Raw genomic sequence first — 57671 nt, 5'->3', positions numbered from 1 at the left:
CGATGCCCAGGACCGTCCCGATCAGCCACAGCACCGAGCGGGCGAACTGGGTGTCGGCCAGCCGCAGCCAGCGCAGCACGTGCGCGGCCAGGCCCGAGGTGAGCACGGTGGCGGAGAGCACGACCGCGGCGGACAGGCCCAGGCCCACCAGCGAGGCCAGGTCGGCCACCTTGCGCACGACGAAGTTGCCGGGCATGTCGTCCACGCCCCAGATCTCGCGCATGCTCCCGCGCGCGGTGTTGACCCAGGACAGCCCGGTCCAGGTCAGGATCAGGGCACTGATGACGCCGACGGTGGCGGCGTTGGCGGCGACCGCGTTCAGCGAGGACTCCCCGGCGATGCCGGGCAGCTGCTTGCGGATGTGCTCGTTGACGGTCTCGACCCCGCTGTGGCCGAGCAGGGCGGCGGTGAGTGCGGTGGCCACTGCCAGCAGCGGGAACAGGGACAGGAACGCCGAGTAGGTCATCGCGGCGGCCAGCCGGGTGCCGCGGCGCTGCTGGAAACGGTGGAAGGTGCGGTAGACCGGGTGCGGGCGGCCGCGCACGCCCCACCAGTGCCAGGAGCGCCGCACGATCCGCGCCGCCGTCAGCTTGACCACACGGAGAGCTTACCCAGCGTCACCGAGTGTGGCGGGCGTGCGGTTACGCCGCGCCGCGGGCCGGTTCGCCGGCGCACCACTCCTGGCCGAACGGGAACTCGCGCAGCACCTGCCAGTCGCCCGAGGCACGCTGCTCGTAGAGCTTGAGCCGGTCGATGTCGAACTCGGCGTGGTAGTCGGCCAGATCCTGCATGGCGAACTCGAGCATGTGCTCGTCCAGGTCGTGCGCGACCGTGACGTGCGGGTGGTACGGGAACTGCAGCTCACGCTCGAGCACTCCGCTGACCACCTGGGACTCCAGGTTCGCGCAGGGCGTGATGCCCTGCGCGATCTGCACGAAGACCACCGCGGAGATCGGCAGGAAGGTGCCGGTGCCGCCGAGCCGCATGGTGAACGGCGAGAACCCGGCGGCCACGTCGGCGAGGTGCTGCTCGATCGCGCCGAGCGCCGCCGGGTCCACCTCGGTCGGCGGCAGCAGCGTGACGTGCGTCGGGACGTACTTCGCGTGGACATCGCCGTAGGACGCCCGGCGGGCCCGCAGGGCGCTGCCGTACGGCTCCGGTATCTCCAGCGATATCCCGATGGTGGTCACTTCGAAAGGAAACCGATCTTTTCGTAGACCTCGGACAGGGTCCGGGAGGCCACCTCCCGGGCCTTCTCGGCGCCTTCGGCCAGGATCGCGTCGAGCTTGCCGGCGTCGGCCAGGATCTCCTCGGTGCGCTCCTTGAACGGCGAGAGGGTGTCGGTGACGAGCTCGGCGAGGTCCTTCTTGAGGTCGCCGTAGCCCTTGCCCTCGTAGTCCCGCTCCAGCTCGGGGATGGTGCGCTCGCCCAGCGCGGCGTAGATGCGCAGCAGGTTGGCCACTCCGGGCTTGTTCGCCTCGTCGAAGCGGATCTCCCGCTCGGTGTCGGTGACGGCCGACTTGATCTTCTTGGCGTTGGCCTTCGGGTCGTCCAGCAGCTCGATGATCCCGCCGGGCGAGGACGCGGACTTCGACATCTTCGAGGTCGGGTCCTGCAGGTCCATGATCTTCGCGGTGTCCTTGACGATGTACGGCTCGGGCACGGTGAAGGCCTTGCCGTAGCGGGTGTTGAACCGCTGCGCGAGGTCGCGGGTCAGCTCGAGGTGCTGGCGCTGGTCCTCGCCGACCGGGACGAAGTCGGCCTGGTAGAGCAGCACGTCCGCGACCATCAGGATCGGGTAGGTGAACAGGCCCACGCTGGCCGCGCCGACGCCGTGCTTGGCCGACTTGTCCTTGAACTGGGTCATCCGGGAGGCCTCGCCGAAGCCGGTGAGGCAGCCCATCACCCAGCTCAGCTGCGCGTGCTCGGGCACGTGGCTCTGCACGAACAGGGCGCAGCGCTGCGGCTCGAGGCCGGCCGCGAGCAGCTGGGCGGCGGCCACCCGGGTGCGCCGGCGCAGCGCCGCCGGGTCCTGCTCGACCGTGATGGCGTGCAGGTCCACGACCATGTAGTAGGCGTCGTAGTCGTCCTGCATGGAGACCCAGTTGCGCACCGCTCCCAGGTAATTGCCCAGGTGGAAGGAGTCGGCGGTGGGCTGGATCCCGCTGAGCACGCGCGGGAGAGCACGCGGCGGCCCTGCTGTCGTCAGGTCGGTGGACATGGCTTCTATTCTCGCAGACCCGCGCAAGGAGCTTCACCCGCTCCGCCCGGGTCGGCAGCCGTCCGGGGCGCCGTCGGGGCGCCGCGCGCGGCCGCCGCCGCGGCTACTGCTGCGCTATCACGGCCTGGGCCTCCGCCGGCGCCGGCACCCCGCTCCGGTTCTCCTCGCCGCCGCCGAGCTCGGCCTCCAGGGCCTGCGCCTCGTCGCCCGTGTGGACTATCCGCACCCGGGAGACGCGGCGGCCGTCCATGGTGTGCACGGTGAAGCGCAGATCGTCGTGCACGACCACGTCCCCGGCCTTCGGCATCCGCCCGAGCTGGGCGATCAGGAAGCCGGCCAGCGTCTCGTACGGGCCCTCGGGCAGCGGCACGCCGATCTCCTCGGCCGCCTCGTCCAGGTTGACCAGGCCGGAGAGGTCCAGGCCGCCGTCGCGCAGCCGGATCACGTCGGCGCGGGCGCTGTCGTACTCGTCCCGGATGTCGCCGATGACCTCCTCGACCAGGTCCTCGAGGGTGACGATGCCGGCCGTGCCGCCGTACTCGTCCACCACGATGGCCAGGTGGAACGAGTCGCGGCGCATCTCGGAGAGCGCGTCGAGCACGTGCTTGGTGCTGGGCAGGAACAGCGCCGGGCGGGCCAGCGCGGAGACGTTGCCCTCCCGCTCGGCCGCGGCCGGGCTGAGCAGGTCGCGCACGTGCACGAAGCCGACGACGTTGTCCGCGGACTGGTCGATCACCGGGTAGCGCGAGTGCGGGTGTCCGGCTATCTCGGCCGCGGCGACCCGGATCGAGGTGGAGCCGTCCAGGAAGACCACCTCGGTGCGCGGCACCAGCACCTCGCGCAGCTGCCGGTCGCCGGCGCCGAAGACCTCGTCGATCAGCCGCCGCTCGTCCTTGCTCAGCGAGTCGCTGCTGGCCACCATGCGGCGCAGCTCGGCCTCGCTGACCTGCTCGCGCGCGGCCGAGGGGTCGCCGCCGAACAGCCGCACCACCCCGTCGGTGCACACCGAGAGCAGCCAGATCACCGGCCGGCACAGCCGGGACATGCCGTTGAGGAACGGCGCCACGGCGCGGGCGGTGGGCTCGATCCGCTGCATGGCCAGCCGCTTGGGCGCGAGCTCGCCGATGACCAGGGTGACGAAGGAGATGATCATGGTCACGCCCACCAGGCCGGTGAAGCCGGCCAGGCCGGAGCCGAGGCCCGCCGAGACCAGCGCGTTCTTGGCGTGCTCGGACAGCGTGGTCGCGCCGTAGGCGGAGGAGAGCAGCGCGGTGAGGGTGACACCGATCTGGACGGTGGCCAGGAAGCGGTTGGGGTCGCGCACCAGGCGGGCGACGATCGCGCCGCGGCGGCCGGACTCGGCCATTTCCTGGACCTGCGCCTCACGCAGCGAGACGAGCGCGATCTCCGAGGCCACGAACAGGGCCTCGATCAGGATCAGCGCCAGGACGATGAGGCAGGACAGGACAGTGGGGTTCACCGGCCCGGCACCCCCGGGAACGGGAGCGGCGAGCCGCCGGGTCTATTGCACTCCGAAGGAGGCGAAAGGGCCATGCGCACCAGTCTACGGCGCGCACGGCCCCTCGCGGATCCCCCGGTCCGGGCCGAAGCCCGTGGCGTCAGGAGGCGGTGACGTAGGACTTGGTCAGGTCCTTGCTCGACGAGGTCAGCGCGCAGCTGAAGTAGTCGGTGCCGTCGTCGAAGGTCTCCGAGTTCTCCGGGAAGTAGTACTCCGCGGTGATGCTGTCCGGCAGGTCCGAGGCGAGCGAGGCGGTGGCTTCGTCCGACTCGCAGGTGGTCTTGCCCTCGCTCTCGAGCGTGTCCGTGCCGGGGAAGCTGGACTCGGTGATCTTCGGCTCCGCGTAGATCTGGGCGTCGTGCGCCTCGGTGCACGGAATGGCGGTGACGGAGGTGACATCCGACTCGCTGGACGGCAGGTCGAAGCAGTCGCCGACCTTCAGGTCCAGCACCGAGAGCGTGCCGGCCTTGTTGACCTGGCCGTTGTTGTCGCGCTTGGCCGGGTTCGCGGTGGCGAAGTGGTAGCCGGCGACACAGGCGGCGACCACCAGGAGGACCACGACCCGCCCGACGATGGTGCCGAAGATCGCGGCGGCGATCTTGGCTCCGCCGGTGCGGTTGGCCTTGACCGCGCTGACCGGGGTGGGGTAGCCGTAAGGGCCCTGCGGCCCCTGGCCGAAGGCGGGCTGGCCGAACGCGGGCTGGCCCGGCTGCTGCGGCGGCGCGCCGAAGGCGGGAACCTGCGGCTGCTGGGGCGCGCCGTAAGGCTGCTGCGGAGCGCCGTAGGGCTGCTGCGGCTGCTGCGGAGCACCGTAAGGCTGCTGCTGCGGAGCACCGTACGGCGCTTGGCCGCCCGGCTGGCTCCAACCCTGTGCGTCCTGCGGCGCGCCCTGCGGAGCACCGTAGGCAGGCTGCTGCGGCTGCTGCAACGGCACGAACTGCGTGGGCGCGGCCGCGTCGGCGGGCTGCTGCGGCTGCTGCGGCTGCTGACCGGAGGAGTACGGGTCGTACGGGTTGCTCATGGGAAGATCAACGCCCCCTGTTTTTCGGCTGTGACATCGCGGAACCGGCCCAGCCAAACGCATTCGTATGCCCGCGGCAAGAAGGCGGCAAACTCCGTTACCGAACTGATGAGACGACAAATCCCGCCCACGCCGGGATGAACCGGGTGTGGACGGGATCGGGCGCTTGGGTGACGCGGGGTCAGATCAGGCCGAGCTTGGTCACTTCGTCGCGCTCGGAGACGAGCTCGGCGACCGAGGCGTCGATCCGGCCGCGGGAGAACTCGTCGATCTCCAGGCCCTGGACGATCTGGTAGTCGCCGTCCTTGGTGGTGACCGGGAAGGAGGAGACCAGGCCCTCGGGCACGCCGTAGGAGCCGTCGGAGACGATGCCCATCGAGGTCCAGTCGCCCTCGGCGGTGCCGTGGAACCAGGTGCGCACGTGGTCCAGCGCGGCCGAGGCGGCCGAGGCGGCCGAGGACAGGCCGCGGGCCTCGATGATCGCGGCGCCGCGCTTGGCCACGGTCGGGATGAAGTCGCCCTCCAGCCAGGCCTGGTCGTTCACCAGCTCGGCCGCGTTCTTGCCGCCCACCTTGGCGTGGAAGATGTCCGGGTACTGGGTGGCCGAGTGGTTGCCCCAGATCGTCAGGTTGCTGATCTCGGTGACGGCGGCGCCGGTCTTCTTGGCCAGCTGGGCGACCGCGCGGTTGTGGTCGAGCCGGGTCATCGCGGTGAACCGGGTCTTGGGCACGTCCGGCGCGTGGCTCGCGGTGATCAGGGCGTTGGTGTTGGCCGGGTTGCCCACCACCAGCACGCGCACGTCGTCGGCGGCGTGGTCGTTGATCGCGCGGCCCTGCGGCTTGAAGATGCCGCCGTTGGCCGCGAGCAGGTCGCCGCGCTCCATGCCGGCCTTGCGCGGCATGGCGCCGACCAGCAGCGCGACGTTGGTGCCGTCGAACGCCGTCTTGAGGTCGTCGGTGATCTCGATGCCGTGCAGCAGCGGGAACGCGCAGTCGTCGAGCTCCATCGCGGTGCCCGCGGCGGCCTTGAGCGCCGGGGTGATCTCGAGCAGGCGCAGCTTCACCGGCACGTCCGGGCCGAGCAGGTGGCCGGCCGCGATCCGGAACAGCAGCGAGTAACCGATCTGGCCGGCCGCGCCGGTGACCGTGACGTTGACGGGGGTGCGAGTCATTGCGACGCCTTCTTCGAACTCTGAGACAGCAGGGACTGTTCGGGCCCGGGCCGTACTCGGCTCCGCGGGTTGCCCGCCCGCCGTAACGTTACTCCGCCGCTCGGACCGGTTCGGCGGCGACCGGCTGTGAGACGCGTGACAGCGAAGGGCCCGCGACGCCCCCGAGCCGAGTAGGGCCGGGGCCCGGGACTGGGGTATCTTGATGTCGAGAAAAAGTGTCGTCGCATACCGAAGCGGAGCACCCGGTGACAGACTCGACCATCATCTACACCCACACCGACGAGGCGCCCGCGCTGGCGACCTACTCGTTCCTGCCAATCATCGAGGCCTACGCCTCGACGGCCGGGGTGAGCGTCCAGACGCGCGACATCTCGCTGGCGGGGCGGATCCTCGCGGTGTTCCCGGAGTACCTCACCGAGGCGCAGCGGATCGGCGACGCGCTCACCGAGCTCGGCGAGCTGGCCACCACGCCCGAGGCCAACATCATCAAGCTGCCGAACGTCTCCGCCTCGGTGCCGCAGCTCAAGGCCGCGGTCGCGGAGCTGCGGGCGCGGGGCTATGAGCTGCCGGACTACCCGGACGAGCCGAAGACCGACGCCGAGCGCGACGTGCGGGCCCGGTACGACAAGGTCAAGGGCAGCGCGGTCAACCCGGTGCTGCGCGAGGGCAACTCGGACCGGCGCGCCCCCGCCTCGGTGAAGAACTACGCCAAGACGCACCCGCACCGCATGGGCGCCTGGTCCTCCTCGTCCCAGACGAACGTGGCGACCATGGGCGAGGACGACTTCCGCTCCACCGAGCAGTCCGCCGTCATCACCGCCGACGGCAAGCTGCGGATCGAGCACGTCGCCGAGGACGGCACCGTGACCGTGCTGCGCGAGTCCGTGCCGGTGCTCGCCGAGGAGGTCGTGGACGCCTCGGTCATGCACGTCGCCGCGCTGCGCTCGTTCCTGACCGACCAGGTGGCCCGGGCCAAGGACGAGGGCGTGCTCTTCTCGGTGCACCTGAAGGCCACCATGATGAAGGTCTCCGACCCGATCGTCTTCGGCCACGTCGTGCGCGCCTTCTTCCCGAAGACCTTCGCCGCCTTCGGCGCGGACCTGGCCGCGGCGGGCCTGAGCCCGAACGACGGCCTCGGCGGGATCCTGACCGGCCTCGCGGCGCTGCCGAACGGGGACGAGATCAAGGCCTCCTTCGACGCCGAGCTGGCCGACGGACCGGCGCTGGCCATGGTCGACTCCGACCGCGGCATCACCAACCTGCACGTGCCCAGCGACGTCATCGTGGACGCGTCGATGCCGGCCATGATCCGCACCTCCGGCCACATGTGGGGCCCGGACGGCGCCGAGCACGACACCCTGGCGGTGCTGCCGGACAGCAGCTACGCCGGCGTCTACCAGAGCGTCATCGAGGACTGCCGCGCCCACGGCGCCTTCGACCCGGCCACCATGGGCTCGGTGCCCAACGTGGGCCTGATGGCGCAGAAGGCCGAGGAGTACGGCAGCCACGACAAGACCTTCGAGCTCGCGGCGGCCGGCACCGTGCGGGTGGTGGACGCGGCCACCGGCGCGGCCGTGCTCGAGCAGCCGGTCGGGGCCGGGGACATCTTCCGGATGTGCCAGACCAAGGACGCGCCGATCCGCGACTGGGTGAAGCTGGCCGTCTCCCGCGGCCGGGCCACCGGCTCGCCGGTGGTGTTCTGGCTCGACGCGAACCGCGCGCACGACGCGCAGCTGATCCGCAAGGTCGTCACCTACCTGACCGACCACGACACCGAGGGCCTGACCATCGAGATCCTCTCGCCGGTCGACGCCACCGCCTACTCGCTCGAGCGCATCCGCCGCGGCGAGGACACCATCTCGGTCACCGGCAACGTGCTGCGCGACTACCTGACCGACCTGTTCCCGATCCTGGAGCTGGGCACCAGCGCCAAGATGCTCTCGGTCGTCCCGCTGATGAACGGCGGCGGCCTGTTCGAGACCGGCGCCGGCGGCTCGGCGCCCAAGCACGTGCAGCAGCTGGTCAAGGAGAACTACCTGCGCTGGGACAGCCTCGGCGAGTTCCTGGCGCTGGCGGTCAGCTTCGAGCACCTGGCCCAGACCACCGGCAACGCGCGCGCCCAGGTGCTCGCGGACACCCTGGACCGGGCCACCGCGACGTTCCTGAACGAGAACAAGTCGCCCAGCCGCAAGCTCGGCGGGATCGACAACCGCGGCAGCCACTTCTACCTGGCGCTCTACTGGGCCCAGGAGCTCGCCGCGCAGCAGGCCGACGCGGAGCTCGCCGCGGCGTTCGCGCCGCTGGCCGAGACCCTCACCGCGCAGGAGGAGACCATCGTGCGGGAGCTGATCGCGGTCCAGGGCAGCCCGGTGGACCTCGGCGGCTACTACCAGCCGGACCCGGCGAAGGCCGCGGCCGCGATGCGTCCCTCGGCCACCTTCAACCAGGCGCTCTCGCTGCTCGGCTGATGCCGATGCCCCGCTAGGCGTTCGCGGGCAGCACCGAAGACCGGCCGTCGCCCGGATGGAGATTGCTCCATCCGGGCGACGGCCGTCTGCTTAGGTGCAGGTCGCGGCGGCTAACCCGCGAGCGGGAAGAGCGAGAGGATCAGCATCACCAGGCCGAGCAGGCCCATGGTGACCACGTCGACCCCGCGGCCGCGCACGGCCAGCAGGCCGACCCGCGGGGTGGGCAGCGCGAAGCGCAGACCGGAGCCGAGCAGCAGCGAGCAGCCCAGAATGAGCACGCCGTGCTGCAGATTGCCCAGCGCGATCAGGGCCACGGCCACTACGGCCACCGCGAAGACGGTGGCGAACGGCCACTCGTGCCTTACGTCCATGCCTCCATGGAACCACGTCCGGACGGCCCCCGCCGCCGCGTCCGATCGGGGCCGGTTTCGCCAGCCGGATCAGCCGTTCGGCGGATGTCGGGGCATTCCGGACGCCGAAAGCGGGAATGATCATTACCCCGTTCGAAGGAGCCGAGGTCATGAGCACCGGCAACCTCCCCCCGACCGGCCAGAAGCCCACCGCGGGTTCGCGTGTGGCCGACAAGCTGGCCAAGCCCAAGGTCGCCCTGGGCATCATCATCACCGCCCTGGCCATCTGGTTCATCGCGATCAACAACGCCACTGTGCGCATCCACTTCTGGGTGGCCTGGGTCAGCGCGAAGCTGTGGATCGTGCTGCTGCTGGTCTTCGTGCTCGGAGCGCTGGCGTCCTATCTGCTCTCCTGGCGCCGCAGCCGCCGGGCCCGGCGCCAGATGTAGCGCCAGGCGTAGCGCGGACGCCGCGCGCGCCCCGCCGCGTCCGCGCGAGCCCAGGTCCGCACCCGAAACCTCAGGACTGGGGGCGCACGCCACCCCTTCGCCCGCACGGACCCTGGCGCGCGAGGCGAACGGATACGTACGGAAGCCAACCGCCCGCGGGCCGCGCCCCGCGCGCGCCATGGTCCGCGGGCGGGCGGTGTCCTACGTTGGGAGTACCGACGGGCAGGTCCGGTATCCCGCTCCCACCCCCCGCGATGACCCGAGGTTCCCGAATGTCTTGCGACTCCCGCTTCGACGCGCCGTCAACCCTCCCCGCGTCGCCCGCCTCCGCCGTCCCCGCATCCTCCTTCGTCCGTCCGGCTCACCCGGAACTGTGCTCCATCAAGGTGTTCTGCGGCGACTGCAGCTGCGGCTGCCCCGAGCTCTTCCTCGACCCGAAGGCCGACCAGGCCCGCCGGATCGTGCTCGCCGACGACTTCGGCCAGCACGTGCAGATGTCCGTCGAGCAGCTCGGCGTGCTGGTCAGGGAGGCGAAGGCGGGCGAGCTCGACCATCTGCTGGTCCGCCGCTGCGGCACCGAGCCCGGGTGAGGCGCCGGCGGCCCCGGATCCGGGGCCGCCGGCCGGCGGGCGTCCGGCACGAGAGCACCGCCTCCCGTTATGCGCACATACGTGGCAGGGTGGGACGGGTGAAGGGAAGCAGTGAAACTCTCAGCCGGCATCCCGGCACCATGTCCACCGTGGCCCCGGCCGCGCAGGCCGAGCCCCTGTCCGCCCACGACCGCGACGCCCTGCTCGGCGGCGCGTGTCACGATCCCCACGCCCTCCTCGGCGCGCACCCGGCCGGAACCGGCCACCGCCTCATCCGGGTCCTGAGACCCTTCGCGGACGCCGTCTCGGTGCTGCAGGAGGACGGCGAGTTCACGCTGCGGCCGGAGGGCGAGGGCCTGTTCGCCGGCCTGGTGCCCGGCCGCGCCGACGACGCCTACCGGCTGCGGGTGGACTACGGCGAGTCCAGCCTGGAACAGCTCGACGGCTACCGGTTCCTGCCGGCGCTCGGCGAGGTGGACCTGCACCTGATCGGCGAGGGCCGGCACGAGCAGCTGTGGGAGGCGCTCGGCGCCCACATCCGTACCCTGACGGCGCCCGACGGCTCCACGGCCGAGGGCGCCGGTTTCGCGGTCTGGGCGCCCAACGCCCAGGGCGTGCGGCTGATCGGCGACTTCAACTACTGGGACGGGCTCGCCCACCCGATGCGCACGCTCGGCTCGAGCGGAGTGTGGGAGCTGTTCGTGCCGGGGATCGGCCCCGGCCACCGGTACAAGTACGAGATCCTCGGCCGCGACGGGGTGTGGCGGCAGAAGGCCGACCCGCTGGCGCAGGCGACCGAGACCCCGCCGGACACCGCCTCCGTGCTCACCCGCTCGGAATACCGCTGGCACGACGACGCCTGGCTGCGCGCGCGGGCCGCGACCGATCCGCACGCCTGCCCGCAGTCGGTCTACGAGGTGCACCTGGCCTCGTGGCGGCCCGGGCTGACCTACCGTGAGCTGGCCGAGCAGCTGCCCGCCTACGTCAATGAGCTGGGTTTCACGCACGTCGAGATCCTGCCGCCGACCGAGCACCCGTTCGGCGGGTCCTGGGGCTACCAGGTCTCCTCCTACTTCGCGCCGACCGCCCGGCTGGGCACCCCGGACGACTTCCGGGCGCTGGTGGACGCGCTGCACCAGGCCGGCATCGGCGTGATCGTGGACTGGGTGCCGGCGCACTTCCCCAAGGACGCCTGGGCGCTGGCCCAGTTCGACGGCACCAGCCTGTACGAGCACCCGGACCCGTGGCGCGGCGAGCACCCGGACTGGGGCACCCTGGTCTTCGACTACGGCCGCAACGAGGTGCGCAACTTCCTGATGGCCTCGGCCATCTACTGGTGCGAGGAGATGCACGTCGACGGCCTGCGGGTGGACGCGGTGGCCTCGATGCTCTACCTGGACTACTCGCGCAAGCCGGGCGCCTGGCACCCGAACGCCTACGGCGGCCGGGAGAACCTGGAGGCGGTCTCCTTCATCCAGGAGCTGACCGCGACGGTGTACAAGCGCGTCCCCGGCGTGATGATGGCCGCCGAGGAGTCCACCTCCTGGCCGGGCGTGACGCTGCCGACCGACCGCTACCCGGACGGCTCGGCCTTCTCCGGCCTCGGCTTCGGCCTGAAGTGGAACATGGGCTGGATGCACGACACCCTCGACTACCTGGCCGAGGAGCCGTTCAACCGGCGCTACCACCACCACCAGATGACCTTCGCGCTGATGTACGCCTACAGCGAGAACTTCATGCTCCCGCTCAGCCACGACGAGGTCGTGCACGGCAAGGGCTCGCTGCTGCGCAAGATGCCGGGCGACCGCTGGCAGCAGCTGGCCAATCTCAGGGCCCTGTTCGCCTACATGTGGGCGCATCCGGGTAAACAGCTGCTCTTCTCCGGCGGCGAGTTCGGCCAGGACGCCGAGTGGTCCGAGCAGCGCGGGCTGGACTGGTACCTGCTCGACCGGCCCGGGCACCGCGGCGTGTTGCGCACGGTGCAGGACCTGAACGCGGCCTACCGGGCCCGGCCGGCGCTGTGGGAGCAGGACTTCAGCAGCGCGGGCTTCGGCTGGCTGTCCGCCGACGACGCCGAGCACAACGTGTTCGCGTTCGTGCGCTGGGCCAAGGACGGCACGCCGCTGGTGTGCGTGGCCAACTTCGCCGGGGTGCCGTGGGAGGGCCACCGGATACCGCTGCCGTGGTCGGCCGCGCAGGCCCGGGAGTGGGTCGAGGTGCTCAACACCGACGCGGAGCAGTACGGCGGCAGCGGCGTCGGCAACTTCGGCCGGGTGCCGGTGCGCGACGAGCCGATGTGGGGCCAGCCCGCGCACGCCGTGCTGCGCCTGCCCCCGCTGGGCGTGCTGTGGCTGGAGCCCGCGCCGCCGCCGGCGGCGCAGGACGGTGCCGCGGCCGCGACCGGGGCCGTGCCGGTGACGGAGCTCGAGGCGTCGGCGGATCCCGGGGCGAGCGAACTGGCCGACGACCTGTCAGCCGAGGAGGCAGCAGAAGCAGAGAGCTGATCCGCATTCGCACTGCCGGCGGCCCGCCTCGCGCCACGAGGCGGGCCGCCGGTTTTCGTTCGTATGTTGAGACAAAATCTTGAGACCGCCGGGATTTGCGGCATTCCTCAGTTTCCTTCGACCAGACTTCGCCCCCCGTTCACCCCCGCGCCCTGTGCGCACCAACCCGTGGCGGTGACCTTTCCCGGGCGGGCCCGTCGGTCCGCCGGAGGCGAAGTCGTGAGAAGAAGGGAACCGCATGCTCGAGGGAGTTTCGAGCCGCCCGTCCCGGCGGGTGCGGCGCGGGGCGATCGGGGTGGCCGCGTCGCTGGCGCTCGGCGCGTGCGTGGTCGGCGCGTCCGGGGGGACGGCCCAGGCCGCCGCGGGCGGCAAGGGCGCGCTGATCCCGGGCGGCCTGCTGGTCAGCCGACTGCACTACACCGGCACCGCGCGCCTGCTCACCGCCGGCGTGAGCGTGCTGCCGACCGGCGCGACCGCGATCGCCGACGGCGATTTCGCGCACGTGTGGGACAACGTCTCGGTCGACCCGAACTTCGGGGTGACCGCGCCGATCTACCTGGACCAGGTCAGCGGTTCCGGCCGGGTGCTCGGCTCGATCGCCGTGCCGACCGGCGCCCCGGGCGCCTCGAGCCGCGGCCACGACCAGCTGACCGGCAGCTTCTCCTCGAAGTCCGAGGGCGCGCTGAACCTCTCGACCCGCGGCGACGCGGTCACGTTCATGGGCTACGCGGTCCCGGCGAACACGATCGACGCCTCGAACGGCAACACCCCGGGCGTCGTCGACCCGACCAACCCGGACGCCCAGTCGGTCTACCGGGCCGTCGGCGAGCTCGACGAGAACGGCAAGTTCTCCTTCACCGAGACCAACGCCTACAGCGGGGACAACGGCCGCGCCGCGGTCCTGGACGACGCCACCGGCCTGTACTACACCGCCGGCAACTCCAACAACGGCAGCGGCACCTCGGTGCCCGGGCTCATCTCCGGCACCGGCGCGCAACTGGTCACCCCGGCCCACAAGCCCGAGCAGGCGCAGAATCCCGGGCAGCCGACCCCGGCCGGCGGCTTCAGCGTGACCGAGCTTCCGGGCGTCACCAAGGCGGACAAGCTCGGTAAGGACACGAACTTCGCCGGCGTGGCCGTGTACGGCAATGTCCTGTATTACACCAAGGGCTCCGGCAGCAACGGCGTCGACACCGTGTACTTCGTCGACACCACCGGCACCGCCTGCCCGGCCGGCACAGGCACGCCGGCGGCCGGGGCGCCGCTGCCGACCGCCGCGGACGCGTACGACGCCGAGACCGGCCAGCCGACCGACAACATGTGCATCCTTTCCGGCTTCCCGACCGGCCTGGCCAAGTCGCTCAAGACCCCGGACACCGGTGCTTCGAGCAACGCCGCCGACTTCGGCGCGCTGTGGTTCGCGAACTCGACCACGCTCTACGTCGCCGACTCGGGCAACGGCACCGACACCTACGACGCCACCACCGGCCTGTACACGGACGCGGCTGCGCAGAACCTGGCCGGCATCCAGAAGTGGTCGCTGGTGAACGGCACCTGGACGTACGACTACACCCTGAACACCGGCCTCGGCCTGGGCGTGCCGTACACCGCGAAGGGCCTGCCGACCGGCATCAACGCGATCACCGGCACGCCGTGGACCCCGGCCGTGGACGGCATCCGCAACTTCACCGGCACGGTGAACCGGAACGGGACGGTCACCCTCTACGGCGTGACCACTTCCATCGGCGGCGTGTCCGACTACGGCGCCGACCCGAACAAGCTGGTCGCCGTGACCGACTCGGTCTCGGCCACCACCCAGCCGGCCAACGAGCACTACTCCACGCTGGAGACCGCGGCCACCGGCGACGTGTTGCGCGGCGTGTCCGTGGCGCCGGGCTGCACCCGCTAGCCACCCGCTAGCACCCGGAGAACGGAACCGGCCGTGGCCGACACAGTTCGTGTAGGCCACGGCCGGTTCGCCGTTCCATCGGTCCGTCAGCGCAGGCCGGCCGCGCGCTCGGCCGCCTCGACCACGTTGGTCAGCAGCAGCGCGCGGGTCATCGGGCCGACCCCGCCCGGGTTCGGCGAGACGAAGCCGGCCACCTCGGCCACGCCCGGGTGCACGTCGCCGGTCAGCTTGCCCTCCACGTGCGCGACACCGACGTCGAGCACCGCGGCGCCCGGCTTGACCATGTCCGGGGTGATGATGTGCGGGACGCCGGCCGCGGCCACGATCACGTCCGCGCGGCGGGTGTGCGCGGCCAGGTCCCGCGTGCCGGTGTGGCACAGCGTCACGGTCGCGTTCTCGCTGCGGCGGGTCAGGATCAGGCCCAGCGGTCGGCCGACGGTGGTGCCGCGGCCGACCACCACGACCTCCGCGCCGCGCAGCTCCACCCCGAACCGGCGCAGCAGCACCACGCAGCCCCAGGGCGTGCACGGCAGCGGCGTCGGCTCGTTCAGCACGAGCTTGCCCAGGCTCAGCGGGTGCAGGCCGTCGGCGTCCTTGGCCTGGTCGATCCGCTCGAGCACGCGGAACTCGTCGAGGCCCTTGGGCAGCGGCAGCTGCACCAGGTACGCGTGGCAGGCCGGGTCCGCGTTGAGCTCCGCCACCACGGCCTCGACCTCGGCCTGGGTGGCCGTCGCGGGCAGCCGCCGGTCGATCGACTCGATCCCGATCAGAGCACTGTCGCGGTGCTTCATCGAGACGTACGCGTGCGAGCCCGGGTCGTCGCCCACCAGGACCGTGCCGAGCCCCGGGACCACCCCGTGCTCCTTGAGCCGCTCCACCCGGGCGGCGAGGTCCGCGCGGATCTCCTTGGCCGTCGCCCAGCCGTCCAACACCGTTGCCGTCATATCGCCCATCCTCGCATTCGGTTCATTCACACGCCCTGCTGTCTATCCGAACCCGGCGGGCGTGTTCTAGGCTCGAGTTCCGATCGCACGTTCAGCCGACTGATTTCACGGAGAGTGAAGAGCCGATGTCCGACCAGTGGGGGAACGCGCCCCAGGAACCGCAGCCGACCGGTTCGCTGCCGCAGTACTCGGGCGGCTACGCGTACCCGGGCGACGGCGGCCTCGGTGGCTACCCCGAGATCTCCGGGCCGCCGCGCACCAGCAAACTGGCCATCAGCTCGCTCGTCCTCGGCATCGTCTCGCTGCCCGCCATCGCCATCGGCATCGGCCCGCTCCTGGCCCTGGTCGGCCTGATCCTGGGCATCATCGGGATCGTCGGCGCCCGCCGGAAGAACCTCAAGCGCGGCATCGGCATCGCCGGCATCATCCTCAGCGCCGTCGGCCTCATCGCCGGAACGCTGCTGCTCGTCGCGGCCGCCAACGCGGCCAACTCGTGCAAGTCCGTGGACAGGAACGACAACGCCGCCTACACGCAGTGCGTCAAGGACCACCTGAAGCTCTGACGCCCCGGCACTTCCCGATCGGGGCCGCGCCGCCGGCGCGGCCCCGATCAGTGTTCTTCAGCTCAGTGCGCGAAGTGCCGGGTGCCGGTCAGGTACATCGAGACCCCGGCGGCCTCGGCGGCCGCGATGGAGTCGGCGTCCCGGACCGAGCCGCCCGGCTGCACCACCGCGCGCACCCCGGCGTCGATCAGCACCTGCAGGCCGTCGGCGAACGGGAAGTACGCGTCCGAGGCGACGACCGAGCCCGCGGCCCGCTCGCCGGCCCGGGCCACCGCCAGGCGGGCCGAGTCGACCCGGTTGACCTGGCCCATGCCCACGCCGACCGAGGCCTGGCCGTGCGCGAGCAGGATCGCGTTGGACTTGACCGCGCGCACCGCCCGCCAGGCGAAGGCCAGATCGGCCAGCACCTCGTCGGACGCGGCCGGGCCGGCCGCCAGCTGCCAGGCGGCGGGGTCGTCGCCCGGAGCCTGGTAGAGGTCGCCCTCCTGCACCAGCAGGCCGCCGCAGATCTGGCGGAACTCACGCACCCGCCGGGCCTTGGCCGGGGTGCGCAGCAGCCTGATGTTCTTGCGGGCGGCCAGGATCTCCACCGCGCCGTCCTCGTACTCCGGGGCGATGAGCACCTCGGTGAAGATGTCGGCGACCTGGCGGGCCATCTCCACGGTCACCGGCCGGTTGACCGCGATGACCCCGCCGAACGCGGAGACCGGGTCGCAGGCGTGCGCCTTGCGGTGCGCGTCGGCCACGCCCTCGGCCGAGATCGCGATCCCGCACGGGTTGGCGTGCTTCATGACCGCCACGCACGGGTCGGCGAAGTCGTAGGCGGCGCGCAGCGCGGCGTCGGCGTCCACGTAGTTGTTGAAGGACATCTCCTTGCCGTGCAGCTGCTCCGCCTCGGCCAGCGTGTCCCCGCTCTCCTGGGCCAGGTACAGCGCCGCGCCCTGGTGCGGGTTCTCGCCGTAGCGCAGCACCGAGGAGCGCTGGTAGGGCATGGCCAGGAACTCGGGGAAGGGCGAGTCGTCGGCCGGGGCGTAGTCCCGGGCGAACCAGGAGGCCACGGCCGCGTCGTAGGCCGCGGTGTGCGCGAAGGCCTCGGCGGCCAGCCGCTTGCGCTGCTCCAGGCTGAACCCGCCCTCGGGCGAGGCCAGCGCGGCGAGCACGTCGCCGTAGCGGGCCGGGTTGACCACGATGGCCACGGTGGGGTGGTTCTTCGCCGCGGCGCGCACCATCGAGGGGCCGCCGATGTCGATCTGCTCCACGCACTCGTCCTGCGTGGCGCCGGAGGCGACGGTCTGCTGGAACGGGTAGAGGTTGCTCACCACCAGGTCGAACGGCTCGATGCCGAGCTGCTCGAGCTGCGCGACGTGGTCCGGCAGCCGGCGGTCGGCCAGGATGCCCGCGTGCACCTTCGGGTGCAGGGTCTTGACCCGGCCGTCCAGGCACTCGGGGAAGCCGGTCAACTCGGCCACCTCGGTCACCGGCAGCCCCAGGCCGCGGATCAGGGCGGCGCTCTTGCCGGTGGACACCATCGCCACGCCGGCCTCGTGCAGGCCGCGCACGAGGTCTTCGAGTCCGGCCTTGTCGTAGACGCTGACCAGCGCCCGCTTGATCTTCACCGTGTCCGCTCCGCTCAGTGTGTTCCGGGTGTTCGCGCTGGTTCCGGCAGATCGCGTGTCTCCGCTCATGAGGCCGCCTCGCCAGCGCTCGGCAGGCGCATTCGCGCAGTCGCTGTGTTCATCGGATCGCTCGCAAGCTCGCTCACGGCACCGTCACCTTCCGATCCGTGATGCTCCAGCCGCCGCGGGCCATCCGGCCCACGCTCTCGACGAGCATGGCGCGCTCGGCGATCTTGATCCGTTCGTGCAGGCCGGCCTCGTCGTCCCCGTCCTCGACCGGCACGGCCCGCTGGGCGATCACCGGGCCGTCGTCGATGCCGTCGGAGACCATGAACAAGGTGGCGCCGGTGATCTTGACGCCGTACTCGAGCGCGTCGCGGGGCGCCAGCATGCCCGGGAAGGCGGGCGAGAGGGCGGGATGGGTGTTGACGACGCGCTGCGGGAAGGCGGCCAGGAACTCGGCGCCGAACAGCTTCATGAATCCGGCGCTGATCAGCAGGTCGGGCTCGTAAGCGACGGCCGCGTCGCGCACCGCGCGATCCCAGTCGGCGCGGTGCGGGTAGTCCTTGACCCGGTGGACGAAGGTGGGCACGCCCGCCGCGGCGGCGCGATCGAGGGCGGCGATCCCGTCCCGGTCGGCGCCGACGGCGACCACCTCGGCCCCGTAAGCGGGGTCCCGGCAGGCGTCGAGCAGGGCTTGGAGGTTGGTGCCGGACCCCGAGACGAACACGACGAGGCGTGCGGGGGTATGGCTCGGTAAGACAGTCAGAGTGGAGGCCACGACCGCGGCTCCCTTTCTGTGAGATTCTGTGACCAGACCGCGCCTTCGAGCGGGACGCGGATGTGCGCCCAACGATATCTATGGATACCGTGAGAGGGCCAATCAGCGACTTAGACGGAGCCCAGGACACCGTGACCGACCCTTCGCCCAGCCAGACCGAGCCCACCGAGCCGGTGGAGGGCAAGCAGGACGCGCCCGCGGGCGGGGGCCGCGCGCCCCAGGGCAAGCAGCCGCCGCGCTGGTCAGACCAGCAGCCGGAGCCGGCTCCGTGGTACCTCGGGCGTCCGGGCGGTCCGGCCAAGCCGGGGCAGGGCCCCGGGAACGCGCCGGGCCCGGGTCCGGGCGGCTGGGGCGCGCCGCCGAACGGGCCGGCCCGGCCCGGCCAGGGCCCCGACAAGCAGGACCAGCCCGGCGGCCAGGGCGGCCGGCCGCAGGACCAACCCCAGGATCAACCGCAGGACCAACCGCAGGACCGGCCCGGCGTGCCGGCCTGGACCGGGCAGCTGCCCGGGCGCGGCGGGCCGGGCCAGGGCGGCCAGAACGGCCAGAACCAGGGCGGTCCGGGCTACCGGCCGCAGCCTCCGCAGGGCCCCGGCGGCCCCGGACCGCAGGGCCGTCCCTCGCCGTGGCACGGCCCGAACCGCTACGGCCCGCCGCAGCAGCGCCCCGACCTCTCCCGCCAGGGCCAGCAGCGCCCGGGCGCGGCCGAGGAGCCGCGCGGCCCGCTGGACCTGCGCACCCGCTGGGCCAGGGGCCTGGCCCTCGGCGCCACCGCGTGCATGCTGATCGCGCTCTGGTACGCGTACTCGAACATCGCCGTCTTCCCGACCTTCCTGATCAGCGCCGCGGTCGCCATCGTGCTGGCCCTGGCCGGGCTCTGGCTCGGCGTGTTCGCGCAGCGCGAGGCCATGCGCAAGAACAAGCGCGCGCCGGAGGCGGTGGGGGCGATCGTGTGGAGCTCGATCGCCGCGTTCATCTCGCTGATGATCCTGGCCTACTCGATGATCTTCTACGCCCAGCTGAACCAGTTCGCGCACTGCATGCGCTCGGCGACGACGATCGCGCTGCAGAACCAGTGCGTGACCAACTACGAGAACAGCTACAGCAGGCAGAACTAGATGGCCGCCGGCGGCCCGGGTCCGGTGCCGGCCGCGCGGTGGATCCGTCTGCCGGCGAGGCGCCCGGCCGTCCGCCTCGGCGTCTCGGCCGAGCGGCTGGCCCTCGTCGCGGTCGCCTCGCTCGGCGCGGCCTGGGTGCACGAGCACCACGATCCGGGTGCGCTGTGCCCACTGCGCCGGCTGACCGGCGTGCCGTGCCCGCTGTGCGGCTCGACGACGGTGTTCATGGAGGCGGGCGCGGGCCACTGGTACGCCGCTCTGACCGCCAATCCGTTCACGGTCCTCGCCGCGCTGCTTTTCCTGGCTGCGCCGATCCTCTCGGTCGACCCGGTCCGGTCCTGGGCCGGGCTGCCGCGCGCCTGGCGGCTGTGGCCGCTGATCGCGGTGGCCGCGGTGAGCTGGCTCTGGCAGCTGCACCGCTTCGGGTTCCTCTGAGCCGGCCGCCGACCCGTCCTCCGACGGAGTAATCCGAGAGGCGAGGGCCGCATGATCGGCGCAGGATCTGTTTGACGGACGAACAGATCTGGAGGCCACGGTGACGACGCCCGAGAATCCGACGCCGGAGCAGCCCGAAGATCAGGACGCGTCATCCGCCGAGGCGCCGGACGACGCGCAGCCCTCGCCGCCACAGCCAGAGCCGCAGCAGCCTTCGCCGGTGTGGAACCCCGCCGCAGACCAGGACGAGGCGCCGCACGACCACCAGCAGCAGCCGCGCTTCGACGAGGCGGGCAACCCGACGGCGCACGACGCGGTGCCGCCCCCGCTCTCCGGCTACGGACAGCAGCCGACCCAGGGGCAGGGGCAGACACAGCCGCAGGGACAGTGGCAGGGCCAGCCGCAGTGGCAAGGGCAGCAGCAGCAGGGCCAGCCGACGTACGCCAACAACAACTCCCACCAGCCGGGCTACGGTCAACAGCCGCCCGGATACGGCCGGCAGCCGCCGCCCGGGTACGACCAGCAGCCCGGATACAGCTACCCTCCCCCGCCGCCGGAATACGGCGGCCAGTACGGCTTCCCCTCGGACCGTCCCGCCGGCATGCCGCCGTACGCCGGGTGGGGTCAGCGCGTCGTCGCGTGGCTGATCGACAACCTGGTCGCCGCGGTCGGCATCGACCTGTTGGAGGCCTCGTACTCCGACTGGAACACCAGCGGCCGCGCGGTGAGCTGGGTGATCACCGTCATCGGCGGCATCTGGGCGCTCTACAACGCCTACCAGGCCGGGCAGACCGGCCAGTCCACCGGCAAGCGGATGATGCACATCCGGCTCGCCCGCTACGTCGACGGGCAGGTCGTCGGCGGCGGCTACGGCCTGCTGCGCCTGTTCATGAACGTCGTGTTCTGGGTGATCTGCGTCATTCCGGGGCTGCTGAACTACCTCTGGCCGCTGTGGGACAAGAAGTCGCAGACCTGGAGCGACAAGGTCGCCTCGTCCGTCGTGGTCAAGGCGCAGTAGGGGCCGGCGTCTCAGGGCTCTTCGGGAGCGGCCTCGGGCTCGGCGGGCTCGGCGGGCTCGGGCTCGGCCACGGGTGCCTCGGCGGCCGGTTCTTCGGCGACGGCCGCAGGCTCGGGCACGGGCTCCGGCACGGGCACGGGTGTGACGACCGCGGGCGCTTCCTGCCGCTGCGCGACGACGTACACCGGGACATCCTCGTCATCGCCGACGGAGACGACCTCGCATCCGTACATCAGCTCCGGCCCGCGTTCGCGCCGCCAGGGCCAGGACAGCGAGGGCATGGCCGGCATCGAGGGCCGTGAGGGCATGGACGGCATGGACGGCAACGTGGGCAGCGAAGGCAGCGCGAGCCTCGGCAGGAGGTAGCGCAGCCCCAGCACCATGCTCGCGGCCAGCCCGAACTCGAGCGTCGTCAGCACGCCCACCAGCCACGCGGTGGATCCGACCAGCGACATCGGGCCGAACGCGACCGGCCCGCCCGCGTACATCTCCAGCACGCCCGCGACCAGTCCGCACAGCGCCGCCATCACCGCGGCCGCGGCGACCCGGTCCGACCACTCCCGCACCGACCGGGCGATCACCCACGTGCCGGCGGCGCCGGCCAGCAGCGGCACGAGGAGCAGCGAGAGCCACCACGCGTTCGGGTGCTGCGAGGCCGGAGCGGCGGCCAGCAGCGGCAATCCGGGCAGCGGACCGCGCACGACGTCGAACATCGTCACGCTGGTGCCGGTGCCGAGCGCGAACCCCGGGCCGAGCAGCAGCGCCCCCGCCCACAGCACCGCGTTCGGCACCAACGCCAGGTCGATCAGGAACAACCCGCTCTCGCCGGCCATCCCGCCGCCGGTCGCCCGGCGCACCTCGGCGAGGGCGTCGGCGTGGACGACGACGGCCGCCGCGGACGCGAACGCGGCGGCGCCGAGCCATACGGACAACGCGACCGCCGCGCCGCGGGCCGCGCGCGGGGGCAACCGCCGCACCGTGGGCCCCGGGATCAGCTCCCTGATCGCGTCGACGGCCCCGGCCCCGTGGCCTGCCAACGCCAGCACGGCCGGGTAGAAGAACACCTGCGCGTACTGCGGGTGCAGGCCCGCGTCCGCGCTGCAGGTCGCGACGACGAAGGCCGCGGTCGCGTAGCCGACCGCGGCGCCGAGCGTCGCCCGCGGCACGAACTCGGGCTTGCGGCGGGCGGTCCGGCGCCCGGCCGCGAACAGCCCGAGCAGCGGCATCAGCGTGAATCCCAGGGGGCTGAGACCGAACGGGCCGTCGACGGCGTGCATCAGCACGTGGTGCGCGGCGAGCCAGAGCTGGCCGCTGATCCGGACCGGGACCCACGGATCGGCTCCGTCCGGGGCCGCGGTGGCCCACAGCGTGAGCGTGAGAGCCGCCGCCAGCAGCCAGCCGCAGGCCGCGACGATCAGCCCCGAGCGCACTCCGGTCAGATAGTCGGCGGCATGTCCGGACAGGTCGGCGCCGACGCGGCGGGGCAGCTCGCGCAGCGCGTCGGGCAGCGGCGGGAGGACGGCGCGGCGCAGACCGAGCCCGACCGGCTCGGCCGCCTCAGCCCCGGCGGGCGCCTGATCGGTGTCGGCCACCGTCCCATGCTGGCCCGCGCCCGCGCGCCGCCGGGCCCGGCTCGCCCGGCACGCCGCCAGCGTCACCCGAACGGGGAACGCCCGGCCTCCGGATCAGTCCACCGCGACGATCTCGCCGCCGGTCGCCGCGACCAGACGGGCGAAGTCGGTCGGGAACACGGCCTGGTGGTGCCCGGCCGCGGCCCAGATCACCTCGTACCCGGCCAGGGTCTCGTCCACCAGCGTGCGCACCGGCGCCGGGTGCCCCAACGGCGCGACCCCGCCGATCGCCTGGCCGGTGGCCTCGCGCACGAAGTCGGCCGAGGCGCGGCGGATCTTGCCGACCCCGATCCGCTCGGCCAGCGCGGCGGTCTCCACCCGGTGGGCGCCGCTGGTGAGCACGAGCAGCGGCGCGCCGTCGGCCTCGAAGATCAGACTGTTGGCGATCGCGCCGACCGGGCAGCCGATCTGCTCGGCGGCCGTCGCGGCGGATTGCGCGGTGGACGGCAGCACTCGTACTTCGTCGGCGATCCCCGCGGCCAGCAGGGCGTCGCGGACCAGACGCACGCCGGGACGCTCCAGGATCGCCTGCTCGTCATCGATCAGCATGACGGCAGCTTAGCCCGTCGCAGAACGCGAACGTCCCCCGCGACCGCTCGGGCCGTGGGGGACGTTCGCGTGTCGGACTGCCAGGACCCTTACAGGGCCTCGACGATCTCGCGCATCAGCTTGGCGGTCTCGGACGGGGTCTTGCCCACCTTGACGCCGACGGCCTCGAGGGCCTCCTTCTTCGCCTGCGCGGTGCCGGAGGAGCCGGAGACGATGGCGCCGGCGTGGCCCATGGTCTTGCCCTCGGGCGCGGTGAAGCCGGCCACGTAGCCCACCACCGGCTTGGTGATGTTCTCCTTGATGTAGGCCGCGGCCCGCTCCTCGGCGTCGCCGCCGATCTCGCCGATCATCACGATCGCGGCGGTCTCCGGGTCGTCCTGGAAGGCCTGGAGCGCGTCGATGTGCGTGGTGCCGATCACCGGGTCGCCGCCGATGCCGACGCAGCTGGAGAAACCCAGGTCGCGCAGCTCGTACATCATCTGGTAGGTCAGCGTGCCGGACTTCGAGACCAGGCCGATCTTGCCGGGCTTGGTGATGTCGGCCGGGATGATGCCCGCGTTCGACTTCCCGGGGCTGATCAGGCCGGGGCAGTTCGGCCCGACGATGCGGGTCTTCTTGCCCTGCGCGTGCGCCCAGAACACGGTCGAGTCGTGCACCGGGATGCCCTCGGTGATCACCACGGCGAGCGGGATCTCGGCGTCGATCGCCTCGATCACGGCCGACTTGGCGAAGGCCGGCGGCACGAAGATGACCGAGACGTTCGCGCCGGTCTCGGCGATGGCCTCGGCCACGGTGCCGAACACCGGGATGAGCTGGCCGTCGACTTCGACCTTCTCGCCGGCCTTGCGCGGGTTTACGCCGCCGACGATCTTGGAGCCGGAGGCGAGCATCCGCTTGGTGTGCTTCATGCCCTCAGAGCCGGTCATGCCCTGGACGATGATCTTGGAGTCCTCGTTGAGGAAGATAGCCATTCGTCAGCCCTCTTTACTTCGCGGCCAGCTCGGCGGCACGGGCGGCGGCGCCGTCCATGGTGTCGACCTGCTCCAGGCCCGACAGGGCGGCCTCGGTCAGGATCTTGCGGCCGAGCTCGGCGTTGTTGCCGTCGAGCCGGACCACCAGCGGCTTGGTCACGGCCTCGCCGCGGCCCTGCAGCAGCGCGAAGGCCTGCACGATGCCGTTGGCGACCGCGTCGCACGCGGTGATGCCGCCGAACACGTTCACGAACACCGACTTGACGTCGGTGTCGCCCAGGATGATCTCCAGGCCGTTGGCCATCACCTCGGCCGAGGCGCCGCCGCCGATGTCCAGGAAGTTGGCCGGCTTCACGCCGCCGTGCGCCTCGCCCGCGTAGGCCACCACGTCCAGGGTGGACATGACCAGGCCGGCGCCGTTTCCGATGATGCCGACCTCGCCCTCGAGCTTGACGTAGTTGAGGTGCTTCTCCTTGGCCTTGGCCTCCAGCGGGTCGGCCGCGGCCTTGTCCTCGAGCTCGGCGTGCTCCGGCTGGCGGAAGTCGGCGTTGCCGTCCAGCGAGACCTTGCCGTCGAGCGCGACGATCTCGCCGGTCGTGGTCTTGACCAGCGGGTTGACCTCGACCAGCAGCGCGTCTTCCTTGACGAAGACGTCCCACAGCTTCACCAGCACGTCGGCGACCTGCTCGGCCACCTCGGCCGGGAAGTTCGCGGCGGCCACGATCTCGGCGGCCTTGGCCGGGGTGACGCCGACGGTCGCGTCCACGGCGACCTTCGCCAGCGCCTCGGGCTTGCTGACCGCGATCTCCTCGATCTCCATACCGCCCTCGACCGAGGCCATGGCCAGGAAGGTGCGGTTGGACCGGTCGAGCAGGAACGAGACGTAGTACTCGCTCTCGATGGAGGCGGTCTGAGCCAGCATCAGCCGGCGCACCACGTGCCCCTTGATGTCGAGGCCGAGGATCTGCTCGGCCTTCGCCTTGGCGTCGGCGGGGCCGTCGGCCACCTTCACGCCGCCGGCCTTGCCGCGTCCACCGGTCTTGACCTGGGCCTTGACGACCACCTTGCCGCCGAGCTCGGCAGCCGCCGCCTCGGCCTCCGCCGGAGTGTCGGCGATCTTCGCCGAGAGCACCGGTACGCCGTGCTTGGCGAAGAGGTCCCTCGCCTGGTATTCGAAAAGATCCACGCTCGTCCGTCCTCAATGACGTGCTGCGGCTCGGGGCACTGGGGTCCCCGTCCTGGACTAGATGCTGATTCGAGGTTATCCCGTCCGGGTTACCGGGAAGGAACGCCGCTGGTGTGAGCTACGCCGCTCAAGGCGCGAGACGGGGCCCGACCCGTCCCGCGGCGCGGGCCCGATGCGCTGCGCGCGCGGTCACGTCCGATAATCGTTCGGATCCCGAGTGAGGCCCCCCGAGCGGCGGCGGCCCGCTAGCGCAGGTTCGCGTAAGCCCAGTCGACGATCTCCTGGGTCGGGGTGCCGGGGGTGAACACGGCCGCGATGCCCGCCTGACGCAGAGCCTGGATATCGGCCTCGGGGATGATCCCGCCGACGAAGACCTTGATGTCCGCGGCGTCCTTCTCCCTGAGCAGCTCGACCACGCGCGGGCACAGCGTCATGTGCGCGCCGGAGAGGATGGACATGCCGATGCCGTCCGCGTCCTCCTGGATCGCGGTGGCCACGATCTGCTCGGGCATCTGGTGCAGGCCGGTGTAGACGACCTCGACGCCCGCATCACGCAGCGCCCGCGCCACCACCTTCGCGCCGCGGTCGTGCCCGTCCAGGCCCGGCTTGGCGATGACGACGCGGATGGGGGCGGTGTTCGTCGAATCGGATGCAGCGCTCATGACCACTCCTTTGTGATCTCGGCCGATGGAACGCCCTTGCGCTCGACACTTTCGACCGGACGGTTCGAAGACTAACCGAGGGCGGGTCCGCTGACTGCCCACGGCCGGGCGAAGGGCGTGTGATGTCGGGCACGGGCGCCGGGCGCTTGGTGGTGCTGGCACCACCAAGGACTCGGGGGGCCGCGCCATCGCGGCGGACCGGTGCCGGACGGCAGCCTTGAGATATGACCACGACGGATGTTGCGAACTTCGCCGACACGGTGATCACCGTGACGACCACGGCCGGGTCCGGCGCCCCGGCGATCGAAGCACGCGGGCTGACGAAGTCCTACGGCGGGCGCAAGGCCGTGGACGGGCTCAGCTTCTCGGTGCGCGCGGGCCGGGTCACCGGCTTCCTCGGCCCCAACGGCGCGGGCAAGTCCACCACGATGCGGCTGCTGCTCGGGCTGGAGCGGCCGGAGTCGGGCGAGGCGCTGATCGAGGGCCGGCCGTACGCCGACCTGATCGCGCCGATGACCCGGGTCGGCGCGCTGCTCGACGCGAAGGCCTTCCACAAGGGCCGTAGCGCCCGCGCCCACCTGCTCGCGCTGGCCCGGTCGCAGGCGCTGCCCGACGGTCGGGTGGAGGAGGTGCTCGACCTCGTCGGCCTGGGCTCGGCGGCCGGGAAGCGGGCCGGCGCCTTCTCCCTCGGCATGTCCCAGCGCCTGGGCATCGCCGCGGCACTGCTCGGCGACCCGGCCATCGTGCTGCTCGACGAGCCGGTCAACGGCCTGGACCCGGAGGGCATCCTCTGGATCAGAAACCTGATGAAGCGGCTGGCGGCCGAGGGCCGGGCGGTGCTGGTCTCCTCGCACCTGATGAACGAGATGGCCGTCACCGCCGACCACCTGCTGGTGATCGGCCAGGGCCGGCTGCTGGCCGACTGCGCCACCGCCGAGTTCATCGAGCGGCACACCGACCCGGCCGTGTACGCGGCCACCCCGGACGTGGCCAAGCCCGCGCTGCTCGAGGAGGCGTTCATGCGCCTGACCGCGGGCGCCGTCCAGTACGCGGCCCGCTGAGCCGTCCCGCAGCGCCGAACCGCCCGAGATGCCTGCCCGCTTTCAGATGACGAGGGGAACGTCGATGAGCACCGCCACCCTGCTCCGCACCCAGGCCGCCGTACGTCCGACGCACCGGCCCGACTTCACCGACCTGGTCCGCTGCGAATGGACCAAACTCAGGTCCCTGCGTTCGACCTGGTGGTCGCTCGGCGCGATGATCGTGGTCAGCCTGGCCTTCACCATCGCCGCCACCGCGGTCTACACGCACGACTACCCGCACCTCGACGCCGCCACCCAGACCCAGTTCCGCACCGACACGGTCGGGCTGATCCTGCAGCCCGCGGCCCAGTTCGCACAGCTCGCGGTGTGCGTGCTCGGGGTGCTGCTGATCGCCTCCGAGTTCTCCACCGGCATGATCCGGGCCACGATGCTGGCCACGCCCCGGCGCACGCCCGCGCTGCTGGCCAAGGCGGCCACCTTCGCCGGCCTGGTGTTCGCGCTGGCCGAGGTGGTCGCGATCTCCTGCTTCCTGATCGGCTCGCGGATCGTGCGCGCGCACTCCGTGGTCTCGATCACCGACCCGACCTCGATCCGCGCGGTGCTGGCCTTCGGCCTCTATATGGCGCTGATCGGCCTCGTCGCGCTCTCCATCGGCACCCTGCTGCGGCACCCGGCCGCGGGCGTCAGCCTGGTGCTGGGCATGCAGTTCGTGCTGGCGGGCGTGCTCTCGCTCATCCCCGGCACGGTCGGCAAGCACCTGGCCGGCGCCATGCCGAGCGGCACGGACGTGATGATGGGCAGCGGCCACAACGCGAGCGACGTCTACACCCCGGCGCAGGGCCTGTGCCTGCTGCTCGGGTGGGTCGCCCTGCTCGGCGGGGCCGCGCTGTTCTCGCTCAAGCGACGTGACGTCTGACATGCGGATGCGCGAGAATCCAGCAGTGAAATCCGTCTGGCGCATGCTGCGCGCACCGTTCACCGCGCGGTCCGGACGGGCGTTCGTGTACTGCTTCTGCCAGCCGTTCCTGACCGCGGGCTCGATCGTGGTGGTCGCCGTGGCCATCGCGCTCTCGCTGGCCGGCGCCGGAATCCCGGCCCTGGTGCTGCTCCCGCCGGTCCTCGGCTTCGCCCGGTTGAGCGGTGGCGGCTTCCGGGCGACGGCCAACGGACTGCTCGACGCGAACATCGCGGCCCCGGTCCGGGCGCCGCGCCGGCCGGGCTTCCTCGGCTTCATCGTGCGCCACTTCGCCGAACCGATCGCCTGGCGGTCGATCGCGCACATGGCCCTCAAGCCGCTGTTGCTGATCCTGGAGTTCCTGTTCGGAGTCGGCTTCCGGCTGCTGCTGCCGATGACCGTCAGCGGCTATTTCCAACCCGGGGGTCAGCACGCGTCGCAGGTCAAGTTCATGATCTTCGCGGCTGTGCTGTTCTGGGCCGCGCCGAGCCTGACCGAGCTGCTCCTGCAGCTCGACGTCCTGCTGATGCGGCGGCTGCTCGGCCCCACCGAGGACTCGCTGCGGATCAGGGAGCTGGAGCAGACCCGGTCGCACGCGATCAACGAGGCGTCGGCGACGCTGCGCCGGATCGAGCGCGACCTGCACGACGGCGCCCAGGCCAGGCTGGTGGCGCTCGGCATCCGGCTGGGCCGGGCGGAGCGGCTGTTGGAGAAGGGCCGGACCGAGGCCGGCCTCGAGCTGCTGCGCGAGTCGCGGGCCGAGACGAAGCAGGTCATCGGGGACCTGCGCGACCTGGTCCGCGGCATCCACCCGCCCGCACTCGACTCGGGGCTCGAGCCGGCGCTGACCACGCTCGCCGCGCTCACCCCGATACCGACGACGGTCCGCACGGCCCTGCCGGTCCGGCTTTCCTCAGCCGCCGAGACGATGCTCTACTTCGCCGCCGCCGAGTTGCTGACCAACGCCGGCAAGCACAGCGGCGCGAACTCGGTGGCGATCAGCGTGTTCGGCGACTCGCACGGCTCGGCCCGCCTCGTCGTCACCGACGACGGCCGCGGCGGGGCGAACGCGCAGGGCGAGGGCTCGGGTCTGCGCGGCTTGAGCGAGCGGGTGCGCGGACTGGACGGACACGTGTCGGTCACCAGCCCCCTGGGCGGTCCGACCACGGTCATGGTGGAGCTGCCGGCGCAAGACGTGTCGGACGCGGTACCGGAGATGAGGCGCTGAGAATCATGCGGATCGTGGTGGCGGAGGACTCGCCGATCCTGCGGGCCGGGCTCGTCGGCCTGCTCGAGGACGAGGGGCACGAGGTGGTCGCGGCGGTGCCCGACGCCGGGGCGTTGCGCGACGCCGTGGTCGAGCACGAGCCGGACGTGGTGGTCTCCGACATCCGGATGCCGCCCACGCACACCGACGAGGGTCTGCGCGCGGCGATCGAACTGCGGGCCGCGCATCCGGGACTGCGGATCCTGATCTTCTCGCAGTACGTCGAGACCCAGTACGCGAGTCGTCTGCTGGCCGGGAATTCGGCCGGCGTCGGCTATCTGCTCAAGGAGCGGGTGATGGACACCAAGGACTTCATGGACGCGCTCGAGCGGGTGGCGGCCGGCGGCACCGCGCTGGACCCGGAGGTGGTCACCCAGCTGTTCGGCGCGAGCCAGCGCCGGCGCACCGTCGACGCGCTCACTCCGCGCGAGCGGGAGGTGCTCGGGCTGATGGCCGAGGGCCGCTCGAACGCGGCCATCGCGGCCGCGCTGTTCGTCTCCGAGCGCGCGGTGGAGAAGCACGTGGCCAGCATCTTCAGCAAGCTCGAGTTGCCGGTCTCCGGCACGGACCATCGCCGGGTCCTGGCCGTGCTGCGCTACCTGGGCATCGAGTAGCGGCCGCAGCACCGGGCGGCGGCCCGCCTCCGCGCTGCTACAGCTTCGTCAGCGGCGCGAAGGCCAGCACCAGCTTCCGGACGCCCTCGGAGCCGAAGTCGACGGTGGCGTGCTCGCCGGTGCGGCCCTCGACCGCGACCACGGTGCCGAGGCCGTAGGTGTCGTGCACGACGCGGTCGCCGGCGGCGACCGAGATGGGCTCGCGCCCGCCCGCGCCGAGGGACTTGAAGCCGGGCCTGCGGAACTTGGCCGCGGACGCGGTCAGCGCCGGGGTCTGGGTGCCGAAGGCGGTCGAGGACGGGGCCGGGGCCTCGCGCTCCCAGTTGATCAGCTCCGCGGGCACCTCCTCGACGAAGCGCGACTGCGGGTTGTACGACGGGGCACCCCAGGCCGAGCGCAGCACCGCGCGGGAGAAGTACAGCCGCTGGCGGGCGCGGGTGATGCCGACGTAGGCCAGCCGCCGCTCCTCCTCCAGCTCCTGCACGTTGCCCAGCGCCCGGGTGTGCGGGAAGACGCCCTCCTCGAGGCCGGTGAGGAAGACCACCGGGAACTCCAGGCCCTTGGCCGTGTGCAGTGTCATCAGGGTGATCATGCCCTCGCCGCCGTCGGGCAGCTGGTCCGCGTCGGCGACCAGGGCCACCCGCTCGAGGAAGCCGGTGACGCCCTCGGAGCCTTCGGTGCCCTCGTACTCGTGCGCGACCGCGACCAGCTCCTGCAGGTTCTCGGCCCGGCTCTCGTCCTGCGGGTCGGTGGACTCCTGCAGCTCGGAGAGGTATCCGGTGCGCTCCAGGATCGCCTCGAGCACCTCGGACGGCCCGACTCCCTCGGCCACCTTCTCGCGCAGGTCGGCCATCAGCGCGGCGAAGCCCTGCACCGCCTTGAGCGAGCGGGCGGCGAGGCCGTACGCCTCGGCCGCGCGGTCCACGGCCGCACCGAAGGAGATGCGCTCGCGGGTGGCCAGCGCGTCCAGCATCGCCTCGGCCCGGTCGCCGATGCCGCGCTTGGGCACGTTGATCACGCGCTTGAGCGAGACCGAGTCGTCCGGGTTCACCAGGGCCCTGAGGTAGGCCAGGACGTCCTTGACCTCCTTGCGCTCGTAGAAGCGCACGCCGCCGACCACGCGGTAGGGCAGGCCGACCCGGATGAAGCACTCCTCGAACGCACGCGACTGCGCGTTGGTGCGGTAGAACACGGCCACGTCGCCCGGCTTGGCCAGGCTCTCGTCGGTGAGCCGGTCCACCTCGTTGGCCACGAACGCGGCCTCGTCGTGCTCGCTGTCGGCGACGTAGCCGACGATCGACTCGCCCTGGCCCGAGTCGGTCCACAGGTTCTTCGGCTTGCGGCCCCGGTTGCGCTCGATCACCGCGTTCGCGGCGGACAGGATGGTCTGGGTGGAGCGGTAGTTCTGCTCGAGCAGGATGGTCTTGGCGTCCGGGTAGTCCGCCTCGAACTCGAGGATGTTGCGGATGGTGGCGCCGCGGAAGGCGTAGATCGACTGGTCCGCGTCACCCACCACGCACAGCTCGGCCGGCGGCACGGCCTCGCCCTCGGCCGCCTCCCGGCGGCCGGGCGCGGCCTTGGACCTGCCGACGAGCTCGCGCACCAGCACGTACTGCGCGTGGTTGGTGTCCTGATACTCGTCCACGAGCACGTGCCGGAACCGGCGCCGGTAGCTCTCGGCCACCGCCGGGAAGGCCTGGAACAGGTTGACCGTGGTCATGATCAGGTCGTCGAAGTCCAGCGCGCGCGAGGCGATCAGCCGGTTCTGGTAGCTGCCGTACACCTCGGCGATCAGCGCCTCGCGCTCCGACTCGGCTCCGTCGCGGGCCGACTCGTGGTCGATCAGCTCGTTCTTGAGCGCGGAGACCGCGGCGAGCAGGCCGCGCGGCGGGTGCCGCTTGACGTCGAGGTCGAGGTCCCGGGCCACCTGGGCCATCAGCCGGCGCGAGTCGTCCGCGTCGTAGATGGTGAAGGACGAGGGCAGGCCCAGGTGCTCGTGCTCGCGGCGCAGGATGCGCACGCAGGCCGAGTGGAAGGTGGAGACCCACATCATCCGGGCGCGCGGGCCGATCAGCGCCTCGACCCGCTCGCGCATCTCCGCGGCGGCCTTGTTGGTGAAGGTGATGGCCAGGACCTCGCCGGGGTGCACGCCGCGCTCGCCGAGCAGGTAGGCGATGCGGTGGGTGAGCACCCGGGTCTTGCCCGAACCGGCGCCGGCCACGATCAGCAGCGGGCTTCCCGCGTGCTCGACCGCCTCGCGCTGGGACGGGTTGAGGCCCTCGAGCAGCTCCTGCGGATCGCGCCCGCCGGACGGGCGGTTCGGGGCCGGCGCGGCGGCGGGCGGCGGGGCGGCCGGGCGCTCGGGCGCGGGCGCTTCGCCCGGCTCGTCCCGGCCGGACGGCTCCCGGTCCTGGTGGAGGCGGCTGAGGCCGGGCAGCACCGACTCGACCCGCCGCCGCACCGGGGCGGGGGGCTTGGGCAGATCGAACAGGGGGATCTCGTAGCCGCTCATCGCTCTAAGAGTGTAGGCCCGTCCACCGACAGCGGTGGCCGCCGCCGGGGTTCTCCGGCATGATCGGAGCCCTCAGGTTTGCCGACAATACGTCGATAAAATCTTCTCCGGCCGCCTCGACGGCAGGATCCTGCGACACTTGTCCGTTTTTCCGCGATTGCCGCCCGGGCAAACCGGACTATCGACGCCAGAACCCGACGATTCACCGTCGATCGACTCTGCCGTTATGTCCCGGTTTGGCGCGCCCGCGCGGCAAAAGGAAGTTAAAGAGCCGATGAGAAAAAGCGTGGCGCCCGGCCGGAATCGCTAGAGTCCCACACCAGATGTCCGCCCCACGCGGAGTCGCCAGACACCCGGCGGACATCCGCGCCGAATCCATCGGCGACGACCCGAACCCCGGCCGAGCGATCGGCCGAGCGGCCCGGGGCGCCGCTCGGAGCCGGGGACCCAACCGTCCCATCGGGGTGAATCGCCGCGCCTGATCCGAAGAGCCCTCACCGGCTCGCCGGCCAGGGCAAGGCGTAGGGCGAACTTTCCCGTCCGAACCCGTCAGCTAACTCGGCAGGCGCCCAGGGAAGAGGACACGCATGCCGTCGTCTCACCGTGCTCCCAAGCTCGCGGTACGCCGGACCACCTCGGCCGTCGCCATCGCCGGCGTCGCCGCCGGATCCGTTCTGCTGATGCAGGGCAGCGCGCACGCCGAGACCACTCAGCAGGCGCTGGCCGACTACCACAAGAAGAACGCCGACGCCGAAGCGGCCACCGAGCAGTACAACGCCGCCACCGGCCAGGTCGCCCAGCTGCAGCAGAAGATCAACGCGCTGCAGAGCGAGATCTCCACGGACGACCAGAAGGCCTCCACGCTCGAGGCCGCGATGGGACGCCAGGCCGCGCAGCAGTACCGCGACTCCGGCTTGTCCGACTCGCTCAAGGCCGTGCTCGACGACAGCCCGGACAGCTACCTCAACGCCGCCCTGGCCGGCAACCAGATCACCGCGCAGGAGGCCCAGCAGCTCAAGGAGCTGGCCGCGGCCAAGTCCCAGATCGCGGCGGACACCAAGCTCGCGCAGAGCGCCCTGGCCCAGCAGCAGCAGCTGGTCACCCAGCGCGCGGCCGCCAAGACCAAGGCCCTGCAGGACGCCGCGTCGGCGAAGTCGCTCTACAACAGCCTCAACGCCTCCCAGCAGCAGGCGATCAACCGGGCCAACTCGGGCGCGACCAACGTCGTCATCACCGACGTCGCCCCGGACGCGCGCGCCGCCGCCGCGGTCGCCTACGCGAAGTCCAAGCTCGGCGACGAATACGTGTACGCGGCCACCGGCCCCACCACCTTCGACTGCTCCGGGCTGACGCTGGAGTCCTGGAAGGCGGCCGGAGTCTCGCTGCCGCGCACCGCGGCCCAGCAGTACGACGGCATACAGCACGTCTCCCGCTCCAGCCTCGAGCCCGGCGACCTCGTCTTCTACAACTACGGCGAGGGCATCACGCACGTGGCCATCTACGTGGGCAACGACATGGTCATACACGCCCCGCACACCGGCACGGTGGTGCAGTACGGCCAGATCGACAACGTCGGTCCGGTCGCCGGCTACGGCCGTCCTTAGCCAACCCCTAGGCAAGCGCCGATAGCGGCGCTACGGTGTCGCTCGCCTGTACGGCAAGCGGCGCCGGCGAAACAGGCAACCCGACCTGGCGGCGTTCTCTCCCCCCTCCCCCTTGCGAGGACGCTGCCCACCGACGCCCGGGTCGTTCTCGCAGGTCCGCCGCGACTCTCCCCCCTCCGCGCGACGGGCCCGCACCCACCGAGAACGACCCGGGCGTTCTTCTTGCCTTCGGCCGCCTTCACTTCGGCGCATCCGGATACGCGAAAAGCGTGCTTCCGCCGGGCGGAAGCACGCTTTTCGCGCGTCAGGCGCGTCAGACCTCCGCCTGGACCGTCTCCTGGTCCGTCGAGGCGTGCATGAAGGAGTTCCACAGCCGGGCGTAGGCGCCGTCGGCGGCGAGCAGGCCGTCGTGGGTGCCGTCCTCGACCACCTGGCCGCCCTCCAGCACCAGGATCCGGTCGGCCCGGGCCGCCGTGGTCAGGCGGTGCGCGACGACCAGGGTGGTGCGGGAGCGGGAGACCTCGTCCATGGCGCGGGTGACCGCGGCCTCGCTGGCCAGGTCGAGCGACGCGGTGGCCTCGTCCAGCAGCAGGATGTCCGGGTCCACCAGGTAGGCCCGGGCCAGCGCGAGCAGCTGGCGCTGGCCGGCCGACAGGCTGCGGCCGCGCTCACCGACCTGGTGCAGGTAGCCGTCGGAGAGCCGGGCCACCATCTCGTGCGCGCCGACGGCGCGGGCGGCCGCCTCGATCTCGGCGTCCGAGGCCTCCGGCCGGCCGTACGCGATGGCCTCGGCCACCGTGCCCGGGAACAGGTACGCCTCCTGCGGCACCACGCCCAGCCGGTTGCGGTAGCCGCTCAGGTCGTACCCGCGCAGGTCCACCCCGTCCACCAGCACCGCGCCGGCGGTCGGGTCGTAGAACCGGGCCACCATCTTCACCAGCGTGGACTTGCCCGCGCCGGTCTCCCCGACCAGGGCGACGGTCGTGCCCGGGTCGATCACCACGTTGACGCCCGCGCCGTCGGCGCCGCCGAGGGCCGGCTTCGCGTCGGCGGTGTAGCCGAAGCGCAGGTCCTTGAACTCGATCAGCCCGGTCAGGCCGCTGACCTGCTTGGGCCTCTCGGCCACCGGGGTGTTGGTCCGGGTGTGAAGCAGTTCCCTGATGCGGCGCAGGCCGACGGCGGCCTGCTGGTAGCTGTCGAAGACCTGGGACAGGCTCTGCACCGGCGCGAAGAACATGTCGACGTAGAGCAGGTAGGCGATCAGCGCGCCCGCGGAGAGCACGCCGGTGTGGATCAGGTGCGCGCCGTAGGCGATCGCGAAGGCCGCGGTCAGGTCCGCGAGCAGCTGCACGAACGGGAAGTAGGTGGCGATGTAGCGCTGCGCGCGCAGCCGGGACCGGCGGTAGGCGTCGGTCTTGCCGGCGTAGCGGTCGCGGTTGACCCCCTCTCGCCGGAACGCCTGGGTCACGCGCATGCCCGCGACGTTCTCCTGCAGGTCGGCGTTGACCGCGCTGATCCGGTCGCGCGCCTCGTTGTAGGCCTGGGAGGAGCGGCGCTTGAAGATGATGGTGGCCACCAGCAGCACCGGCATGACCGCGAAGACGACCAGCGACATCCGCCAGTCGACCACCACCAGCGCGCCGGCGATGCCGACGAAGGTGAGCACCGAGACGACCGCGGTGGACACGCCGTTCTGCAGGAAGGAGGAGAGCGCGTCGATGTCCGTGGTCATCCGCGTCATCAACCGGCCTCCCATCTCCTTCTCGTAGTAGTCAAGGCCGAGCCGCTGCAGGTGCGCGAAGGTCTTCATCCGCAGCGTGTAGAGCAGCCGCTCGCCGGTGCGCCCGGTGATCCTGGTCTGCACCGACTCGATCACCCAGTCGGCGAGCACGACCGCGAGCCCGATCCCGGCCATGGCCAGCAGCACGTGGAACGCGGCGCCCTCGATGCCCCTGTCCACGGCGGTGCGCAGCAGCGCCGGGATGGTCAGGCTGGCCAGCGCGTCGGCCGCCTCGAGGACGAGCCCGAAGACGAGCAGCGCCAGGAACGGCCGCAGCAGCCGGCTGAGCGAGAACCCGTAGTCCTCGCGGGTCGCCTCGCCCCTGTCCACCCGCGGCCGGTCGTCGGCCGGGGGCAGCGCGTCGACCCGGGCGAGCAGTTCCGGGGTGGCCGGCACGGCGCTGATCATGCCGCGTCCGCCGCCGAAGCCGCCGCCTCCGCCGGTGGGCACCCGGTTGGCCGCGGCGGCCGCGGCGGCGGCGGAACTGCGCGCGGCGGGCAGCTTCGAGCGGTCCCACAGCGACGGGGTGACGCCGTTGATCTGCTCGAGCGCGTTGTCCACCGGCAGCTCGCCGGCGTCCACGCCCTCGGCGTCGTCGCCCGGGCCGGACAGCAGCAGCCGGTAGAGGGCGCAGTCGCGCTCCAGCTCCTCGGCGGTGCCGACGGCGACGAGCTTTCCCTTGTCCAGCACCGCGATCCGGTCGGCCAGCTGCAGGGTGGAGCGGCGGTGCGCGATCAGCAGCGTCGTGCGATCGCGCATCACCCGGTGAAGCGTGGCGTGGATCTCGGCCTCGGTGGCCGCGTCCACGGCCGAGGTGGCGTCGTCGAGCAGCAGGATCTGCGGGTCGGTCAGCAGCGCGCGGGCCAGGGCGACGCGCTGGCGCTGGCCGCCGGAGAGGGTCAGGCCCTGCTCGCCGACGACCGTGTCATAGCCCTGCGGCAGTTCCTCGATGAACCTCTCCGCCTCGGCCGCGCGGGCGGCGGCGCGCACCTGCTCCTCGGTCGCGTGGGGCGCGCCGTAGGCGATGTTCGCGCGCACGCTGTCGGAGAAGAGGAAGGCCTCCTCCATCACCAGGCCGATGGAGCCGCGCACCGACTCGGTGGTGACCTCGCGCAGGTCGTGCCCGCCGATCCGGACGGCGCCGCCCTGCGGGTCGTAGAACCGGGGCAGCAGCATGGCCAGGGTGGACTTGCCGGAGCCGGAGGTGCCGATCACGGCCATGGTCTCACCGTGCCGCACGGTCAGGTCGAAGCCGCGCAGCACCGGCTGGGAGGCCAGGTAGCCGAAGGTGACGTCGGCGAACTCCACGTCCAGCGCCTCGCGCTCGAGGTCGGGCGCGCCGGGCTGGTCGGTGATGTCCGGCTTGGAGTCGATCACCTCGAACACCCGCACGGCGCTGGCGCGCACCTGCTGGCCGAAGGTGATCAGGGTGGAGAGCATCCGGACCGGGCCGACGAACGAGGCCAGGTAGCTGGAGAAGGCGAAGAAGGTGCCGATGCTGATCTCGCCGTGCAGCGCCATCCAGCCGCCGAAGGCGAGGATGCCGAGCTGGCCGAGGGTGGGGATGGCGCTGAGGGTGGGGTTGTACCGCGCGGTCAGCCGGACCGAGCGCAGGCGGGCGCCGAACAGGGTGCTCGCGGCCCGGTCGAGCTTGTCGACCTCCTGCGCCTCCTGGCCGAAGCCCTTGACCACGCGCACGCCGGTGACCGCGGCCTCGACCACCCCGGCCAGCGCGCCGGTCTTCTGCTGGGCGTCCCAGGTGGCCGGGAACAGCTTGCGCCGGGCGAGCGTGTTGACCGCGAGCAGCAGCGGGGCCACGGCCAGGCCGACCAGGGTGAGCTCGGGCGAGAGGAAGAGCATCGCGATCAGCGAGCTGACGAAGAGCAGGATGGTGCCGGCCAGCATCGGGCCCATGCCGATCAGCTGGGAGACCATGCCGATGTCGGAGGAGGAGCGGGAGACGATCTGCCCGGTCTCCAGGCTGTCCTGGCCGCGCCCGTCGAGCCGGCTGAGCGAGTCGAACACGTCCCGGCGCAGGTCGGTCTGCACCTCGATGCCGATGGCGCCGCCGAGATAGCGGCGGGTGCGCGAGACGAGGAAGTTGAGCAGGGCTATGCCGATCAGGGCGCAGGCCCAGGGCAGCACCGGCTGGTTCCCGTGCAGGATGACGCCGTCGATGATGGTGCGCTGCACCAGCGGCACCACGACGCCGATGCCGGCGATGGCTATGGAACAGCCCGAGGCGATCAGGACGAGCTTGCGGTAGTGCACGACGTAGCCGAGCAGGCGCCGCAGCCAGCCGTCGCCCCCGTCGCCGGCCCGGTCCCCGCCCGCCTTCGCCCCGCCGGGATCTATGCCGCCGCGGCCGTCCGTTTCCGTACTCTTCGCCACACTGCTCCCCTTCAGGTTCGTTTCAGCCACCCCAGCATAAGTGAGCCTACCTCACCAACGCCACCCGCTCCGGCTCCCGGCTACAATCTGGTCTCAGCTTGACGGCATCGTGGTCAGCCGAAGATGGGACGTCGTGCACACCGAAGCCTGCTCCGCAGTCGACGAGATCCACCTGCTCACCGAGCGCCCCGACGAGCCGAATCTGCACTATGTGGAGGCGGCTCTGGCCGGAAAGCTCGAGATGCCCCGACTGCGCGCGGCGGTCTCCGCGGTGCTCGAGGCCGAGCCCTCCGCCCGCGCGAGAATCGCCACCACCTCCCCCTTGCGCCTGTGGTCCCAGTGGGCCGTGCCCGACCGCGCCGAGACCGACCCTGTAGTGGAACGTACCGTCGCCGGGCGCCGCGAGCTCGGCGACGCGCGGGAGGAGATTTTCGCCGCCACCCTGCCCATGCGTACGGGACCGCTCTTCCGCCTGCACGTCATGCCCCAGGGCCGCATCACGAATCTGATTCTGGCGGCCCACCACGCCCGGTTCGACGCGTTCGCGACGATGGGTCTGCTCCAGGCGATAGCGTCGGCGTACTCGGGCGGCCCGCCGCACGCCCCCGCGCCCCCGGTGCGCCCCTCCTCGGCCGGCGCCGCCCGGCCGCCGCGCTCGCAGGGCCCGCCGCTGCGGATCGAGCCCGGCCGCACCGCGCAGGACGAGGGCGCGCCCACCACCGGCTACCGGTTCCGGCACGTGGCGATGGACCTGCGCGACCTGACCAACGCCGCGTCGTACTACGCCGAGGCCACCGAGGAGGACGCGCTGCTGACGGAGGTGGCGCGGGCGATCTTCGAGTGGAACGCCTCACTCGGCAAGGCCTGGGGCCAGGTGCGGGTGACCGTCCCGATCGACCACCGCGGCCCCGAGGAGAAGCACCTGAGCCTGGGCAACCGGGCCGGTTACGGCACCGTGGTGCTGGACCTGACCGAGGTGGCCGGAAACCCGCTGGCGTCGGTGTCCGCGCAGACCAAGCACCTGCGCCGGGAGGCGGCCGAGGCGGACCGGGTCGCCCGGGCCTTCGCCGAGCCGTGGGCCCCCTTCGGTGTGCGCAAAGCCCTGAAACGCCCGGCCGACCGGCGCACCGCCTCGCGGGTGGACACCACGATGCTGGCCCACGTCGGCAGCGCCCCGCCGCTGTGGTTCGGGGCCGTGCGCACCGGCGCGCTGTGGTACGCCCCGCCCGCCCCGCTGCCCATGGGACTCGCGGTGGGCGCCGTGCACTACGGCAACCGCATGCATCTGACCCTCCGTTACCGCCGCTCGCTGTTCACCACGCCGCCGTTCTGGGGACGCGGCTGAGCCCCGGCCGCGGGCGGTCGGGGCTCCGAGCGGGCTCTTGCCGTGTCCTCACTGTCCGGCGACCTCCCGGACCGCCGCGGCGATCGCCGGGAACTCCTTGCGCAGGATCGCGCCGTGGTTGCTCTCGACCTTCGCGCTGATCCGGATGTTGCCGTTGCCCGCGGTCGCCGCCTCGAGCCCGGACCGGATCTGCTCCTGCTCGTCGCCGCGGCTGCCGAAGGACGTGCCGGAGGCGACCACGTACCGGGTCGGCACGCTGATGCGGTCCAGCACCGGGCCGAGCTCGCTCGCCCGGGAGAGCCGGCCGAGCTCGATGTTCGACTCGGCCTGCTCGGCCGCGGTCATCCGCGGCGTGATGCCGGTCGGGCGCAGCAGCGGGGTGAACCAGCCGATCCGCCGGAACAGCTTGCGGATCCGCGCCTCCATCGCCTCGTCCAGCCAGTCGTACGGGAAGGCCCCGTCGACCAGCACCGCGCCGAGGGTGCGCGCCGGGTTGCGCTCGGCCCAGTGCGCCGCCACGACCGCGCCGTAGGACCAGCCCACCAGCACGGCCCGCTCCACGCCCCGGGCCGCGAGCACCGCGTCGACGTCGCGGACCGCGGCCTCGAAGGAGTAGTCCGCCGAGCGCCCCGACTTCCGGCCGCGCGCCCGCTCGTCGAAGGTGATGTGCCGCCAGTCGCCGCCCAGATCGGCGATGACCCGCCGCCAGTAGCCCTGGGTGGCGAACTGGCCGTTGAGGTAGAGCACCGGGATGCCGGGGCCGCCGCCGTCGGTGACCGCCAGGGAGGTGTCGTCCACCGGCACCAGGCCGGACCAGGAGGCGTGCTCGCCGTTCGTCATCTCTTCCACCTTCTCCTCAGTCAGGGTTCTTATCAGCAGAATGCTGTTTCCCGGCCGGATCAGCGACCGATCCGGATCTCGCCGCGCGCGGTGCTGATCTCGGCCGCCCCGGAGAGCCGGCCGACCTCGACGTCGCCGTCGACGGCGGTGATGCGGGCGCTCGCGGCCTCGTCGATCTTGATCTGCCGGTAGGCGCCCGAGAAGGCCACGTCGCCGAGCCGTCCGACGCAGCGCAGCTCCGAGCAGGCGGCCTTGCCCTGGACACCGGACCCGGCCGGCAGCTGGACGGTGACCTCCACCGACCCGGGACCGAAGAGCTGGTTCTTGGCCTTGGCGGCCTCGATCCGCAGCACGCCGTCCGCGTAGGCGACGGTGGTGCGCGCGGCGGTCTGCACATCGCGGCCCTTGGCCGGGTCGGCCGGCCGCACCTCGACGATGGTGTCCCCGCGGTCCGCGGCGACGAATCGCACCCGTCCGGCCGGGATCTGCAGCACGGCGAGGATCGGGGCGGGGGTCTCGAACTTCTGCATGAGGATCTCCGGTTGCTTCGATGTTGTTTCCGACAACAGAAACGCTACGTTGCTTTTCATGATCCGGCAACTAGTTCGTTGCACAGTGGAGTCATCCATACAGCTCATACTGCATAAATCATTGCAACCGGAGAAGAATCAATGCAACGAAGACTGCTGCGACCGTTGCAATAGAATGAAGCTGAACGCTACTGGAGCGCGGCTACAGGCGCCGGTCGTTGGCCCAGCGCGAGAGCTCGTAGCGGTTCGAGAGCTGGAGCTTGCGCAGCACCGAGGAGACGTGCGTCTCCACGGTCTTGATCGAGATGACGAGCTCGCGCGCGATCTCCTTGTAGGCGTAGCCGCGCGCGATCAGCCGGAGCACCTCGCGCTCGCGGGCGGTCAGCCGGTCGAGTTCTTCGTCCACCGACGCGGGCGCGGGGGCGGCGCCGGAGAACGCATCGAGGACGAAGCCGGCGAGCTTCGGTGAGAACACGGCGTCGCCGTCGGCCACGCGCCGGATCGCGTCCACCAGGTCCGCACCGGAGATCGACTTCGTCACGTAGCCGCGGGCGCCGGCCCGGATGACGCCGATGACGTCCTCGGCCGTGTCGGAGACCGAGAGCGCGAGGAAGCGGGTATCAGGGGCCTGCCCCACGCCGGCTCCGCCGCTCCCGCTGCCGCCGCGGGCGAGGCAGCGTCGCAGCACCTCGATGCCGCCGCCGCCGGGAAGGTGGACGTCGAGCAGGACGACTTCGGGGCGCACCTGCGCGATCACGGCCACCGCGCTCGGCGCGTCCGGCGCCTCGCCCACCACTTCGACCACGCCGCTGCCGGCCTCGTCGAGTTCGGCCCGCACACCGGTGCGGAACAGCTTGTGATCGTCCACCAGTACCACGCGGATCGCGCGCGAGGCGGCGTCGTGCCGCGCCACCGCCTCAGCCGTACTCGGGTTCACCGCGTTCTCCACTGTGGACTTCTTCTTCCTGCTCGGGTTCCACTGACTCGCCGCGCCGCGCGCCGGCCGTCGCCCGGCGCGCGGTCAGCCGCACTTCGGTGCCTTCGCCGGGCGCGGTGCGGATCTCGGCCTTGCCGCCGTGCCGGCGCATCCGGCCGAGGATGGATTCGCGCACGCCCATCCGGTCCGGCGCCACCCCGTCGAGGTCGAAGCCCTGGCCGCGGTCCTTGACGAACACCTCGACCCGGTCCTCCGCCACCTCCGCGTACACGGATATCGCCGCCTCGGCGGCGTATTTCGCCGCATTGACCATAGCCTCCCGCGACGCGGCGACGCACGCCTCGAGCTGGGCGTCCACGGCCGCGTCGCCCACGGTGACCAGGTCCAGGCGCACGCCGTGGCGGTCCTCCACCTCGGCGGCCGCGCCGCGCAGAGCCTCGGCGAAGCTCTCCGCCGCCGTCTTGCGCTCGCCGTAGAGCCAGTCGCGCAGCTCGCGCTCCTGCGCCCGGGCCAGCCGCGCCACCTGGCCGGGATCGTCGTGGTGGCGCTGGATCAGGGTCAGCGTGTGCAGCACCGAGTCGTGCATCATCGCCGCCACCTCGGCCCGCTCCTGGGACCGGGCCCGCTCGGTCCGCTCCTGGGCCAGGTCCCGCAGGACCCTGAGGAAGAACGGCAGGCCGATCAGTCCCGCGCCCACCAGCAGCGCGAGCGCCGCCAGCAGCGTCCGGCCCGCCTCGGTCCAGCTCGTGTGCGTCTTCGTCAACGCCAGCAGGCCGCCGAGCGCCACCGCGGCGCCGAGGCCGGAGCGGGCCAGGTGGTTGCCGCGCGACATCCAGCGCGAGTCCGACTCGGTGTCCGCGCGCTGGGCGTCGTCGGCCTGGCGCCACAGCACCGCCAAGCCCAGGCCGACCGCGATCAGCGGCAGGATCGTGTGCCAGTCCCGCGGGATCTGGATCGGCGACAGCCCGAAGAGCACCAGCAGGCCGACGCCGAACATGATCAGCAGCAGTTTGCGCACGCCCGGACGCGGCGCGGCGTGCTCGGACTGCGGTATCGGGCGCAGCGGCACCAGCAGCCAGAACAGCCCGTAGGCGAACGCGCCGAGCCCGCCGATCCAGGTGTACTCCAGGAAGAGCGCGCGCAGCAGCCACACGCTGACGCCCAGGTGCACGGCGAGGCCGCGGGCGATTCCGCCGGCCAGGCGGCCGCGGGCGGACCGGCACAGGCGGGGGGTGTCCTCGGGCAGGGGTGGCATCACCGTCACATGGTCACACGCCTTGTGCCCGGCGGTCATCGGGGGCCGACCCCGAGACCTACCCTGAGATCCGGGGCCGGCCGGTTCAGGGTCGAATCCGGGCGGTGCCCGATGGTGGCGCGGGCGCGTCGGCTGCGATCGTTGGGAACATGAGCGAACCGAGGACATACGGCGGGGCGAACCCGCGCGGCCCGTTGCGCCGCGACCGGCGGTCCAAGGCCGTGGCGGGGGTGTGCGGCGGACTGGGCCGGCACCTGGGCACCGACCCGGTGATCTTCCGCATTCTGTTCGTGGTCTTCTCGTTCGTCGGCGGCCTCGGCCTGCTGGCGTACGCCGCGGCGTGGTTGTTCGTGCCGCAGGAGGGGGCGGAGCAGTCGGAGGCGCACCGGATGCTGACGGGGAACAACCCGTGGATGGCCGCGCTGATGGCGGTCGGCCTGGGGCTCGGCGTGATCGCCGCGGTCTCGGCGCTGAGCAACGGATTGAGCGGCATGTGGCCGATGTGGCTGATCGCCGGCGCGGTCTTCGCCGTGCTGCTGTGGCGCGGCGACATCAAGCTGGGGCGCTACGTCACCTTCGGGCTGCCGCAGCGGCCGCCGACCTGGTGGCAGCAGCCGGTCGCGGAGGCCGAGGAGGGCGCCGAGGCCGAACGCGAGCAGACGCAGGGGCCTGACGAAGCGGCCGAGGAGAGCGCCGAGCCGCGGGACGAGGTCCCGCCGCACTACGCCGCGTACACCGCCGCCGCGCCGTCCTTCGGCACCGGCCCGGACGTCGGCCTCGCCGAGGCCGAGAACACGCGGCCGGTGCGCAGCCGGCGGCGCGGCTACGGCGGGCTGGTACTGGCGAGCCTGCTGGCCGTCTCGGGCAGCCTCGGCGTGCTCAACGCGGCCGGCGTGATCAGCCTGAACTGGCTCTCCGGCGGGGCGCTGGTCCTGCTGCTGCTCGGCGCGGGCATGGTGATCGGCGGGCTGTTCGGCAAGACGACCGGGCTGGTGCCGATCGGCCTGGTGCTCGCGATCCCGTTGATCCTGCTGACCGCGGTGGGCGTCCCGCTGCACGGCACCGTCGGCGACGCCGACTGGGCGCCCGCGTCCGCCGCGGACGTGCGTGCGCTCTACCAGATCGGCATCGGCGACGGGTCGCTGGACCTGAGCCACGCCGCGCCCGGAGCGGGCCGGACCCTGCAGGTCAAGGCCCAGATCGGGATCGGCGACCTGGACGTGGTCCTGCCGCCGTCCGTCGACGTGCGGGTACAGGCGCACGACGGCGTCGGCAGCCTGGACGCCGCCGGCGAGACGGTGAACACCGGCGACACGGTGAACACCAGCCGCTGGAACGTGAATGAGAGCTTTGACATGCCGACCCGCGCCGCGCATCCGCAGGGCACGATCGTGCTGGTGATCGACGTGGGGTGCGGCGACGTGAACGTGGAGGAGGGGCAATGAGAATCAAGCCGGATGCCGCGTCGATCCTGGCCGGACTCGTCTTCATCGCGATCGGCCTGGTCTACCTGCTCTCGAGCGGCGGCCACGTCACGGTCGGAGCGCGCTGGGCCTTCTCGCTGCTGGTGCTGGGCCTCGGGTTGACCGCCGTGGTCGGCCTGCTGACCCGGCGCCGGCGCTGAGGCCGCGGGCGGGCGCTCAGTCCTCGGCCGCGGCGATGTCGAGGGCGTAGTCCTCGGTCTCCAGCCCGGAGGCGGTGACCACGCGCACCGTCCACGGGCCGGGGTCGACGTCCGGCGGGATCGGCACGGTGACCGAGGTGTCGGTCGGGTTGCTGAACCCGCCCTCCGCGCCCGGCACCAGCGGGACGTGGATGTGGATCGGGCCCAGCTTCACGGCTATCCGGGCCAGCTGGTCCGGGGCGGCCGCGGCCGGCGGCACGAATCCCAGGCCCCTGATCTCGATCTCGTCGCCCTGCCGGACCGGGCCGTCCAGCCCGCCGGGCGGGCGCACCCGGACCACCGAGACCACGACCGGGCCGCGGGCCTCGACCAGGCGCACCGCGGCGAACAGCACGGCCGAGCCGAGTGAGATCCACACCACGGTGCTCGGCAGCTGCGGGAGCGCGTAAGGGTTCTTCGCCAGGCCGGCGACCAGGAACAGCACCGCGGCGAGGTACGAGGGCAGCCAGACCGCCGAGGCGAGCGAGCCGAGGCCGGTCTCGTCCAGCGCCAGGTCGCGCAGCTGCGAGCGCTGGCCGGGCAGATAGGGCATCGCACGGCGGCGCATCCGGCTCGCCGCCACCGCGTTGGTCACGATGGACACCAGCACCGGCGCGGCCAGCAGGGCCAGATACTCCCAGCGCGGATGCGAGATCGCCGCGTTGACCTCGGCCCGCTCGGCCGAGGTGGCGGCGGCGAAGTCCTCCACCGCGAAGTAGACCAGGGCGGTGCTCAGCGCCGCGCCCCAGAGCAGGCCGAGGGCCTTGGCCGGGGAGAGCCGCCCGTCCGCCCCCACCATGAAGCACAGCACTCCGCCGAGCTCGCTGTGCACCAGGCTGAGGCTGGTCACCAGCAGGCCGAAGGCGGCGAAGGCGAAGAGCACGGCGGTGCGCGGCAGGGTCCAGCCGGCGGCGAGCGGCGCGGTGGCCAGATCGATCAGCGCGACCAGGCCGAACAGGCCCCAGCTGCCGCGCATGGCCTGCTTGCCGACGAGGGCGAGCCAGGCCGAGTTCTCCGCCCGGGCGGCCGCGGCCAGCCGCTGCGCGCGCCGGGTCAGCTCGTCGGATATCCACTGCCGTGAACCGCTCTCGGAATGCGAGAGCGCGGCCGGCACCCCTTCGTTCTGCGCGAATTCCCGGCAGCGGGCGGCGAATTCGGCCAGTTCCCGTTCGTACTCCTGGCGGGCACTGCCATGGCAGTCCGGGCCCTGGGACACCGAGATTCCCTCCGACACCGAGAGTTGCACTGCGTTGGTAAAGGCGCACTACCCCTGAGGGTGTTGCGATGCTACACCCGGGTCGGCGGCGCGCCGGGAGCGTCGCCGCCGTGTCGAAGTTTTCGTTACCAGAGCTAGACAATCCGGTCGGGATCTTCGTCCTCGAACTCGCCGGGGGCGGCCGCGGCCGCCCCGGGCGGGCCGGCTACTCCCACTCGATGGTGGCCGGGGGCTTGGAGGTGACGTCCAGCACCACCCGGTTGACCTCGCGCACCTCGTTGGTGATGCGGGTGGAGATCCGGCTGAGCACCTCGTAGGGCAGCCGGGTCCAGTCCGCCGTCATCGCGTCCTCGGAGGAGACCGGGCGCAGCACGATCGGGTGTCCGTAGGTGCGCCCGTCGCCCTGCACGCCGACCGAGCGCACGTCCGCCAGCAGCACCACCGGGCACTGCCAGATCTCCCGGTCCAGCCCGGCCGCGGTCAGCTCCTCGCGGGCGATCGCGTCGGCCTCGCGCAGCAGCTCGAGCCGGTCCTCGGTGACCTCGCCGACGATGCGGATGCCGAGGCCCGGGCCCGGGAACGGCTGGCGCCAGACGATCTCGTGCGGCAGACCGAGCTCCTCGCCGACCTTGCGCACCTCGTCCTTGAACAGCTTGCGCAGCGGCTCGACCAGCTTGAACCGCAGGTCCTCGGGCAGCCCGCCGACGTTGTGGTGGGACTTGATGTTCGCGGTGCCGGTGCCGCCGCCGGACTCCACCACGTCCGGGTAGAGCGTGCCCTGCACCAGGAACTCGATCGGCTCGCCCTCGGCCGCGGCGTCGGCCAGCAGCTCGCGCTCGGCCTGCTCGAAGACCCGGATGAACTCGGCGCCGATGATCTTGCGCTTGGCCTCCGGGTCGGACACCCCGGCCAGCGCCTTGAGGAAGCGCTCGCGGGCGTCGACGACCTTGAGCGCCACGCCGGTGGCCGCCACGAAGTCGCGCTCGACCTGCTCGGCCTCGCCCTTGCGCAGCAGGCCGTGGTCGACGAAGACGCAGGTCAGCTGGTCCCCGACGGCGCGCTGGACCAGGGCCGCGGCGACCGCGGAGTCCACGCCGCCGGACAGCCCGCAGATCACCCGGCGGCTGCCCACCTGCTCGCGGACGAGGGCCACCTGCTCCTCGACCACGTTCGACATGGTCCAGGTCGGGGTGATGCCGGCGCCCTGGTAGAGGAAGTTCTCCAGCATCCGCTGGCCGAACTCCGAGTGCATGACCTCGGGGTGGTGCTGGACGCCGTAGAGCCGCCGCGCGTCGTCCTCGAACGCCGCCACCGGCGTGCCCGCGGTCGACGCGGTGACGCTGAACCCGGCCGGCGCGGCCACCACGGCGTCGCCGTGCGACATCCAGACGATCTGGGCGTCCGGCGACCCGGCGAACAGGGTCGAGCCGGTGTCCGCGACGGAGAGCGCGGTGCGCCCGTACTCGCGGCCGTCGGTGTGGTCCACCGTCCCGCCGAGCGCGCGGGCCATGGCCTGGAACCCGTAGCACATGCCGAAGGTGGGCACGCCGGACTCGAACAGCTCCGCCCCCACGTTCGGGGCGCCCTCGGCGTAGACCGAGGACGGCCCGCCGGAGAGGATGATCGCGGCCGGCTTGCGCTCGAGGATCTCCTCGACCGTCGCGGTGTGCGGCACGATCTCGCTGTACACGCGCGCCTCGCGGACGCGGCGGGCGATGAGCTGGGCGTACTGCGCGCCGAAGTCGACGACGAGGACCAGGGGGGTGGTGGCGTCCGTATCCATGATGATTCGATTCTACGGCCCCGCGCAGCTTGCCCCCGTTCCGCGCTGTCCACGGGTGGACGCGGCGGCCGCGGGACGAAAGCCTTCACCCCGCGCTGAGCGGCGGCGGGGTGAAGGTCCGAATGGCAGTGGCGGGCGAACGACCGCCCGCGCGACGCGTGCCGGGGCGAGGTCCCACAGCCGGGCCGGCGACCGGAAGCGCCTGACCCGAGCCGATCGCTCCGGATCCATTCACGGGGGACAACGACTGAGCGGACTTCCGGTTACGCGGGACGTGTTGCACGGCGGAGCAGGTTGCAGCCGCCGATCGCACCGGAGGTGACGCGGCCGTGCGCCGCGCGCCGGTGGCGGTGGCGGTGGCGGTGGCGGTGGCGGTGGCGGTGGCGCCGACGGTATCGCCACGACCGTCACAGCCGACCGCGGCCGAGCTCCAGCAGCGCCATGGCGACGTCCCGGCCGGGGCGGCCGAGGGCGCGGGTGTAGCGGCTGATGACGTCCGTCTCCCGGCGCAGGTCGAAGCGCCGGCCGCCTTCGGCGATGCGGGAGGCCTGGATCTCGGCGGAGACGGCCGTCCGGCGCTGGATGAGCGCGATGAGTTCGGCGTCGATCGCGTCGATCTGTTCGCGCCCGCCGCGTACGCCGAGCGGGGTGGCCTCCGCGGGCGACGCCGCTGTCTCTGCCTCCGCCGCGATCACTGTCTGCGCGGCGGCCTGTGTCTTCGCGGCCGGTTGGGGCGTGGTGTCGGAGATGCTGCTCATGGGTCTCGCTCCTCGTCTCGGGCGCGGGAGGATCCGGCGGCGAGGGGCGCTGCGCGCAAAAGCTCGGCGCCCCCGGACCGGGATCGGTCCGGGGGCGCCGTAAGGTCTGTCGGCTGTGTCTCAGCGCTCGACGACGACCAGGCCGGCCGGAACGATCCGGTGGCCATAGCTAAATCGCCGGGCGCGAGAACTCATGGCTCGACCTTAGCAGAGGGCCGCTCGGGCCCTCGTGTCGCGCCGCCTTGCGGATGACGGGAACGGACGACGGACTCCTCGCCCCTCCCGCTCCCTCCGCACACCGGCGCGGCGGTGCGTGCGACGCGACTCAGTTCCAGGCCGCGGCGTTCGACTTCTCAGTGGACTGGTAGGCGTCGTGCGCGGCGCCGACCACGCGGCCGATGCCCTGGAGCACCTGCAGGGCGTCCTGCTGGGCCTGGGTCCAGGCCTGCTGCTGCACCTGGTAGTTCTCCATCGCCTGACCGGTCCAGGAGGACACCAGCGGCTGGAGCATCTGGCGCAGCTCGTCGAGCTGCTGGGTGAGCTGGCTGGCGCACTGGTTGATCTGCTGCTCGGCGTTCGCCAACGCCTCGAATGTAACGGCGATTTGAGCCATGGATCTTCTCCCCTCGTGAAAGTAGCAACTGCGGACGGCTGTCGAAAGCGTCCGCTTCGGCGCGCATCGGCGCGCCGAGACGAATCAGGTCAGGCCGCCGAGAATGTTCCTGATCGCGGAGGTGTTCTCCGTCTCGGAAGCGTTGTAGCTCTTGGTGTTCGAGTCCAGCGCGTTGGCGATGTTGCCCAACGCCGTCGAGAGCTTCTGCGAGTCGCCGTTGAAGCGCTCCATCAGCTGCTGGAAGGCAGCGGACGCGTCGCCCTTCCAGGTGCTGGCGAGCGGCTCGAGGTTGTTCATCAGCGAGCGCATCTGCTGCTGAAGGCTCTCGGAGACCTGCTGAACCTGCTGGGCCGCCTTGGCCATCTCATCGGTTGTTGTTCCGAATGAGGAACTCAACGTAACACGCCACCTTTCCCCGTCGTAGGAATGGAGTTGACTGCGCAGCACGTCGAGGGCAGCCCCGTCGTGTCGCAGAATACTGCGAGCCTCCGCCCCGCCCGGTGCCCCCCCGACTTTCAACTCCGCCCAGAGGTGCCGACCGCGGTATCGCCCGCGGGTACCAAGCTACTTCCCGACCCGCGGACAGCGGTAGTCGGACGCCCGATATTACCTTCCCTTTACGTTTCCCCCCGGGCGCGCGCGCCTTTTCGCGGCCCGGGGAGGGGGATCTGACGGCACGTCGGCCGTACGTCGCCGGCTGTTTCCCGGCCCGCCGCGCCGCGGCCGCGACGGCGGCTACTTCATTCGCAGGGTTTTGATGATGCGCAGCGCCGAGCCGAGCACCCGGGTGAAGCGCTCCGGGGACATGCCCAGGCTCGGGCCGATCGGCAGCAGGGCCTGACGGGCGACGGTCTGGATCTCGGTGTAGCGCCACAGGCCGTCCGCGCCGGAGCGCCGGCCGAGGCCGGAGTCGCCCATGCCGCCGGCCGCCGCGGCGACCGAGCCGAAGGCCGCGGCGTAGCCCTCGTTCACGTTGACCATGCCGGTGTGCAGCCGCAGCGCGGTCTCGGTGGCGCGCTTGGAGTCGCGGGTCCAGATCGAGGCGCTCAGGCCGAACCTGGTGTCGTTGGCCGCCTTGACCACCTCGGCCTCGTTCTCGAACCGGTAGAGCGAGACCACCGGGCCGAAGGTCTCCTCGGCGTACAGGGTCATGCCCGGCGCGACCTCGCTCAGCACCGTCGGCTCGTAGAACAGCGGGCCGACGTCCGGCCGGCGCCGGCCGCCGGCCAGCACCTTCGCGCCCTTGATCCGGGCGTCCTCGACGTGCTGGGTGACCGTCTCGAGCTGCCGGGTGTTGGTCAGCGAGCCGATGTCGGCGGCGAAGTCCAGCTTGGAGCCCAGCTTGAGCGCCTTCACCTCGGTCACGAACCGCTCGACGAACTGGTCGTATATCGAGTGGTGCACGTACATCCGCTCGATGGATATGCACAGCTGCCCGGCCGAGGTGAAGCAGGCCCGCATCGCCCCGGCCACAGTCTTGTCCAGATCAGCGTCGTCGAACACGATCATCGCGTTCTTACCGCCTAGCTCGAGCGAGCAGCCGATCAGCCGGCCAGCCGCCTGCTGGGCCACCTGCCGGCCGGTGCGGGTGGAGCCGGTGAAGGCGACGTAGTCGGCGTGGTCGACCACGGCCGGGCCGGTCACCGGGCCGTCGCCGGTGACGATCTGCCACAGCTCCGCCGGCATCCCGGCCTGCACCGCCAGCTGCCGCAGGTAGATCCCGCTGAGCGCGGTCTGGTTGTCCGGCTTGTGCACCACGCCGTTGCCCGCGACCAGGGCCGGCAGGATGTCCATCGCGGCCAGCGCCAGCGGATAGTTCCACGGCGTGATCACCCCGACCACGCCCTTGGGGTGGCGGTACTCCACCGTCTTGGTCAGCAGCGTGATCGCGCCCGGCCGGCGGCGCGCCTTGAGGTAGCCCGCGGCCGCGTGCGCGTAGTGCCGCGCGGTGGACGCCGAGACGGCCACCTCCTCGTACGCGTGCAGCCGGGTCTTGCCCGTCTCCACCTGCAGCAGGCTCAGCAGGTGCTCGGTGTTGTCCAGGATCAGGTCGTGCAGCCGGCGCAGCACCGCCGCCCGCTCCCCCACCGGACGCGCGGCCCAGGCCGCCTGCGCCGCGCGGGCCTTCTCGAAGGCGTGGCGCACGTCGCCCGGGCCGGACTGCGGCAGGTCCACGATCGTCTCGCCGGTCAGCGGCGCGACCACCTCCACCACCTGGGGATGGGAGCCCACGGTGAGCTGTTCGATCAGCCGGGCGGCGAACTCCCTGGGCAGGTGGGGCCGGATGGTCTCGAGCCGGTCCTCGCGCGCCGGCGCGGCCGTGCCGGTCCGGGAAGCGTTCGCGGTCGTGTCGCCTGCAGTCATACGGACAGATTAGGCCGCCACGAGGCCTCGGCGAAACCGCGTACGGGGCAACAGACCTGGTGACGAAGCACAAAGTTCCGGTCAAATGCGCCGACCGGAACCCGGCCGCGCCGAACGGCGGCCGGCGCGCGCGTCAGACCACGCTCAGCGGCAGCAGCTTCTTCCCGGTCGGCCCGACCTGGATCTCGGTGCCCATCTGCGGACACACGCCGCAGTCGAAGCACGGGGTCCAGCGGCAGTCCTCGACCTCGGTCTCGCGCAGCGCGTCCTCCCAGTCCTCCCACAGCCAGTCCCGGTCCAGGCCCGAGTCCAGGTGGTCCCAGGGCAGCACCTCGATCTGGTCGCGCTCGCGGGTGGTGTACCAGGCCACGTCCACCGGCTCGTCGGCCAGCGCGCGCTCGGCCGCGGCCATCCAGCGCTGGAAGGAGAAGAACTCGGACCAGCCGTCGAAGCGGCCGCCGTCCTCGTACACGGCCCGGATGACCTTGCCCACGCGGCGGTCCCCGCGGGAGAGCAGGCCCTCGACGAGGCCCGGCTTGCCGTCGTGGTAGCGGAAGCCGATGGCCCGGCCGTACTGCTTGTCGGCCCGGATGACGTCGCGCAGCTTGCGCAGCCGCGCGTCGGTCTCGTCCGCGCCGAGCTGCCCGCACCACTGGAACGGGGTGTGCGGCTTGGGCACGAACCCGCCGATGGAGACGGTGCAGCGGATGTCGCGGGAGCCGGTGGCCTCGCGGCCGGCCTTGATCACGTTGCGGGCCATGTCCGCGATCTGCAGCACGTCCTCGTCGGTCTCGGTCGGCAGCCCGCACATGAAGTACAGCTTCACCTGCCGCCACCCGGCCGAGTAGGCCGCCGTGACGGTGCGGATCAGGTCCTCCTCGGAGACCATCTTGTTGATCACACGGCGCATCCGCTCCGAGCCGCCCTCCGGCGCGAACGTCAGGCCGCTGCGACGGCCGTTGCGGGAGAGCTCGTTGGCCAGGTCGATGTTGAACGCGTCCACCCGGGTCGAGGGCAGCGAGAGCGAGGTGTTCGTGCCCTCATACCGGTCGGCCAGGCCCTTGGAGACCTCGGCGATCTCGGAGTGGTCGGCGGAGGAGAGCGAGAGCAGGCCGACCTCCTCGTAGCCGGTGGCCTCCAGGCCCGCCTTGACCATCTCGCCGATGCCGGTGATCGAGCGCTCGCGCACCGGCCGGGTGATCATGCCGGCCTGGCAGAACCGGCAGCCGCGGGTGCAGCCGCGGAAGATCTCCACGCTCATCCGCTCGTGCACCGTCTCGGCCAGCGGCACCAGCGGCTTCTTCGGGTAGGGCCACTCGTCCAGGTCCATCACCGTGTGCTTGGCCACCTGCCACGGCACGCCGGAGCGGTTCGGGGCGACCCGCTGGATCCGGCCGTCGGCCAGGTACTCGACGTCGTAGAAGCGCGGCACGTACACCCCGCCGGTCGCGGCCAGGCGCAGCAGCAGCCCGTCCCGGCCGCCCGGGCGGCCCTCCTGCTTCCAGGCGCGCACGAGGTCGGTGATGGTGAGCACGGCTTGCTCGCCGTCGCCGATCACGGCCGCGTCGATGAAGTCGGCGATCGGCTCGGGGTTGAACGCCGCGTGCCCGCCCGCGATCACGACCGGGTGCTCCAGCCCGCGGTCGGCCGCCTCCAGCGGGATGCCGGCCAGGTCGAGCGCGGCGAGCATGTTGGTGTAGCCGAGTTCGGTGGAGAAGGAGACGCCGAACAGGTCGAAGTCGCCGACCGGCCGGTGCCCGTCCACGGTGAACTGCGGCACGCCGGCCGCGCGCATCTTCTCCTCGAGGTCCGGCCAGACCGAGTACGTGCGCTCGGCCAGCACGCCCTCGCGCTCGTTGAGCACCTCATAGAGGATCATGACGCCCTGGTTGGGCAGGCCCACCTCGTACGCGTCCGGGTACATCAGCGCCCAGTGCACGTCGCACACGTCCCACTCCTTGACCGTGGAGTTGAGCTCGCCGCCGACGTACTGGATCGGCTTCTTGACCGACGGCAGCAGCGACTCGAGGTCGGGCCAGACGGAGCGGCCGGTGACCCGGTCGAAGGGCGCAGTACTCATGCGCCAAGGGTAGCCGCCCAGCTGGCCGCGCATGAACGCCGCAGGTCACCGCGCCGTGGAGCGCAGCCGCACGTTCTCCAGCAGCCCGATCGCCATGAAGTTGGCGAACATGGACGAACCGCCGTAGGAGACGAACGGCAGCGGGATGCCGGCGACCGGCATGATCCCGAGCGTCATCCCCACGTTCTCGAACATCTGGAAGGCGAACCAGCACACCACGCCGCCGGCCAGCAGCAGCGGGAACGGCTCGCTCGCCTGTCGCGCGATCACGCAGGCGCGCCAGAGCAGCAGCGCGAACAGGCCGATCACGACCAGGCCGCCGGCCAGGCCGAGCTCCTCGCCGATCACGGTGAAGACGAAGTCGGTCTGCTGCTCGGGCACGAACTGGCCGTTGGTCTGGGTGCCGTGGAACAGCCCCTGCCCGAACACCCCGCCCGAGCCGATGGCCAGGCGCGCCTGGTGGGTGTTGTAGCCCACGCCCTGCGGGTCCAGGTTCGGGTCGGCGAAGGCGGCGAACCGGTTGAGCTGGTGCTGGGCCAGCAGGTGCAGCTTGACCGCGGCGAAGCCCACCGCCCCCAGCGCCACGCCGAGCACGGCCAGCCGGCGCAGCGGCACCCCGGAGATGACCACCAGGCCGGCCGTGATCGCCACCAGCACCATCGTGCTGCCGAGGTCCGGCAGCAGGGTGATCACGGCCATCGGCAGCGCGGCCGCGGCCAGCGCCAGCAGCAGCTGCGGGTTGCCGGGCCGGGTGTCGTCGATCCGCCGGTCCTCGACCTGGGCGATCATCAGCCGGCTGCCGCGCACCGCCGGGCGGTGGGCCAGGATCAGCGCGAGCGCCATCACCACGCCGAGCTTGGCGAACTCGGCCGGCTGGATGGAGAAGCCGCCGCCGAGCTCGATCCAGGACCGGGCGCCGTTGACCACCGAGCCGAGCGGGGAGAGCACGGCGAGCAGGCCGACGAAGGAGAGCACGTACACGATCGGCGTCAGAGCCCGGATGCGCTTGTGGTCGAGCGCGCTGACCACCAGGGCCAGCACCACGCCGACCACCAGGTTCAGCACGTGCCGCTTGAGGAAGTACTGCGGGTCCCCGCCGGTCAGTTCGGTGCGGGCGCGGGTGGCCGACCAGACCATGACCGCGCCGAGCAGCGAGAGCGCCACCGCCGAGCCGAACAGCGGCCAGTCGAAGCGCCGCAGCACCCCGCCGGCCCGCACCGCGCTCCGGGCTCGGTCCACCCGCGCGTCGCCGAGCGACTGCGCGGTATGGACCGGGGGCACCCCGGCCGTCTCGCCGATGATCATCACTGCCCTCCGCCGTTGGGCTTGGCCTCGGGCAGGGCCGGGACCACGGGTGAGCCGGGCGGCGGCGTGGACGGCGGGGTGGGCGGCGCGGTGGGCTTGGGCGGGGCCGGCGGCCACGCCTGCGGGTACGGGTAGCTGACCGGCAGCAGTCCGTCCGGGCTGACCACCGGCAGGTGGACCGGCGGGGTCGGCAGCAGCGCCGCCTTCAGGTCCGCGCCGCCGCCCTGCACCCCGAACATGGCCTCCTCGATCTTCTCCACCGCCGGGCCGGAGACCTGCGCGCCCTGGCCGCCCTGCGGGATCATCATGACCATGGCGTACTGCGGGTGGTCGGCCGGCACGACCGAGGCGAACACCGAGGTCGGGTTCTGGCCGTAGACGTCCGCGGTGCCGGTCTTGGCGCCCACCGGGATCTGCCCCTGCGGCCAGGGTCCGTAGACGCCGGAGGCGGTGCCCTCCAGGGCCACGCCCTCGAGCGCGTTGACCACGAACTGCCGGGCGGCCGGCGTGATGGCGACGTGCCGCACCACCTTCGGCTTGTAGGTGGACAGGACCTTGCCGCCGGGGCTGAGCACCGCCTGGAGCAGGTGCGGCTGGTAGAGGGTGCCGCCGTTGACGATGGTGGCGTAGGCCCGGGCCAGCTGCAGCGGCGTGACCTCCACCCCGCCCTGCCCGATCGCCTCGAGCACGGCGTCGCCGGGCAGGAACGCGTAGCCGTCCTCGCAGTTCTCGTAGGCGATCTGCTTGAGGTAGGCGGCCCGCTCCGGGTCGGTGGCCGCCACCTCCGGGTAGCCGTTCTGGCCGTGCGCGCACCAGTTGACCTTGTTCTCCTTCCAGGACGCCAGCTTCTCCTGCCGGGTCTGGATCAGGCCGGGAGACTCGCCGGGCAGGTCGATCCCGGTGTCGTGGCCGAGGCCGAGGTTCACGGCCATGGTCTGCACCGGGTCGGCCGGGTGCGCCACCGGCTTGTTCCCGCCGTCGGCCACCCACATCTTGTAGGCCGCGCCGTAGAACACGGTGTCGCAGGAGACTTCGATCGCCTGCTTGAGCGTGATGGGCCCGAACGCCTCGCCCTCGAAGTTGTGGAAGACCTGGTTGCCGATGGCGAACGAGGTGGAGCAGTCGTAGGTGCCGTCGGCCGGGAAGCCGTCCTGGAGCATGGCGGCGGTGGTGATCGCCTTGAAGGTGGAGCCGGGCGGATACATGCCCTGATAGCCCCGGTCGAGCAGCGGGGTGCCCGCGGCCGTGCTGGTCAGCTTGGCGTAGGCCTTCGGGTCGATGCCGCCGGTCCACACGTTCGGGTCGTAGTTCGGGTAGGTGGCCATGGCCACCACGCCGCCGGTGTTCACGTCGAGCACGACCACGGCGCCGGAGTCGGCCTTGCCGAACTGCCCGGTCTCCGAGTCCCACACGCCGTGCGCGCTCTGGATCGCGGCCGCCAGCTGCTGCTCGGCGATCGCCTGGACGTGCGAGTCGAGGGTGGTGACGATGTCGTCGCCGGGCTGGGGCGCGCTCTGCGAGACGGTGCGCACGGCCCGGCCCATGTTGTCCACCGCCACCTGGGCCACGCCGGAGCGGCCGCGCAGCAGCGAGTCGTACTCCTCCTCCAGCCCGGAGCGCCCGACCATGTCCGTGGGCTGATAGTCGTTGCCGGGTTCGGCCAGCTCGTTCGGGCTGACCGGCGAGAGATAGCCGAGCATCTGCGCCGCGTTGACCCCGAACGGCTTCGGGTAGGTGCGGATGGCGGCCGGCTGGACGGTGATGCCGGGGAACTTGTCGTGCTCCTCGAGGATCTCCAGCCCGACGTTCGTGGGCACGTTGGCGGCGACCGGCACGGGCTGGTACGGCGAGCCGGCCCAGCACGGCTGGGCGACCTTGGGCGTGCACAGCCGGATCTTCTGTTCGATCTGCGCCACCGGCGTGCCGAGCAGCGCGGCCAGCCGGTTCAGCGCGTCCTGGCCGCCCTTCGGCTGCAGGCGCAGGGTGCTGGGATCGACGGTGGCCTCGAGCGTGCTGCGGTTGTCCACCAGCGGGTGGCCCTGGTCGTCCAGGATGTCCCCGCGCACGGCCGCGGTGGCCACCGAGCGCTCGTCGTTGGCCGCGGCCGCGGCCTGGAACTGGGCGCCGGAGTGCACCTGCAGGTACCACATCCGGGCGCCGAGGGTGGCCAGCAGGGCGAGCACCAGGAGCTGGACGACGCCCAGGCGGGCGCGGGCCCCGTCGAGTCGGTGCGGTCGGTGCATCGCGGGCTCCGTTGCTTGATCGCTTGACGTGTCGGCTGATCCGATGGAGGTCTTTCGTTACAGTTCGGCGACCGTGCGGGTGGACGGCTGTGGCTGGTCCAGGGCGTTGCCCGCCGGCGCGAGGATCGCGCTGCGCCGCCCCTCGTGCCGCCGGGCCAGCGCGGTCAGGCCGGGCAGCACCAGCGGCGTGGCCACCGCGGTGTAGAGCGCGCAGGCCCCGGCGCCGCGCAGCAGGCCCGGGCTGGTCAGCGTGCCGCCGGTGCCGACCAGGCTGCCGAGGACGGCGTTGGCCAGGGTGGCCGCGCCGGCGTAGGCCCCGGCGAGCAGGCTGGTGCGCAGCGCGGAGCGCCGCGCCTCGGCCGCGGCGTGCCCGGCCAGCGCGCCGACCAGGGTGAGCACCAGGGCGTGCCGGCCGGCCGCGGTCACCGAGGGCGGGACCAGGTCGAGTGCCAGCCCGGCGCAGAACCCGGCCAGCGCGCCCTGGTTCGGACCCCACGCCGCGGCGAGCGCGAGCACGGTCAGCAGCACGAGGTCGGGCACGGCGTAGGGCAGCGCGAGATGCGGCAGGATGCTGAGTTGGCAGGCGAGGGCCAGGGCGATCGCGGCGGTCGCCAGCAGCGCCCGGTAGACGGCGTGCATCAGTGGGCCCCCGGCAGCATGGTGTCCCGCGGGTCGTTGCGCACCGGCCGGGTCACGATGCCGACCGTGTCCACCGAGGTCTCGTCCACGTAGGTGGAGACCAGCGCGGTCCGGGTGAGCTGGCCCGGGGTGTCGAGCACCTTGGTGACGGTGCCGACCGGGACGCCCGGGACGCTGGTGGCCGCGTCGGCCGTGCCGAGGGTGAGCACCGGCGTGCCGACCGGGATCTTCAGCTGCGGATCGAAGAACTGGACCTTG

48 protein-coding genes, 1 pseudogene and 1 riboswitch (2 of these 50 only partly in view) are annotated in these 57671 nt (G+C 72.0%); of the genes and pseudogenes, 17 read left to right on the top strand and 32 right to left on the bottom strand.

Translation table 11 applies throughout. The annotated features are described in order from the left end of the window. From ACTRO_RS30100 to ACTRO_RS30075, 6 genes are all read right to left on the bottom strand, one after another. Positions 1-598 carry the 5' portion of a YihY/virulence factor BrkB family protein gene (locus ACTRO_RS30100; protein WP_051451611.1) on the bottom strand. 320 nt of this gene lie to the left of the window's left edge, so only the first 598 of its 918 coding nucleotides appear in the window; the start codon lies at positions 596-598; the stop codon falls past the left edge of the window. A gap of 43 nt (positions 599-641) precedes the next feature. Then, positions 642-1190, bottom strand: coding sequence for a 2'-5' RNA ligase family protein (locus tag ACTRO_RS30095; protein WP_034268480.1), 549 nt, complete (start codon positions 1188-1190; stop codon positions 642-644). After that, on the bottom strand, positions 1187-2221 hold the full coding sequence (gene trpS / locus ACTRO_RS30090) for a tryptophan--tRNA ligase (RefSeq protein WP_034268477.1): 1035 nt from the start codon (positions 2219-2221) through the stop codon (positions 1187-1189). Before trpS ends, ACTRO_RS30095 begins: the two co-directional genes overlap by 4 nt. Positions 2222-2324: 103 nt before the next feature. Then, complete coding sequence (locus ACTRO_RS30085; RefSeq protein WP_063628097.1) at positions 2325-3701, bottom strand: hemolysin family protein; 1377 nt, start codon at positions 3699-3701, stop codon at positions 2325-2327. Between the two features lie 139 nt (positions 3702-3840). Continuing rightward, positions 3841-4761: a hypothetical protein gene (locus ACTRO_RS44140; protein WP_051451610.1), complete on the bottom strand. Its 921-nt coding sequence runs from the start codon at positions 4759-4761 to the stop codon at positions 3841-3843. Positions 4762-4942: 181 nt separating this feature from the next. After that, on the bottom strand, positions 4943-5932 hold the full coding sequence (locus ACTRO_RS30075) for a malate dehydrogenase (protein ID WP_034268475.1): 990 nt from the start codon (positions 5930-5932) through the stop codon (positions 4943-4945). A 245-nt stretch (positions 5933-6177) separates the two neighbouring features. On the opposite strand from ACTRO_RS30075, the gene ACTRO_RS30070 reads away from it, so the two are divergent. Continuing rightward, complete coding sequence (locus ACTRO_RS30070) at positions 6178-8400, top strand: NADP-dependent isocitrate dehydrogenase (RefSeq protein WP_034277349.1); 2223 nt, start codon at positions 6178-6180, stop codon at positions 8398-8400. A gap of 110 nt (positions 8401-8510) precedes the next feature. Here ACTRO_RS30070 and ACTRO_RS30065 read toward each other — a convergent pair whose 3' ends face one another. Next, complete coding sequence (locus tag ACTRO_RS30065) at positions 8511-8771, bottom strand: DUF3017 domain-containing protein (protein ID WP_034268473.1); 261 nt, start codon at positions 8769-8771, stop codon at positions 8511-8513. A 149-nt stretch (positions 8772-8920) separates the two neighbouring features. Between ACTRO_RS30065 and ACTRO_RS44135 the strand changes: the two genes are divergently transcribed. From ACTRO_RS44135 to ACTRO_RS30045, 4 genes are all read left to right on the top strand, one after another. Beyond that, positions 8921-9199 (top strand): LapA family protein, encoded by a 279-nt coding sequence (locus ACTRO_RS44135; RefSeq protein ID WP_211244461.1) that lies wholly within the window; start codon positions 8921-8923, stop codon positions 9197-9199. Positions 9200-9471: 272 nt separating this feature from the next. Next, entirely contained in the window at positions 9472-9789 is a 318-nt protein-coding gene (locus ACTRO_RS49175) for a hypothetical protein (RefSeq protein WP_245594530.1), read from the top strand. Positions 9790-9929: 140 nt separating this feature from the next. After that, positions 9930-12293, top strand: a complete 2364-nt coding sequence (gene glgB / locus ACTRO_RS30050; RefSeq protein WP_051451608.1) for a 1,4-alpha-glucan branching protein GlgB — start codon at positions 9930-9932, stop codon at positions 12291-12293. A 238-nt stretch (positions 12294-12531) separates the two neighbouring features. Next, positions 12532-14202 carry a hypothetical protein gene (locus ACTRO_RS30045; RefSeq protein WP_245594529.1) on the top strand — a complete coding sequence of 557 codons (1671 nt, stop codon included), beginning with the start codon at positions 12532-12534 and terminating at the stop codon, positions 14200-14202. 86 nt (positions 14203-14288) lie between these two features. Here the strand turns inward: ACTRO_RS30045 and ACTRO_RS30040 are convergent, their stop codons facing one another. After that, the gene (locus tag ACTRO_RS30040; protein ID WP_034268471.1) at positions 14289-15146 is read right to left on the bottom strand and encodes a bifunctional methylenetetrahydrofolate dehydrogenase/methenyltetrahydrofolate cyclohydrolase; all 858 of its coding nucleotides are present in this window, start codon (positions 15144-15146) and stop codon (positions 14289-14291) included. A 125-nt stretch (positions 15147-15271) separates the two neighbouring features. Here ACTRO_RS30040 and ACTRO_RS30035 point away from each other — a divergent pair, with 125 nt between their 5' ends. Continuing rightward, positions 15272-15709 (top strand): DUF4190 domain-containing protein, encoded by a 438-nt coding sequence (locus ACTRO_RS30035; protein WP_034268468.1) that lies wholly within the window; start codon positions 15272-15274, stop codon positions 15707-15709. Between the two features lie 62 nt (positions 15710-15771). On the opposite strand, the gene purH is transcribed toward ACTRO_RS30035, so the two are convergent. Beyond that, a complete protein-coding gene (purH, locus tag ACTRO_RS30030; protein ID WP_051451607.1) occupies positions 15772-17394 on the bottom strand; it encodes a bifunctional phosphoribosylaminoimidazolecarboxamide formyltransferase/IMP cyclohydrolase in 1623 nt (540 codons plus the stop codon). A 73-nt stretch (positions 17395-17467) separates the two neighbouring features. Continuing rightward, a complete protein-coding gene (gene purN / locus ACTRO_RS30025; protein ID WP_245594528.1) occupies positions 17468-18106 on the bottom strand; it encodes a phosphoribosylglycinamide formyltransferase in 639 nt (212 codons plus the stop codon). Positions 18107-18237: 131 nt separating this feature from the next. Here purN and ACTRO_RS30020 point away from each other — a divergent pair, with 131 nt between their 5' ends. From ACTRO_RS30020 to ACTRO_RS30010, 3 genes are all read left to right on the top strand, one after another. Next, positions 18238-19224, top strand: coding sequence for a hypothetical protein (locus tag ACTRO_RS30020; RefSeq protein WP_034268466.1), 987 nt, complete (start codon positions 18238-18240; stop codon positions 19222-19224). Continuing rightward, entirely contained in the window at positions 19225-19659 is a 435-nt protein-coding gene (locus ACTRO_RS30015; protein ID WP_051451606.1) for a DUF2752 domain-containing protein, read from the top strand. A gap of 100 nt (positions 19660-19759) precedes the next feature. Then, positions 19760-20677 (top strand): RDD family protein, encoded by a 918-nt coding sequence (locus tag ACTRO_RS30010; protein WP_051451605.1) that lies wholly within the window; start codon positions 19760-19762, stop codon positions 20675-20677. An 11-nt stretch (positions 20678-20688) separates the two neighbouring features. On the opposite strand, the gene ACTRO_RS47615 is transcribed toward ACTRO_RS30010, so the two are convergent. The 5 genes from ACTRO_RS47615 to icmB form a co-directional block, all read right to left on the bottom strand. After that, complete coding sequence (locus ACTRO_RS47615; protein WP_157436540.1) at positions 20689-22269, bottom strand: cell division protein PerM; 1581 nt, start codon at positions 22267-22269, stop codon at positions 20689-20691. Positions 22270-22362: 93 nt separating this feature from the next. Further along, the gene (locus ACTRO_RS30000) at positions 22363-22857 is read right to left on the bottom strand and encodes a YbaK/EbsC family protein (protein ID WP_051451604.1); all 495 of its coding nucleotides are present in this window, start codon (positions 22855-22857) and stop codon (positions 22363-22365) included. 89 nt (positions 22858-22946) lie between these two features. Continuing rightward, complete coding sequence (gene sucD / locus ACTRO_RS29995; protein WP_034268460.1) at positions 22947-23828, bottom strand: succinate--CoA ligase subunit alpha; 882 nt, start codon at positions 23826-23828, stop codon at positions 22947-22949. 13 nt (positions 23829-23841) lie between these two features. Then, on the bottom strand, positions 23842-25014 hold the full coding sequence (sucC, locus tag ACTRO_RS29990; RefSeq protein ID WP_034268457.1) for an ADP-forming succinate--CoA ligase subunit beta: 1173 nt from the start codon (positions 25012-25014) through the stop codon (positions 23842-23844). Between the two features lie 245 nt (positions 25015-25259). Next, a complete protein-coding gene (icmB, locus tag ACTRO_RS29985) occupies positions 25260-25676 on the bottom strand; it encodes a coenzyme B12-dependent isobutyryl CoA mutase small subunit (protein WP_034277326.1) in 417 nt (138 codons plus the stop codon). A 302-nt stretch (positions 25677-25978) separates the two neighbouring features. Between icmB and ACTRO_RS29980 the strand changes: the two genes are divergently transcribed. The 4 genes from ACTRO_RS29980 (at position 25979) to ACTRO_RS29965 (ending at position 29555) form a co-directional block, all read left to right on the top strand. Then, positions 25979-26737: an ABC transporter ATP-binding protein gene (locus ACTRO_RS29980; protein WP_034277324.1), complete on the top strand. Its 759-nt coding sequence runs from the start codon at positions 25979-25981 to the stop codon at positions 26735-26737. Positions 26738-26801: 64 nt separating this feature from the next. Beyond that, positions 26802-27635 (top strand): ABC transporter permease, encoded by an 834-nt coding sequence (locus tag ACTRO_RS29975; protein ID WP_051451603.1) that lies wholly within the window; start codon positions 26802-26804, stop codon positions 27633-27635. A gap of 25 nt (positions 27636-27660) precedes the next feature. Next, positions 27661-28902, top strand: a complete 1242-nt coding sequence (locus ACTRO_RS29970; protein ID WP_051451602.1) for a sensor histidine kinase — start codon at positions 27661-27663, stop codon at positions 28900-28902. 5 nt (positions 28903-28907) lie between these two features. Continuing rightward, on the top strand, positions 28908-29555 hold the full coding sequence (locus ACTRO_RS29965; protein WP_034268451.1) for a LuxR C-terminal-related transcriptional regulator: 648 nt from the start codon (positions 28908-28910) through the stop codon (positions 29553-29555). 37 nt (positions 29556-29592) lie between these two features. Here ACTRO_RS29965 and pcrA read toward each other — a convergent pair whose 3' ends face one another. After that, positions 29593-32067, bottom strand: coding sequence for a DNA helicase PcrA (gene pcrA / locus ACTRO_RS29960; protein ID WP_051451601.1), 2475 nt, complete (start codon positions 32065-32067; stop codon positions 29593-29595). A gap of 417 nt (positions 32068-32484) precedes the next feature. Further along, a riboswitch (cyclic di-AMP (ydaO/yuaA leader) is annotated at positions 32485-32649 on the top strand. A gap of 5 nt (positions 32650-32654) precedes the next feature. Between pcrA and ACTRO_RS29955 the strand changes: the two genes are divergently transcribed. After that, a complete protein-coding gene (locus ACTRO_RS29955) occupies positions 32655-33671 on the top strand; it encodes a C40 family peptidase (RefSeq protein WP_034268448.1) in 1017 nt (338 codons plus the stop codon). Positions 33672-33984: 313 nt separating this feature from the next. On the opposite strand, the gene ACTRO_RS29950 is transcribed toward ACTRO_RS29955, so the two are convergent. Beyond that, positions 33985-37842, bottom strand: coding sequence for an ABC transporter ATP-binding protein (locus ACTRO_RS29950; RefSeq protein ID WP_245594527.1), 3858 nt, complete (start codon positions 37840-37842; stop codon positions 33985-33987). A 133-nt stretch (positions 37843-37975) separates the two neighbouring features. Between ACTRO_RS29950 and ACTRO_RS29945 the strand changes: the two genes are divergently transcribed. Further along, positions 37976-39187: a hypothetical protein gene (locus tag ACTRO_RS29945; RefSeq protein ID WP_034268446.1), complete on the top strand. Its 1212-nt coding sequence runs from the start codon at positions 37976-37978 to the stop codon at positions 39185-39187. Positions 39188-39235: 48 nt separating this feature from the next. Here ACTRO_RS29945 and ACTRO_RS29940 read toward each other — a convergent pair whose 3' ends face one another. From ACTRO_RS29940 to ACTRO_RS29925, 4 genes and pseudogenes are all read right to left on the bottom strand, one after another. Beyond that, positions 39236-40027 carry an alpha/beta fold hydrolase gene (locus ACTRO_RS29940; RefSeq protein WP_034268444.1) on the bottom strand — a complete coding sequence of 264 codons (792 nt, stop codon included), beginning with the start codon at positions 40025-40027 and terminating at the stop codon, positions 39236-39238. Positions 40028-40095: 68 nt separating this feature from the next. Further along, a pseudogene (locus tag ACTRO_RS29935) lies at positions 40096-40557 on the bottom strand (DUF4097 family beta strand repeat-containing protein); the annotation flags it as partial. 202 nt (positions 40558-40759) lie between these two features. Beyond that, positions 40760-41494: a LuxR C-terminal-related transcriptional regulator gene (locus ACTRO_RS29930; protein WP_051451600.1), complete on the bottom strand. Its 735-nt coding sequence runs from the start codon at positions 41492-41494 to the stop codon at positions 40760-40762. Then, positions 41475-42749 (bottom strand): ATP-binding protein, encoded by a 1275-nt coding sequence (locus ACTRO_RS29925; RefSeq protein ID WP_084317187.1) that lies wholly within the window; start codon positions 42747-42749, stop codon positions 41475-41477. The genes ACTRO_RS29930 and ACTRO_RS29925 overlap by 20 nt, the downstream gene beginning before the upstream one ends. A 149-nt stretch (positions 42750-42898) precedes the next feature. Between ACTRO_RS29925 and ACTRO_RS29920 the strand changes: the two genes are divergently transcribed. Next, entirely contained in the window at positions 42899-44194 is a 1296-nt protein-coding gene (locus ACTRO_RS29920) for a PspC domain-containing protein (RefSeq protein ID WP_034268441.1), read from the top strand. Next, complete coding sequence (locus tag ACTRO_RS29915; RefSeq protein WP_034268438.1) at positions 44191-44373, top strand: hypothetical protein; 183 nt, start codon at positions 44191-44193, stop codon at positions 44371-44373. The genes ACTRO_RS29920 and ACTRO_RS29915 overlap by 4 nt, the downstream gene beginning before the upstream one ends. Before the next feature lie 16 nt (positions 44374-44389). Here ACTRO_RS29915 and ACTRO_RS29910 read toward each other — a convergent pair whose 3' ends face one another. The 11 genes from ACTRO_RS29910 to mreC form a co-directional block, all read right to left on the bottom strand. Continuing rightward, the gene (locus ACTRO_RS29910) at positions 44390-45628 is read right to left on the bottom strand and encodes a hypothetical protein (protein WP_051451599.1); all 1239 of its coding nucleotides are present in this window, start codon (positions 45626-45628) and stop codon (positions 44390-44392) included. 205 nt (positions 45629-45833) lie between these two features. Continuing rightward, positions 45834-47411, bottom strand: a complete 1578-nt coding sequence (guaA, locus tag ACTRO_RS29905) for a glutamine-hydrolyzing GMP synthase (RefSeq protein WP_034268432.1) — start codon at positions 47409-47411, stop codon at positions 45834-45836. Positions 47412-47818: 407 nt separating this feature from the next. Then, a complete protein-coding gene (locus ACTRO_RS29900; RefSeq protein ID WP_034268429.1) occupies positions 47819-48169 on the bottom strand; it encodes a chorismate mutase in 351 nt (116 codons plus the stop codon). 325 nt (positions 48170-48494) lie between these two features. Continuing rightward, the gene (locus ACTRO_RS29895; protein WP_034268426.1) at positions 48495-48782 is read right to left on the bottom strand and encodes a WXG100 family type VII secretion target; all 288 of its coding nucleotides are present in this window, start codon (positions 48780-48782) and stop codon (positions 48495-48497) included. Between the two features lie 84 nt (positions 48783-48866). After that, positions 48867-49178, bottom strand: a complete 312-nt coding sequence (locus ACTRO_RS29890) for a WXG100 family type VII secretion target (protein WP_157436537.1) — start codon at positions 49176-49178, stop codon at positions 48867-48869. Positions 49179-49517: 339 nt separating this feature from the next. Beyond that, the gene (locus tag ACTRO_RS29885) at positions 49518-51146 is read right to left on the bottom strand and encodes a succinic semialdehyde dehydrogenase (protein ID WP_034268421.1); all 1629 of its coding nucleotides are present in this window, start codon (positions 51144-51146) and stop codon (positions 49518-49520) included. Between the two features lie 133 nt (positions 51147-51279). Beyond that, on the bottom strand, positions 51280-53226 hold the full coding sequence (locus ACTRO_RS29880; protein WP_034277310.1) for a TIGR03960 family B12-binding radical SAM protein: 1947 nt from the start codon (positions 53224-53226) through the stop codon (positions 51280-51282). A gap of 45 nt (positions 53227-53271) precedes the next feature. Next, positions 53272-54531, bottom strand: coding sequence for a rod shape-determining protein RodA (gene rodA / locus ACTRO_RS29875; RefSeq protein WP_034268418.1), 1260 nt, complete (start codon positions 54529-54531; stop codon positions 53272-53274). Next, entirely contained in the window at positions 54531-56774 is a 2244-nt protein-coding gene (gene mrdA / locus ACTRO_RS29870; protein ID WP_034268415.1) for a penicillin-binding protein 2, read from the bottom strand. Before mrdA ends, rodA begins: the two co-directional genes overlap by 1 nt. Positions 56775-56831: 57 nt before the next feature. After that, positions 56832-57413: a rod shape-determining protein MreD gene (gene mreD, locus ACTRO_RS29865; RefSeq protein ID WP_051451598.1), complete on the bottom strand. Its 582-nt coding sequence runs from the start codon at positions 57411-57413 to the stop codon at positions 56832-56834. After that, positions 57413-57671, bottom strand: the final stretch of a protein-coding gene (gene mreC, locus ACTRO_RS29860; RefSeq protein ID WP_051451597.1) for a rod shape-determining protein MreC. 614 nt of this gene lie beyond the right edge of the window; only the last 259 of its 873 coding nucleotides appear in the window; its start codon lies off the right edge, out of view; the stop codon is at positions 57413-57415. The genes mreD and mreC overlap by 1 nt, the downstream gene beginning before the upstream one ends.

Origin of the sequence: Actinospica robiniae DSM 44927, assembly GCF_000504285.1 — a bacterium.
GTDB classification, from domain to species: Bacteria; Actinomycetota; Actinomycetes; order Streptomycetales; family Catenulisporaceae; genus Actinospica; species Actinospica robiniae.
This window is presented reverse-complemented; position numbering and strand designations above follow the sequence as displayed.

Coding starts and splice junctions, on each gene's coding strand:
- ACTRO_RS30000 (WP_051451604.1), bottom strand. CDS start 22,857: ATGCTGATCGATGACGAGCAGGCGATCCTGGAGCGTCCCGGCGTGCGT.
- trpS (WP_034268477.1), bottom strand. CDS start 2,221: ATGTCCACCGACCTGACGACAGCAGGGCCGCCGCGTGCTCTCCCGCGC.
- ACTRO_RS30040 (WP_034268471.1), bottom strand. CDS start 15,146: ATGACGGCAACGGTGTTGGACGGCTGGGCGACGGCCAAGGAGATCCGC.
- sucD (WP_034268460.1), bottom strand. CDS start 23,828: ATGGCTATCTTCCTCAACGAGGACTCCAAGATCATCGTCCAGGGCATG.
- ACTRO_RS30035 (WP_034268468.1), top strand. CDS start 15,272: ATGTCCGACCAGTGGGGGAACGCGCCCCAGGAACCGCAGCCGACCGGT.
- ACTRO_RS44135 (WP_211244461.1), top strand. CDS start 8,921: ATGAGCACCGGCAACCTCCCCCCGACCGGCCAGAAGCCCACCGCGGGT.
- purH (WP_051451607.1), bottom strand. CDS start 17,394: ATGAGCGGAGACACGCGATCTGCCGGAACCAGCGCGAACACCCGGAAC.
- guaA (WP_034268432.1), bottom strand. CDS start 47,411: ATGGATACGGACGCCACCACCCCCCTGGTCCTCGTCGTCGACTTCGGC.
- ACTRO_RS29925 (WP_084317187.1), bottom strand. CDS start 42,749: ATGCCACCCCTGCCCGAGGACACCCCCCGCCTGTGCCGGTCCGCCCGC.
- ACTRO_RS29885 (WP_034268421.1), bottom strand. CDS start 51,146: ATGACTGCAGGCGACACGACCGCGAACGCTTCCCGGACCGGCACGGCC.
- ACTRO_RS29920 (WP_034268441.1), top strand. CDS start 42,899: ATGAGCGAACCGAGGACATACGGCGGGGCGAACCCGCGCGGCCCGTTG.
- ACTRO_RS29955 (WP_034268448.1), top strand. CDS start 32,655: ATGCCGTCGTCTCACCGTGCTCCCAAGCTCGCGGTACGCCGGACCACC.
- icmB (WP_034277326.1), bottom strand. CDS start 25,676: ATGAGCGCTGCATCCGATTCGACGAACACCGCCCCCATCCGCGTCGTC.
- ACTRO_RS29940 (WP_034268444.1), bottom strand. CDS start 40,027: ATGACGAACGGCGAGCACGCCTCCTGGTCCGGCCTGGTGCCGGTGGAC.
- pcrA (WP_051451601.1), bottom strand. CDS start 32,067: ATGAGCGGCTACGAGATCCCCCTGTTCGATCTGCCCAAGCCCCCCGCC.
- ACTRO_RS29895 (WP_034268426.1), bottom strand. CDS start 48,782: ATGGCTCAAATCGCCGTTACATTCGAGGCGTTGGCGAACGCCGAGCAG.
- ACTRO_RS30045 (WP_245594529.1), top strand. CDS start 12,532: ATGCTCGAGGGAGTTTCGAGCCGCCCGTCCCGGCGGGTGCGGCGCGGG.
- rodA (WP_034268418.1), bottom strand. CDS start 54,531: ATGATCATCGGCGAGACGGCCGGGGTGCCCCCGGTCCATACCGCGCAG.
- ACTRO_RS29915 (WP_034268438.1), top strand. CDS start 44,191: ATGAGAATCAAGCCGGATGCCGCGTCGATCCTGGCCGGACTCGTCTTC.
- ACTRO_RS30065 (WP_034268473.1), bottom strand. CDS start 8,771: ATGGACGTAAGGCACGAGTGGCCGTTCGCCACCGTCTTCGCGGTGGCC.
- ACTRO_RS30075 (WP_034268475.1), bottom strand. CDS start 5,932: ATGACTCGCACCCCCGTCAACGTCACGGTCACCGGCGCGGCCGGCCAG.
- glgB (WP_051451608.1), top strand. CDS start 9,930: ATGTCCACCGTGGCCCCGGCCGCGCAGGCCGAGCCCCTGTCCGCCCAC.
- ACTRO_RS29880 (WP_034277310.1), bottom strand. CDS start 53,226: ATGAGTACTGCGCCCTTCGACCGGGTCACCGGCCGCTCCGTCTGGCCC.
- ACTRO_RS29975 (WP_051451603.1), top strand. CDS start 26,802: ATGAGCACCGCCACCCTGCTCCGCACCCAGGCCGCCGTACGTCCGACG.
- ACTRO_RS29900 (WP_034268429.1), bottom strand. CDS start 48,169: ATGAGCAGCATCTCCGACACCACGCCCCAACCGGCCGCGAAGACACAG.
- mrdA (WP_034268415.1), bottom strand. CDS start 56,774: ATGCACCGACCGCACCGACTCGACGGGGCCCGCGCCCGCCTGGGCGTC.
- mreD (WP_051451598.1), bottom strand. CDS start 57,413: ATGCACGCCGTCTACCGGGCGCTGCTGGCGACCGCCGCGATCGCCCTG.
- ACTRO_RS30015 (WP_051451606.1), top strand. CDS start 19,225: ATGGCCGCCGGCGGCCCGGGTCCGGTGCCGGCCGCGCGGTGGATCCGT.
- ACTRO_RS49175 (WP_245594530.1), top strand. CDS start 9,472: ATGTCTTGCGACTCCCGCTTCGACGCGCCGTCAACCCTCCCCGCGTCG.
- ACTRO_RS44140 (WP_051451610.1), bottom strand. CDS start 4,761: ATGAGCAACCCGTACGACCCGTACTCCTCCGGTCAGCAGCCGCAGCAG.
- ACTRO_RS29965 (WP_034268451.1), top strand. CDS start 28,908: ATGCGGATCGTGGTGGCGGAGGACTCGCCGATCCTGCGGGCCGGGCTC.